Below are 57671 nucleotides of genomic sequence, written 5' to 3'. Positions count from 1 at the left end.
TTAATACAGGCGGCAATGAGTGAGTGATTATCGGTGAAAACACCAAATACTGAGGTAGGAAACCCCATAAATATGATTGTCACTACACTCAGATAACAGCAAGTCAAGACGATTCCCCATTTAGCACACGCTAACACCCGAGAAGATGCCATCGCCCCATAGTTATAGGCACTGATCGTTTGTGCTGCACTGGTGAGAGCCATGAGCGGCAGGGCGATAAAGATATTAAAGCGTCCGATCAAACCATAAGCGCTGATCATGTACGCGACCTCATTCGCCGCTGGCGTATTGGGCACTACATTGGCTAAATGACTGACTAAAATATGATTTACCAATGAGATCACACAGGCAATCCCAAGATATGACAATAATATCGGGCTACCTAAGCCAAGAATCGCTTTTATCTCAGTGAGGTTGAGCTTTATCTGCTCTATTCTAAAACAAATAGGCTGGGCAGCTTGCCGATGAAGCGCCTGCTTATTGGCAAAGCGGTTATTTGGAACAAAATAGACGACGGCGATAAATAGACTCACACATTGGCCCGCTACCGTTGCCCACGCCGCACCACTTACGCCCATCTCCAAAACGGCAATAAAGAGTGTATCGAACAGAATGTTCATGACCGCCGACAACAAGATAACCAGCAGCATCACCACGACTTTGCCTTGTGCTCTGAGTAAATCGCCGCTAAGGGATAACAAAAAGGTGAACAGACTAAAACAGAGAATGGGTTGTAGATACTCTGTAGCAGCTAAGGCAAGTGTTGAGCTTACCCCAATAAACGCTAATAGATTATCGAGCTGGGCGAGTGACACGACAGTGACGATCACGCCGCAACATAGGGCTAACGCGAAACCGGTATTCGCGATTTGACTCGCCTTATTAAACTCGTTTGCCCCTAAAAATCGGCTCACTAAGGTCGCAGTCCCATTTCCTATCATGCAGGCTAAAGCGAAAATCATCATTTGTAACGGGAAGGCAATCGTTACCCCAGCCAATGCATCGGCGCCGATGTATTTCAAAATAAAATATGAGTCGACTAAGTTGTAACTGCCGCTGAGCATCATGGCGAATGCCATGGGTAACGCAAAACGCAAATACAAAGTAGGGATAGCTAACGTACCTAAGGACTCTGTTGACTGAGATCCTGAATGAGATTTCCCGTGGGAGGGTGTTTCGGTGGCTGCCAAGGACACAATGTCAGAAGGTTCAACATTGATACTGGCGGGCTTGAAAGTGTTGGCTGTTGCATGTTTCACAAACAATTCTCCTAAGTTTATTGGCATTCCGCTAAGCCAAACTTATTTGATTGCTGTGGGTTCGATATGAAATCGATTCGCAACGCTGTTAATTTATCAGAGTGATATCATCTTTTGCGGACAGGCTTCTCTGCAACCTGCCGCGTATTATTCTCACTCATCCGCTCGATGTCAATCACCAGATAGACCACGCTAACTCAAATCACCGATTTTCAGCACTTCTCGAATTTTCTGCCGATGCATTTTTGTCGCTATTTAGCAGAAACAGCAAATCCTTATAAAACAATTACCTCGATAAACTTGTTGCTGATGTTAAAAAAATTATCACCCTTTGATAAAAATAATATTGTAATACCATTAGGCTATAGTAGTATTGTAGTACTAAATGATATTCACAATGTTTGTGATCACTTGGCTGATTGCAGAGTTCAATGTACGGGGATGCTAATGTCTAATGTTTTAGGGTCTTACGCGTTAGGGCTGGATTACGGCTCTGATTCTGTTCGCGCGTTATTGGTTGATACACAAAGCGGCGCTGAAGTTGCTACCAATGTGGTGTACTACCCACGTTGGAAAAAGGGACTGTATTGCGTCCCTGCTAAAAATCAATTTAGGCAACATCCTTTAGATTACATTGAAAGTTTAATTGAGGTTGTACATGGACTTTGGGCTAAAGCACCAGCAGGCGCAGCGGCAAACGTGTGTGGTTTAAGCTTTGACACGACAGGCTCAACACCGATTGCCGTTGATGAAGCAGGCGTGGCATTAGCGCTTAAAGAAGAATTTTCGTCTAATCCTAATGCGATGTTTTTATTGTGGAAAGACCATAGCGCGATTCTTGAAGCCCAGCAAATTACCGCTGCGTCTAAAGTCGCCAAAGAGAATTACCTTAAATATGAGGGCGGGATCTACTCATCTGAATGGTTCTGGGCCAAAGCATTATACGTACTGCGCCATGACACTGAAGTGAGACAAGCAACTTACAGCTGGGTCGAGCACTGTGATTGGATCACAGCGTTAATGACAGGCACAACTCACCCTAATGTGTACAAGGCGGGTCGCTGCGCATCGGGTCACAAAGTCATGTGGCACGAGTCATGGAATGGTTACCCACCTAATGAATTCTTTGTTGATATCGATCCATTACTGGATGGAATTCGTGATCGCTTACCCGTTGAAACCTGCACTTCAGATAAAACCTGCGGTACCTTAACGCCCGAGTGGGCCGCCAATCTAGGACTATCAACCAACGTTATCGTGTCGTTCGGCGCGTTCGACTGTCATGCGGGTGCGGTGGGGGCCAATGTGAAGGAGGGCGTACTCACCAAAGTGATGGGCACGTCGACTTGCGATATCACAGTTACCAGTTATGAAGATATTGGCTCCCGCTGTATTAAAGGCATTTGCGGCCAAGTCGATGGCTCAGTTATGCCAGGTTTAATTGGTCTTGAAGCAGGGCAGTCAGCCTTTGGCGATCTCTACGCTTGGTTTAAGGACCTCACCACTTGGCCAATTAAAAATATCAATACTTCAGCGTTATTTGACGAGGAAGTGAAAGCCAAACTGATTGCACAGCTCGAGGATGAAACCTTAACTGAGCTGGGTAATGCTGCTGCGACTATTCCAGTGGGTGACACTGGTATCGTCGCGCTTGATTGGATTAACGGTCGTCGTACCCCCGATGCCGACCAATCAGTATCTATGGCGATCAGCGGCATCACTATGGGCAGCCATGCACCGCAAGTGTTTAAAGCCTTAGTCGAAGCCAGTGCCTACGGAGCCAGAGCCATCATCGAACGCTTCAAGGAAGAGGGCGTGCGAATCGATCAAGTCGTCACGATTGGCGGTATCTCTAAAAAGTCAGATTTCATCATGCAAACCTGCGCTGACGTGTGGAATTGCAACATCGACGTACTGGAAAGCGAGCAGAGCTGTGCCTTGGGCGCCGCAATTTATGCCGCAACCGCTGCAGGCGTGTATCCCGATGTGTTAAGTGCGCAAGCCGTGATGGCCTCTAATGTCGCCAAAACTTATGCGCCAAATCCTGCCAATGCTGAAAAATACCAAGCGCTTTATCAAGCGTATTTAGCCCTAGGGCATTATGTTGATGGAGCCAAATAACATGTCATTTCTTGAACTGAAACGCGAAGTTTATGAAGCCAATATGGAGCTTGAGAAGCGCAATTTAGTGACTTACACCTTTGGTAATGTGTCGCAAGTTGATCGCAGGCTCGGTGTAATTGGCATTAAGCCTAGTGGTGTGCCCTATGAGGATCTCAAGATCGAAGATATTGTTATCGTCGATCTTGAAAATCAAATTGTCGAAGGGCGTTTACGTCCATCATCCGACACCAAAACGCACACTTATTTATACCGTCAATGGCAGAGTATTGGCGGCATCACCCATACACATTCGACTTATGCTACTACATGGGCGCAGGCGCAAATCGCCATTCCTTGTTTGGGAACCACACAAGCCGATTATGTTTACGGAGAGATCCCATGCACTGCTGTGATGCGTGATGACCAAATAAGCCGCGATTATGAAGAAGAAACGGGCGTACAAATTCTCGATTGCTTTGCTGATAGAAATCCAAGCGAGTCACCTATGGTAATCGTAGCGGGGCATGCGCCATTCACTTGGGGAGACAGCGCGGCAAAGTCGGTTTATCACGCTGTATTACTCGAAGAAATCGCGCGAATGGCTTATCTAACCAAAACCTTGTCGCCAAATATCTCGCCATTAAAACAAGAGCTTATTGATAAACATTACTTACGTAAGCACGGTAAAGACGCCTATTACGGCCAAAACAGTGCCCTAAGTAAATAGTGCATAAAATCAATCGGTTTCACGTTACCAGTATCATCAAATTTATAGGGTAGAGAACAATATGAAAGCATTCAAACAAAAGCAAGTGTGGTTTGTGACCGGTTCGCAGGATTTATACGGGCCTAAAGTGTTGGAGCAAGTGGCGAAAAATAGTGAGCAAATTGTCCACGGTTTTAATCAGTCAGACGCAATTTCAATGGAAGTCGTCTATAAACCTACGGTTAAATCACCCCGCGAAATCTATGCTGTTTGCCAAGCGGCCAACAGTGATGAAAACTGTGTAGGCGTTATCCTGTGGATGCACACTTTCTCGCCTGCTAAAATGTGGATTGCGGGTTTGAATGAACTCAGCAAACCCTTCATGCATTTGCATACTCAGTTTAATGCCGAGCTGCCTTGGGCCGACATTAACATGAACTACATGAACACCCATCAAAGTGCCCACGGTTGCCGCGAGTTTGGTTATATCGGCACCCGCATGCGCAAAGAGCGCAAAGTGGTAGTAGGTCATTGGCAAACAAACGATGTACAAGCCCAAGTGGACGATTGGTGCCGTGCTGCGGCCGGTTGGAACGAAAGCCAAAATCTTCGTATTGCACGCTTTGGCGACAACATGCGCCAAGTGGCAGTGACCGAAGGCGATAAAGTAGCGGCGCAGATTCAATTCGGTTACGAAGTGCATGCCTACAGTTTAGGTGAGCTAAATGATGCAATTAATGCCATTAGCGAAAATGATATCACGGCTCAGATCGACCGCTACGCGAGCGAATATGTCATTAGTAATGAATTGTTTAACGATGAATACCAACTTGACCGTTTAAGAAAAGAAGCGCAAATCGAACTGGGCTTAACCCAATTCTTAAAAGATGGCGAGTTTGGTGCCTTTACTAACTGCTTTGAAAACTTAACTGGCATGACGGGTTTACCTGGGCTAGCGACACAACGTTTGATGGCAAACGGAATGGGTTATGGCGGCGAAGGCGATTGGAAAACCGCAGCTATGGTACGCATCATGAAAGTGATGGGCCAAGGCCGCACCGGTGGCACTTCATTTATGGAAGATTACACCTATAACTTTGGCGTGACAGATCAAGTGCTCGGCGCGCACATGCTTGAAGTGTGTCCGTCAATTGCCGCCGCTAAACCACGTTTAGAAGTTCACCGTCATACGATTGGTGTGCGCTGCGATGTTCCGCGTCTGCTATTTACCGGTAAAGCGGGACCGGCCATTAACGTATCGACTATCGATCTTGGTAACCGCTTTCGTATTATTCTCAATGAATTAGATACAGTGACACCACCACAGGAATTGCCAAATCTGCCCGTTGCCTCGGCACTGTGGGAGCCGCGTCCAAATCTGTCTATTGCTGCAGCAGCGTGGATCAATGCGGGCGGCGCGCATCACTCAGCTTATAGCCAAGCCATCAGCACTGACAATATAGTCGATTTTGCAGAAATGGCGGGGGCTGAACTGGTGATCATTGATGCTGATACTCGTATTCGTCAGTTTAAAAATGAGCTTCGCCAGAATTCCGTATATTACGGTCTAGCAAGAGGACTATAATCTCAAGCTAATAGTGCAAAGCCGCCTCAGGGCGGCTTTTCAATTTGTACACGTTAATGTGTTTACGTCAGACGAGTTGAGCTGGTCAATTTATTTCAGTCTTAAAGGTTGGGAAAGCAGTATGTACGCAGATTTTGATGGCATTATTTTCGATATGGACGGCACCTTGGTCGATAGCGGCCAGTTGCATGAACAGGCTTGGCGACAAACATTAACCCACTTTGGGATACCTATTGATGGCGCATTAATGCGATCCTTGGCTGGCGTGCCTACAATTGGCACCCTTAAAATCTTAATTGCTCATTTTGGTGTAACACCGAACGCCACATGTGAAGCTATGAATGACTATAAAGAAGCCTTGGTTCGTGAAACCATGCACCTCTATGTTAAGCCAACCCGTTTAGCCGAATTTGCCAAGCAGAATAAGGGCAAGCGCCCTATGGCAGTAGGTACAGGCGCATATACTGAGGAAGCGGTTGAGATTTTAACCCTGTGCGGCTTACTCGAGCTAGTCGACCATGTGGTTGGTGCCGATCAAGTCGTCGCGCCCAAACCTGCACCAGATACGTTTTTGCGCTGCGCCGAGTTGATGGGGATTGCCCCTGAGCGTTGTATCGTGTTTGAAGATGCAAAAGCAGGTATTCAAGCAGCACAATCAGCGGGCATGTTTGTGGTCGATGTCTTGATCGATTTTGATATTAAAAACGATTATTTCCTAACGTAGCCATCCTACTAAAAACCTGTCGAATATAGGCATAAAATGAGCCGTAGCAGGTAAATTAATCCTGTCCCTAGCAGCCTTACAGTGTAAAGAAAAGCGTGAGAGTGGCGTGACGGTGAAAGGATGAATTAGCGCGAAACCCTCATAAATTCTTGGCTTTATGAAAATTACCTGTTACGTTTTTAAGGAAAGGTAGTATCATAACATTTGATCAATTTCGGCTTTTTTAGCGAGTTATTTTAGATTCTGTTCGGCTATATCGGGACATAAGAGGGCGCAATGGCAAATCAGGCAAACAACCGACCGCAGAATATCCACAACTGGGTGGCCAGCGAACTTGGCTCGCGTATTGTTGGCGGATTTTATGCTCCGGGTGATTATATTCCCAATGAGAACACCATTTGTGAAGAGCTTGAGGTGTCTCGCACTTCGCTCAGAGAAGCCTTTAAAGTGCTTACCGCAAAGGGCTTAATTGAATCGCGTCCCAAACTGGGCACCCGTATTCGTGAGCGCCGCCATTGGAACATGTTCGATCCCGTGATTTTAAATTGGTTTTCTCAATCTAAACCCTCGCCTGAATTTTACACGTCGTTGTATGAAATCCGTGAGGTGTTTGAGCCCGCTGCTGCCGAACTTGCCGCGAAAAAACGTACTCCAGCGCAACTTGAAATCATTGCGGCAGCCTATGCCAAGATGGAAGCGGCGCAAGTGGGCACAGATGAGGTTTATACCTCGGATATTGACTTCCACATGGCGATTTTAGATGCGACCAACAATGAGTTTATGGTCTCTTTAGGCGTATCAATTCAGTCGGCTTTACTCGAAATTTTTAGATTGAGTAGTACCATCCAAGATGATTTCCTCGAATCACTGCCAGGCCACAAGGCCATTTATACTGCGATTGAAGCAGGGGACAGTGAACGTGCTAAAGCAGAAATGAATAAACTGCTCTCCACCTCCCAAGATACACTAAAGAAGAATATCGAGCACAAATAGCATCACGCACATGCTTGGTGACAACAGAAAGGTGATCCGATATTCGGCTCACCTTTTTAGTATCTACAACTGTCCTCGCACCATATTAGCCATCATCAGAGTATTACTGCGCCGAAGTAATGCCTTCCGTCGTCATCTGGATTCGCTTAATCGTGCCATCTTCATTGTAATAAAGCGGGTCGATGGCAACGGTTCGTCTAAACTCACCGCCGCCATTTTGCGAAGCGCCAGTATGATAAATAAAATAAGATTTGCCTTTAAATTCAATAATCGCTTGATGATTTGTTGGTGAGTTACCCGCTACTTCATTCAGTATGCCTTGGTACTTCCACGGGCCTTTTACGCTATCGCTCGTCGCGTAGGCGATTTTTTCGGGGAAACCTGAGGCATAAGAAAGGTAATAGGTCTTATCCTTTTTATGCACCCATAACGCTTCGGTGAAATTAGGCACATCGATAGCGTGAATAGGGCCATCGAGTTCGATCATATTGGGCTTTAGTTTGGCATAACGAGGCTTTGAGTTACCCCAAAAAATATAGGCCTGCTGATCATCATCGATAAATACCGCAGGGTCGATATCATCCCAGTCAATGTCGGTATCGGTTGTCATATCATTGGTGATCAGTGCCGTTCCACGCGCATCCTTAAAAGGTCCTAATGGACTGTCTGCAACGGCCACACCAATCGCAAAGCCATTAATCTTCGCGTGTCTTGCTGTAACATACCAATAAAACTTACCTTCTTTTTCAATTACATGGCTTGCCCAAGCATCGCCTTTTGCCCAACTAAAATCCTTAACCGCTAACTTACTGCCGTGTTCGGTCCAATTCAGCATGTCCTTTGAACTAAAGACTAACCAATCGTGCATCTCAAAGAAGGTTTTGTTGTCTTTGGCCACATCATGCCCAGTATAAAGGTACACAGTATCCTGATGGACCATAGCGGCAGGATCGGCAGTAAACACTTCGGGGAACACAGGATTAGCGGCAAATGCCGCCGAATTAAATACTAAACAAAAACTCAAAAGTGCCTTTTTCATAATTCCTCTATTGTTTTTTGACATTTTAGTATTATAGTAATACCAATACTTTTGCCCACTAGCAATCTTTAAAGCGCAAATGATTAACGACTGTTTTTTGCCACTTTGGGCGAGGACAGAGCGGCATACAGTGGCGAGATAAGTGTCAATGGGGTAACCGAGTGCATTCACTAAGGCACAGATTGTTATAACGAAGGTGTGAAAATGAATAATAAAAAAACGAAAGCACTTCGTTCTGCGAGTTGGTTTGGGAGTGATGACAAAAATGGCTTTATGTATCGCAGCTGGATGAAAAACCAAGGCATACCAGACCATCATTTTCAAAATAAGCCTGTGATCGGCATTTGTAACACTTGGTCTGAACTCACACCCTGTAACGGCCATCTGCGCGATTTAGCACAAAGGGTCAAAAACGGCATACGTGAGGCAGGGGGAATACCGGTTGAATTCCCCGTATTTTCCAATGGCGAATCCAATTTACGCCCAAGTGCTATGCTGACACGTAACTTAGCAGCGATGGATACTGAAGAAGCGATTCGCGGTAATCCGATTGACGGTGTTGTCTTATTGGTTGGCTGCGATAAAACCACCCCCGCATTATTGATGGGCGCCGCCAGTTGCAACTTGCCGACAATAGTCGTCACTGGCGGACCTATGCTCAATGGTAAGCACAAAGGTAAGGACGTGGGCTCAGGTACACTAGTCTGGGAACTGCACCAAGAATATAAAGCGGGCAATATCAGTCTGGCAGAGTTTATGAATGCTGAAGCCGATATGTCTCGCTCAACGGGCACCTGTAATACTATGGGCACAGCATCAACTATGGCTTGCATGGCGGAAAGTTTAGGCACAAGTTTACCGCAAAATGCCGCCATTCCTGCCGTAGATTCTCGGCGAAATGTGTTGGCCCACATGTCTGGCATGCGTATTGTTGACATGGTGCATGAGGATTTAACGCTGTCGAAAGTATTGACCCGCGAGGCTTTTATCAATGCGATAAAAACCAATGCGGCGATTGGCGGCTCGACCAACGCGGTGATCCATTTAAAAGCGATAGCAGGTCGTATTGGTGTTGAATTGTCATTGGACGATTGGTCACACGGCTACGATGTGCCCACCATAGTGAATCTTAAACCTTCAGGTCAGTACTTGATGGAAGACTTTTACTATGCAGGAGGTTTGCCCGCAGTGTTAAAGCAGCTGTTTAATAAAAATTTATTGAATAAAGACACTTTAACAGTGAACGGCCAAACCCTGTGGGCAAATGTAGTGGATGCGCCTTGCTACAACAAAGAGGTCATCATGAACATCGATGCGCCTTTAGTTGAAAATGGCGGGATTCGGATATTAAGGGGAAATCTTGCTCCCCGAGGCGCAGTAATTAAGCCTTCGGCGGCCAGTCCTCATTTAATGAAACACAGTGGTAGAGCTGTGGTTTTTGAGAGTTTTAATGACTACAACGCTCGCATTAACTCCCCAGAACTGGACATTGATGAAACCAGTATTATGGTGCTCAAGAATTGCGGCCCTAAGGGATATCCGGGCATGGCGGAGGTAGGTAATATGGGATTACCACCTAAACTATTGAAAAAAGGCATTAAAGATATGGTCAGAATTTCAGATGCGCGTATGAGTGGCACCGCATTTGGCACAGTAGTCTTACATGTCGCGCCCGAGGCGCAGGATTTAGGTCCCTTAGCCGCAGTGCAAAATGGTGATGTGATCACGCTTGATACCTTTGCGGGTATTCTGCAACTTGAGATCAGCGCTGACGAATTAGCAAATCGATTGGCTAAGTTAGCCTCGGTGAAACCCATTCCTATCGGCACTGGATATTTGTCTCTTTTTAAAGAGAGAGTGCTGCAAGCGGACGAAGGTTGTGACTTTGATTTTCTAGTGGGATGTCGAGGTGCTGATATTCCGGCACATTCCCATTAAACATGGCGCCTTTTTCTTTTATAATAAAACCAAATAATTATTTTAAAAAAAGGTTGAGTTATGAAGTTGAGTAATCAGTACCCGAGCTTAAAAGGAAAGACCATTTTTATCAGTGGTGGCGGTACGGGTATTGGCGCCTGCTTAGTGAGATCTTTTTTAGAGCAGGGCGCGAAGGTTGCATTTGTCGACATTCTTGTGGATGAGTCAAATCAACTGGTTAACAGCTTATTAGCCAATCAAGGTGATGCAGTCTTAAAGTTTTATCCCTGTGATCTGATTGATATCGACGCACTAAAAACGGTGTTAGCGACAGTAGAACAAGAATTAGGGGCGATCTCGGTCTTAATCAATAATGCCGCCTGTGATCAACGCCATAGCATAGATGAAGTAACGCCCGAGTATTGGGACCACTGTTTAAATACCAATTTGCGGCATTATTTTTTTGCAGTTCAAGCTGTTAGGCAGCAAATGCAGCGCCTCGGTGGTGGCTCAGTGATCAACTTAGGCTCGATGAGTTGGCACAATCGTCAGTCTGGCATGGCGGGGTATACCGCTTCTAAAGCCGGCGCTATGGGATTGACCCGCGGACTCGCTGCGGATTTAGGTAAAGATAAAATTCGAATTAATACCCTAACGCCTGGCTGGGTGATGACTAAACGTCAATTAACCCATTGGGTAGATAAAGATACGGCAAAACATATCGAAGATAATCAATGTATCAAAGAATATGTGATGCCAGAAGATATCGCAGCCATGGCATTATTTTTGGCTTCAGATGATAGCAAACTCTGCACTGCACAAAACTTTATCGTTGATGGTGGTTGGATTTAGTCATTAACAATATAGTTTGTGGTTCATTAAGTCGTTATTTAATACGCATGGATAGGCTAGGAGTGCTGCTGTTAAAAATTTAACGACTAAAAGGTGATATTACCGTTATGCAACTCTCAATATCGACGCGAAAATTAACTCATACCGCATTTCCTGAAGAGTTGCATTTAATCACTTTGACCAATAGCCATGGGTTAGAGGTATTATTGTCAAATTACGGTGCCAGTATTTGGTCAGTTAAACTTCATGGTAAAGATGAACTGCCTATTGATTTAAGTTTGAGTTACCAAAATATTCAAGACTGGGCAACTAATCCTTATTATTTTGGTATTACAGCTGGTCGCGTTGCGAATCGAATTGGTGGAGCTCAATTCCCACTCAATAGCAAACACATTAAATTAACGCCAAATGAAGGTAGTAACCAACTTCATGGCGGCCCCCAAGGGTTAAGCCATTGTCAGTGGCAATGCCAAACTCAACAATATCCCGATGCCGTCGCAGCCACCTTCACAATACAGAGTCCCGATGGCGATCAAGGCTTTCCGGGTAATCTTCTGGTAAAAATCGAGTATCGCTTAAACGAAAACAATGAGTTAACTTTAAGTTACGAGGCACTATCCGATAAAACTACGCCTATTTGCTTAACGAATCATGCTTACTGGAATCTGGCATCCGATAAACAAAACGGGATTTTAGGCCACTCATTACAACTCTATTCAGAACACATTCTGGCTTTAGATGCAGAACAAATTCCGACGGGTGAGTTAATTCAAGTCGAGAACACGCCCTTTGATTTCAGGCAATCCAAACCCATCGGCCAAGATATTCACAACTTAGAAAATGGCTATGATCATTATTTCATTAGGGAGAGTAGAGGTGATAGCCAATCCTTTAGCTTAAAACCCATAGCACATTTAATTGACCCTATGTCTGGGCGAGAGATGGAAATCAGCACCACTGAATTAGGGTTGCAATTTTACAGCGGAAATTTTTTAGATGGCTCGCACCTTGATAATCACGGTCAGCCATTAACCCAATATCGCGGTTTATGTTTAGAAACCCATGGTTATCCAAACGCCGTTAATATTGCTCATTTTCCGACTGTGATGCTAGAAGCCAATACCTTGTACAAACAAATTACGGTACACACATTTAAAAACATCTGAGTTTTTTAGATTTTATAACCAGTAAATAACGAAACGTTTTAAGTTTGATCTTCTGAATTAAGAAGGTCTGGGGATCTTTGTCACTAAAATTTTGAAAGGGAATAATAATGAAAAATTTGAAATTAGTTTCGGCATTCAGTTTATGGGCCGTTAGTGCCAGTTGCGCATTTGCTACGACTGTGGGGTTTTCACAGGTAGGTTCAGAAAGTGGTTGGCGAACCAGCTTCAGCGAGGCAGTAAAAGCAGAAGCCAAGCAAAGGGGCATTGACTTAAAATTTGCCGATGCACAGCAAAAACAAGAGAACCAAATCAAAGCAGTACGTAGCTTTATCGCCCAAGGTGTCGATGCCATTATTATTGCGCCAGTGGTCGAAACAGGTTGGAAACCAGTACTGAAAGAAGCTAAACGTGCCCACATTCCTGTTGTTATCGTTGACCGTAATATTAAGGTTGATGATGATTCGCTGTACCTTACCCGTATTGCCTCCGATTTTACCGAAGAAGGCAGCAAAATCGCCCAGTGGTTAATGGATAAAACCCAAGGTAAGTGTGATATTGCCGAACTACAGGGCACAGTTGGCGCCACTGCCGCCATCGATCGCGCCGCCGGTTTTAATGCCGTTATCGCTAATTACCCTAATGCCAAGATTATCCGCAGCCAAACGGGTGAATTTACCCGTGCTAAGGGTAAAGAAGTGATGGAAGGTTTCCTTAAAGCACAAAACGGCCAAGCACTGTGCGCCGTTTGGTCACATAACGACGAAATGGCACTCGGTGCCGTGCAAGCCATTAAAGAAGCAGGGCTAAAACCAGGTACTGATATCTTAATCGTCTCAGTTGACGGCGTACCGGATTACTTCAAAGCCATGGCCGATGGCGATGCCAACGCAACAGTTGAATTGAGTCCTTATTTAGGCGGACCAGCCTTTGATGTGATCGATGGATTCCTCAAGGGAAACAAAGATCAATCTAAATTGATTAGTACTACGGGTGACGTTTACACCCAAGAAACCGCAGCCGCTGAATATGAAAAACGTCGCCTGCGCTAAGCCACGGTAAAGGGTTTCTTGGGGAGACGCGCTATGAGCCTTATCTTAGAACTGAAGGATATCAGTAAACATTATCCCGGCGTAAAAGCGCTAGAAGAGGTGAGTTTACGTTTATATTCAGGGGAAGTTCATGCCCTCTTGGGCGAAAACGGTGCGGGTAAGTCCACACTGGTTAAAGTGATGACGGGAGCACAATCCAAAGATGGCGGGGATATTGTTTTTCTGGGTGAAAAACAGCATTTTTGTACGCCGATTGAGGCGCAGAAAATCGGGATCAGCACGGTTTATCAAGAAGTGAATCTGGTTCCGAACCTCTCCGTGGCGCAGAATTTATTTCTGGGCTACGAGCCTAAACGTTTTGGGTTAATTCATTTTAATAAAATGTATGCCGATGCCCGCTGCGTGTTGACTCAATTCAAGCTGGATATTGATGTCACTGCGCCACTGTCGCAATACTCTATAGCCGTACAACAGCTTATCGCCATTGCCCGTGGCGTAGCCATGTCAGCCAAAGTGTTGGTATTAGATGAGCCAACGGCCAGCCTTGATGCGGATGAAGTGCAAGTGCTGTTTGGCATTTTGAATCAGCTTAAGCAAAAGGGTGTGGCCATAGTGTTTATCACCCATTTTCTCGATCAAGTTTACCAGATAAGTGACCGCATCACGGTACTGCGAAACGGTCGCTTTATTGGTGAATATCTTACATCTGAGTTACCCCAATCCCAATTGATTGAAGCTATGCTCGGGCGTTCATTGCAAGAGCAACTGGTTGATAAGAAAACTGACAATAATTCAGAAAAAAGCACTTCAGCTGTACTTCTTTCCCTTGAGGGCGTGTCAGTTAAAGGCTCCATTCAAGCCATGACGCTCACTGTGCCTAAGGGTCAGGCTGTGGGTCTTGCTGGCTTGTTAGGTTCAGGGCGCAGTGAAGTTTGCAATGCGGTTTTTGGACTGGATTTGCTTGAAAGCGGCAGCATTCACTTAGCGGGTAAAAAACTGAATCTTTCACAACCTGTGGATGCCATTCACGCGGGGATCGCACTTTGTCCTGAAGATCGCAAGATTGACGGCATTATTGGGCCTTTATCCATTCGCGAGAACATCATTTTAGCCTTGCAGGCGAGGGTAGGATGGTGGCGCTGTTTGTCAAAGGCAAGGCAACAGGAAATTGCCCAGTTCTTTATCGATAAATTGCAGATCGCCACGCCCGATGCCGACAAACCCATAGAGCAGCTCAGTGGCGGTAATCAGCAGAAAGTGATCTTAGCGCGCTGGCTTGCCATCGAACCGATTTTGTTAGTGCTCGATGAACCAACCCGTGGTATCGATATCGGCGCCCATGCCGAGATTATCAAACTGATTAGGTCCTTGTGTGACGATGGTATGTCTCTGCTCGTTGCCTCCTCCGAATTAGATGAACTTGTCGCATTCTCCAACAAAGTCGTGGTGATGCGCGACCGTTATGCGGTGCGTGAATTAACGGGTTCAGATCTCACCTCACAACACGTTATGCAAGCCATTGCGGAGGGATAAATGAAAAGCTCAGCAGAAATGATGTCGCCGGAGGCTTTACCTATGATGTCAAATAACCAGCACCCAATAACCAAAGAAAAAACGGACCGTTATCAAGCGGGTAAGTCAAAGTCCTTCGGTCGTTATCTTTGGCCTTTATTAGCGTTAGCCTTACTGCTGCTAGTTAATTTATTTATCGACAGCAGTTTTTTCCATTTAACCTATCAAGATGACCGTCTTTATGGTTCCTTGATTGATATCTTAAACCGCAGTGCGCCGGTAGCGTTGCTCGCGATTGGCATGAGTTTAGTCATTGCCACAGGTGGGATTGACCTCTCTGTTGGTGCTGTGATGGCAATCGCAGGAGCGGTCTGCGCTAACCTTTTGCTGGTGCCGGATATCAGCTTAGTGACAGTGGTATTCGCGGGTTTGATGGTTGGCCTCGCTGCGGGTTGCATTAATGGTGCCTTGGTCAGTTTTTTAGGGATCCAGCCTATTGTGGCGACTTTGTTGCTCATGGTTGCGGGGCGCGGCGTCGCTCAACTAATCAATCAGGGGCAGATCATTACCTTTCAAAATGAAGCATTTGCGGCAATCGGTGTTGGGCAGTTTTTAGGATTACCTATGCCGATTTGGATTGTCATTGGCATGTTGCTATTGACCCAATTATTGCTGCGCAGAACCGCTTTGGGACTTTTTATTGAAGCCGTCGGCTGTAACGCTAAAGCGAGTCGTTACCTTGGTATTAATGATAAATCCATCAAGCTGTTCGTGTATGCCATTGCCGGATTATGCGCAGCGTTAGCCGGCATGATAAGCACTGCCGACATTCAAGGATCAGACGCTAATAACGCCGGCTTATGGCTCGAGCTCGACGCCATCTTAGCTGTAGTGATTGGTGGCGCAGCGTTAACTGGTGGGCGTTTCTCACTTGTGTTGTCGATCATCGGCGCGCTGATCATCCAAACCTTAGCCACTACGATTATCGTCAGTGGTTTACCTGCCAAATTTAACCTGTTGATCAAAGCAATAGTGATCTTGAGTGTACTGTTACTGCAGTCTGAGAAATTCAGAAGTCAGCTATCGGGATTATTCAAACTTCGCACCTTCAACAGTGACAAGGCTGGAGACAAAAAATGATCGCTAAACGTTTTATTCCCCTATGGATCACGGCCTCCTTGCTGCTAGTGATGTTTTTGATAGGTTCAATGCAGTTTGATGGCTTTGCCAGTGTCAGAGTCGTGACTAACTTATTCCGTGATAACGCTTTTTTACTGATCACCGCACTCGGGATGACATTAGTCATCATCTCTGGAGGCATCGATTTATCCGTAGGCTCAGTGATTGCCTTAAGTGGCGTGCTTACCAGTGTGTTAATTACCGAATATCACTGGCATCCACTGCTCGCATTTGCACTGGTTCTGCCCCTTGGCACACTCTTTGGTGCCTTGATGGGCAGCATTATCCACGTTTACAAGCTTCAACCCTTCATTGTGACCTTGGCGGGGATGTTTTTAGCGCGCGGCATGGCAACCACCATCAGTGAAGAATCAATCGCAATTGACCATCCGTTTTACGATGCCATTGCCGATCTGAGCATTGCTTTACCCGGTCATGGCTCGCTTGATATCAGCTCATTGATTTTTATCATATTTTTCATCATTGTTGCCGTCATGATGCACTACAGCCGTTTCGGAACCAATGTGTACGCCCTTGGCGGTAATGCGCAATCGGCGGAGTTAATGGGGGTTTCTATCGCGAAAACCACTATCAGTATTTATGCGCTCAGTAGTTTTCTCGCAACCTTGGCGGGGATTGTGTTCACCTTTTACACTTTTTCCGGTTATGCACTCGGAGCAGTTGGGGTAGAGCTCGATGCCATTGCCGCTGTGGTGATTGGCGGCACCTTGCTCACCGGTGGCAGCGGTTTTGTGTTAGGTACTGTGCTTGGGGTGTTTTTAATGGGCGTGATCCAGACCTACATTACTTTCGATGGCACGCTCAGCAGTTGGTGGACCAAGATAGTGATTGGGTTATTACTGTTTTTCTTCATCGTGTTACAAAAACTCTTGAATGGACGCAAACCTAGCCATGGATAAGTTAACCTCAATGACTCGCTCTAAACCTATTAGCTCTAAGCATGGTAGTTCTAATCATGGTAACGCTAATCGAATTACCCCTAAACCAAGCCGTTTGTCGGCACTGGCGGTGTCAATTGCGCTGTCGGTTTGTATGGCAAGCCCTGCGAATGCAGTGCCTGTGCTTGAGCATAAAGCTGCCGTTCATCAGGCTATTGATGCACAAAAGACCACATCCACCATTCAAAATTTGCCTTTTATTGCCCGTAGTGCCGATCCTTGGGTGATTAAAGCCGACGATGGCAGTTATTACTTTATTGCCTCTGTACCTGAATTCGATCGAATAGAACTGCGCCATGCCGCCACAATTCAAGGGCTGAGCCAAGCAAAGCCTAAGATCATTTGGCGTAAGCATGAGTCTGGGCCCATGAGCATCGACATTTGGGCGCCCGAACTACATAAGATTGATGGCCGTTGGTATATCTATTATGCCGCCAGTGATAAAGACCTGCGTTTTCATAACCGCATGTTTGTATTAGGCTTAAATGGCGATGATCCGATGGCGAGTGAGTGGCAGGAACTCGGACGCCTTAAGACGGCGCACGATGCATTTTCTTTAGATGCCACCAGCTTTCAAGTAGGCGAACAGCGTTATTTTATTTGGGCGCAGCAAGATGAGGCTAAAAGTTACAACACGGGATTGGTGATCGCCAAAATGGTATCGCCGACGCAGGCGTCAGCACAGGAAACCATCATCACCGAACCTTTGCTCAACTGGGAAAGACTGGGTTTTAAAGTCAACGAAGGCGCTGCCGTGCTCATTAAAAATGGCAAAGTCTTTGTGACCTATTCCGCCAGCGCCACAGATGATCGCTACGCTATAGGTTTACTGTGGGCGGATCAAACGGCCGATCTTCTCGATCCCAAGAGCTGGCATAAAGCACCCACACCCGTATTTAGCAGTAATCCAGCACTTAAACGTTTTGGTCCAGGGCACAACAGCTTTGTACTAGCAGAAGACGGTAAGACGGAGTTAATGTTCTACCACGCCCGCAATTACCTCGAACTACAGGGAACGCCACTCACCGACGGTAATCGGCACAGCTATTATCGCGCGATATCTTGGTCAGCAGATGGCATGCCACAGTTTGATAATGAGCTCAGCGATGAACAAACGCTTGCTAAGTGAAGCTAAAAACTTCTCCTAACTAAAATTGTATAAGCAACAATAATAAGCGCTTAGCGTTTACTGATTTGAAACACGATTGGATTTTTAAAGTTAATCAACCAACAAGGGAGTTTATGAAGCAAGATGTGGCTTCATTCTGCTAGTGACGATCTGTCACCCGTAGAGTTTGAGAATTCTCAAGTAAAAGTGTCCAGTTTGGGTTGACCAGAACACTTTAAACATTACAAAACTAGGTCAACCGAGTCATTACCGTGAGAGAGCCTAAAGTCTTCTCTGGCACGTTTTGGGGCAGAAAGCGTTTAAATAGCGGTAAACTGAGGTTAAACCGCCATTTCCTACGATATGTGAATATTGGGTATCAGACTTTATTACTCTCACGCTATTACGGATATTCAGTGGTTCTCAGTAATCTTACTTCATACAAACCACCTGCAATTGAGCCTCCTTTAGCGACAAACTTAACGGTAAAAGGCTGATTAGGGTCGCTCAGCATTTCGGCGGGAATAGGGTAGTCTTGACTATAAAAGTCTGCGCCTTTTTCTCCGCTCAATGTCACTGTTGCGAGTAACTTACCGTTAATGTGGATCTCAAACTCGCGGCCCGCATCTAAGCCGAAGTAGGTGAGCCTTAAGATCGGTGCGGTTTCTCCCTTTGCATTCAACTGATAACTAAACCAATCGTGGGCGTGGCGCCAATGGCGGGTGCCATTGAGTCCAGCTTCACTCTTAGATGCCTTAAAGAAATGATCAGCTTCAGGTTGTTGCTCACCGGGCAAGACTAAATCGAGCGTCTGCGCCGCAAGCTTAGCTTCAAATTGAGATTTCATACTCAGGGCTTGCTGTCGCTGTTGCCACTCATTAGGCGCACTTTGCCCAAAATAAACCGTGTAACGACTGTCGTGGAGGCGAAAGAAGGGGATCAGCTCTAAGGATTTAGTCTGATTCATCCGCGCCTTGCCGGTAGAAAACTTAAGTTCACTGAACGGCAAGCGGGTGATCTGCTGCAAAAATGCGGTGCCATCGCTAATAAAAATCGGCGCTTGGTCGGGTTCACACATAGGGCCTTTGGCAATGTGGCCCATGCGGCTACTATCACCGATAAAGTTTAAGGATTCATTGGCAATCGGCTGTGTTTTGGCCGCCAGAACAATCGGCCCATACAGAACTGAGTAATAAGAGCTTTTATCGGGTATTTGTTCTAACGTCACAGTCATGGGTAAGGTGATGCTGATCTTATCGCCCTTATGCCACTGACGTTTGATCTTGATGTACTGGCCTGCAACGGCGTTAAACTTTTGCGCTTGACCATTAATACTCAGCGTTAAATCATTATGTTGCACCCACTGTGGATATCGCACATTAAGGGCAAACTGCGCATCTTTGTCTAAGGTTATTTCTGAGGTATTAGCATCAGGGAACAAGGTTTTCTGCGTAACGGTGATACCTTTTTTCTGCCAATGTACCTCGGAGTCGACAAACAGATTCACATAAAAATCATCACCCTCGCTGGCGTAGATGAGTTCGCCATACTTAGCGTGATTTTCAATCCCTGAGCCGACACAACACCACATGCTTTGCTGGGCAGAGGAATAGACGCGGTAATGATCGGGCCTCATAGTCGTAAAGTACACAAGACCACCGTTATCAGGGTGTTGAGACGACAAAATGTGATTATAAAGGGCGCGCTCGTAGTACTCGATATAAGCTAAATCAGCTTTATTTTCATCAAGTAGCTTGTTTTCATAAAGTAGTTTGGACAATTTTAGCATGTTGTACGTGTTACAGGTTTCGGGCCCTTCGGCCGATTCCAACATGCTGCTGAAATCGTCACTGGGATGAAAATGCTCACGCACACTGTTACCGCCAATGGATACCGTGCGCTTATGCACGACTTGCTGCCAGAAGAAATCGGCACTGTCTAACCAAACCTTGTTATTACTTAACTCTGCAATGCGGGCGACGCCGACGATTTTCGGAATTTGCGTATTTGCATGTAACCCCGTGAGTTTGTCTTCGTGATGTAACAGTGGCTGCAACAAGGATTGATCGGTATAGCGTTTAGCTAAAGCTAAGTATTTATCTTGCCCAGTAATAACGTAAACATCGGCTAAGGTTTCGTTTAAGCCGCCATATTCGGTACGCAGCATAAGTTGCAGCTGCTCATCGCTCAGCTTATTGCTTAAATGCAGCATCCAATCGGCGAAATTCACCAGCATTTTTTTCGCAGTTGGATTATGGGTGTACAAATAGGCATCCCTTAAGCCTGAAAACACTTTATGGACGTTGTACCAAGGCACCCAAGCTTGGTTGAGGGTGAATAAATCCGCCTCTATCTTACCTTGCTCGATTTGCTGCCAGAGCTTACGGCTATTGGGCACACCACCAAGGTAACCATTACCATGGGCTTGCTGACACTTTTCTAACTCGGCCACCATGTAATTGAGTCGTGCTAATACGGCTTTATCGCCCGTCGCCGCGTACATCAGCGCAAGCGCGGAAAGATAATGTCCGCCGATATGACCATCTAAACCCGTATCTTCCCAATTCGGATAATTTTCAGCCGTGGTCGCTATGCCAGCATCCTTACGATAAGGCGCTAATAACCGTTCGGGATCCATCGACATGATGTAGTGCAAATCGGTTTGCTGGGCGTGTAAAAAAGGGCCGGCGGTAATACGAACATCATTAAGTGGGATAGCGCTTGGCGCTGCAAAGCCTAGTGGATTTAATAAACAAAGGCTTAAGAGTAATGCGGATTTCATATCAGATCCCTTTAAGGTTTAGGCGCTTTAATCTCATCTCTCACTAGAACGGCTGTTAAAACTGAGGAGGTACTGTGATGGACTTGCAGCTCACAAACATTTGCGTACTGCGAACACTTGCACCACAAAAAATATACCGCTAATAAAAAGCCCCAAATAGAAGGGGCTTTAAACTTAGAACTTAAAATAAGAACTTGAGCTAAGGGCGTTAAGCTAAAACTTTTAGCTTAAAAGCTTCAAATACAAGAACCTTTTACTCCTGGATTGAAGGCTTGCCAAATACTGGCATACCCGCATCATCCCATCGCAATGCCTTAACATAGGTATGGCGGTTTGGATCCCACAAAGGGTCACCTTCAATTTCAGTGTAAGTGCGCGCGTGGTACACCAATAGATCGGTTTCACCATCTTCAGCTAAGGTAAAACTGTTATGTCCCGCACCATAAACACCGTGCTCATAACAACTTGTCATCACAGGTTCTGATGCTTTATGCCATTGAGCGGCATCGAGTAAATCTGCATTCTCATCAATAGACAGTAAACCCATACAATAATTTTCATCGGTAGCACTGGCAGAATAGGTGATAAAGATTTTGCCATGACGTTTTAGCACGGACGGACCTTCGTTCACCCAAAAGCCTTTGATCTCCCATGGATATTCAGGCTTGGTTAACATGACAGGCGTTGAGCTTATCTTGTCTGGTGTGTCCATTTTGGCAATGTAAAGATTGCTATTGCCTTGGATGTCCGGGGCTTTTTGCGCCCACACATAGTACAGCTGACCACGGTGTTCAAAGGTTGTCGCATCAAGGCAGAAAGTGTCGATACCTGTATCGAGCTGACCAAGGAATTGCCATTCTCCCATCAGTGGGTTGGCATCATTACAACGCAGCACATACATGCGATGTTGAAACAGCGCATCTTTAATTTCTCGGCTCGGCGCAATTGCAACATAAAGATACCAAGCACCTTGATTAAAATGGATTTCCGGCGCCCATACTAAGTCAGAATAAGCCCCCGTATCCGGTTTATGCCACACATCAACCGGAGTGGCATCGGCAAGACCAGCAATCGTGGTGGCTCTGCGTAACTCAATACGGTCGTACTGAGGCACTGACGCGGTGAAATAATAAAAACCATCCGTGTGCTTATAAATAAAAGGGTCGGCACGTTGTTCAATTAAAGGGCTAAGCTTTAACATCTTTTACTCCAAACGATTCCAAAACGGGTTTCAACATAATTTCAAAAACAACTTACAAAACAGACTCAAAAGAATCCAACGTTAAACTGATACTTGCGGATCTGAATTACCGCCTTGAGTTGCGCGCTTAGGCTCAGGTGCGGCCTCTTCATCAAGAATTTCCATATCGGGTAGTGCTTGCTTGATATCTTCATAAACACGGTCAGATATTTTGTACTTAAACATCAATAACCCCATCAGCGCGTGGAAGGCACCAGGAATGACAGTTAACATCAAGGAAATCCCTGTCAGGGTGAAACTGCTTTGTACTTGCCCAGGTTGATAGTTGAAGTAAGTCAATAACATACCCACTACAAAACCTGCGGCGCCCATACCGGCTTTTTGAGCGAATGAGATCCCACCAAAAGCTAAACCCGAAACCCTATGACCTGTTTTAACCGTGCCGTAATCGACCGATTCAGAAATTACCGACCAAAATACAGGTGCATGTAAATCCACCACAAAGGAGATGGCAAAATAGAGCACAAAGGCAAGTACGATATCGCCTGGCTGCACAGTAAAGAACATCAGCACACTTAAAACACCGACGATGAGTTGGCTATAACGGAACAGCTTAAGCTTGCAGTAACGCTTAGTGATCCAGGTTGAGGCCACCATAGCCAGAATCGCGGCGCCAACACCGGTTGAGAGAAAAGCCGACAGCATTTTGGCGTCGCCGCCGAGGTAATAGGTGGCGTAATAGGCGGCAACTGAGCCGCGAATAACGTAACCGACTGTGCCTATCACGCAGATAGAACACAGCACTAACCATTGATCGTTCTTTAATAGCAACTTCAATTGTGTGCCAATAGGCTTAGTTTCTACTTTGTAGGCCACACGCTCTTTAGTCGTGAAGAAACAGAATAAAAACAACAATGTTGCCATTAATGCCATTACACCCATGGCCTTTTGATAGCCAGCAGCAAGGTTATCACCGCCCCAAGATGCGGCAAGCATAGGCACTATAATGGTCACTAAAAAAGCGGCAATTTTAGCGAAGAACAGTCGATAGCCATTGGCGGATAAGCGCTCTTTGGGGTTGTCTGTTAGTACACTAATAATGGATATATAAGGAATAGTGACTGTAGTGAAAATAATCGTCACCAGAATATAAGTGGAATAAGCCCAAATCAGTTTAGCGTTGTAGTCCCAGTCCGGTGTACTAAAGGTTAAAAAGACCGACAGCCCAAACGGCACCGCCATAAACAGGAAGTAAGGGCGATAACGGCCCCAACGTGTGGTTACTTTATCGTTAATAATGCCCATGAGTGGATCGGTAATGGCATCAATCAAGCGAACCAGTAAAAACAAAATACCCACATCAGCAGGCTTTAGGCCAAAGATGTCGGTATAAAAGAAGGTAATAATTAACATCATTGAAGACATCACCACGTTTACAGCCATATCCCCAGAGCCGTAACCGATCTTCTCAATGACCGAAAGTTTATGAGAACTCATCAGAAATCCTTATTATATTTTTTATAAACAGTGAGTTAATGTACCAGCAACACGTTATAGCGTATTCCCCATGTTAATACATTCTCTAACTGTTAATTTTCCCACATTGGATTGTTACTTATTTTTCTTGATAGTATGATAACCTCAATCATCATACAATAGCATAATAGCTATTTTATTATATTGGATCTTGTTTCATTAAGGAGAATTGATGCCACCACTGTCTGCTTCATCTAAAAAACACCTTAAGCGGCTCAACTGTGCCTTGCTGCTCGGCCTTCTTGGCACTGTCGGTAGCATTAGCGCAAAACAGGTGAGTATTCATGATCCGGTAATGGCGCAAGAAGCGGGGAACTATTATCTGTTTAGTACCGGCCCTGGCATTACCTATTATTCTTCAAAGGATAAAGTGCACTGGGCATTGGCGGGCAGAGTATTCGACACTGAGCCCACATGGGCCCGCAGTGTTGCACCGGGTTTTAATGGTCACCTGTGGGCGCCGGATATCATTGAGCATAACGGCAGTTTTTACCTTTATTACTCTGTCTCGGCCTTTGGTAAAAATACCTCCGCGATTGGGGTAACCGTCAATAAAACTCTTGATAAACATTCAAAAGATTATCAGTGGGTTGATAAGGGGATTGTGTTGCAGTCCATTCCCGACCGCGATGCGTGGAATGCTATTGACCCGAATATTATTGTTGATGAACAAGGCACGCCTTGGATGAGTTTCGGTTCATTCTGGCAAGGGTTGAAGCTCGTTAAACTCAATAGTGACTTTATCTCGATTGCCGAGCCGCAGGAATGGCATACCTTAGCCAAGCTAGCGCGTCCTGCACTGCTAGCAGAAACCGAACCCGGCCCAGCGCAAATTGAAGCACCGTTTATTTATAAAAAAGCGGATTTTTACTATTTATTTGTTTCCTACGGTCTTTGCTGCCGTGGTGACGACAGTACCTATCATTTAGCGGTTGGCCGCTCGAAATCAGTGACTGGCCCTTATCTTGATAAAACCGGTAAAGAAATGGCTCAAGGTGGAGGCTCCGTGTTGCTTAACGGTACTAAGGCATGGCCAGGATTGGGGCACAACAGCGTGTATCAATTTGATGGAAAAGATTATTTAGTCTTTCACGCCTATGAATCCGCCGATCATGGCTTACAAAAACTCAAAATAGCTGAACTGACATGGAATCAAGGTTGGCCAGTGGTCGACCCTAACGCGCTCACCCAATATCAAAGTGTATTAGTTGACTCAGTAGGAAATAAATAACAATGACTCATTCTCTGACTAAATTAGTCGCCGTAATGGCGCTGTCATCCTGCTTGGGGGCAGGTATGGTTCACGCATCGCCCATATCAACGGACGATAACCGAATCACCAGCGAAACGTTTGCCAACCCTTTGTTTAGAAATGGCGCAGATCCTTGGCTTGAATACTTTAATGGTAACTATTATCTGACCACGACAACGTGGACTTCTGAATTAGTGATGCGCAAATCGCCCACGATTGCCGGGCTTGCCGATGCTCCCGCACACAATATTTGGACCGGTACAGATAAATCACGTTGCTGTAATTTTTGGGCATTTGAATTCCATCCAATGCAAACCGCCGATGGTCTACGCTGGTATGTTATTTATACCTCAGGCGTTGCGGAAAACTTTGACGGTCAGCGCAATCATATCCTTGAGAGTGAAGGCAGCGATCCTATGGGGCCATACACTTACAAAGGTACGCCTATGCCGGATCATTGGAATATCGACGGCAGTTATTTGGAATATAAGGGACAGTTGTATTTCCTTTGGTCCGAGTGGCACGGTAAAGATCAAGTCAATTTAATCGCTAAGATGAGTAATCCTTGGACCGTTGAAGGCGAGCATAAGGTGATCACTCAGCCTACTTACGCTTGGGAAAAGTCCGGTCTAAACGTGAATGAAGGACCTGAAATCATTCAGCACCAAGGACGAACCTTCCTTGTGCATTCGGCAAGCTTTTGTAACACAGAAGATTACTCGCTTGGCGTGGTCGAACTTACGGGCACCGATCCTATGGATCCCGCTGCGTGGACGAAATACGACAAACCTTTTTTCAGTAAAGCCAATGGGGTTTATGGCCCTGGCCATCACGGATTCTTTACCTCCCCCGACGGCAGCGAAGATTGGTTGGTTTACCACGGCAACTCTTCACCCACAGATGGTTGCAGTGGCACACGATCCGCCAGAGCCCAACCTTTTAAATGGGATGACAAAGGCCTGCCTAACTTTGGTGAGCCAATGGCAGACAAGCAACCCTTACGCGTTCCAAGTGGTGAGTTTGGGCCATTGAAAGCCCAAGTTGAAGGGGTGAAATACCGTATTGTTAACCATGATACCGACCAGTGCCTCATCACCAATGCCAAAGGCGATGTCAGCGTTAGCCGTTGTGACGATAAAGCCAGTACTTGGGTGGTTGATCCCACCAATGACGGACTTTATCGATTTGCTAACGTGGCCGAAGGCAGCTTTCTCACCCAAGAAAATTGCCAAGACAGTGAAGCCTTTGGCGTGAGTGCTGCGCCTTGGGTTGCTTCCCGTTGCCAACGTTGGTCAGTGGATGCCAGCCATGATGGTTGGTTCCGTTTTGCCAATGAGCGTTCTATTCAAAATCTGCAAGCCGCCAATTGCACTACCCAAAAGGGCGCAGCTGTCGTTACCGGCGAAAACCGCGTCAGCGATTGTACTGACTGGCGGATTGAACCGGTATCTCATTTAGCTATTGTAAATGCCCACAGTGGACGAGTGGTGTCGGCGCAACAATGCGACTTTAAAGCCAATGCCAATGTGGTTCAACATGAATATACCGCCAATGCCTGCCAGCAATGGCAAGCAACATCCACCAGTGATGGTTATTACCGCCTGCAATCGAAGCAGCTAGCGGCGAACAAACAAGCCCAATGCTTAGTGAGTGTTGATGGCAACTTGCAGCTGGGTGGTTGCGAGCAGGCTGACAGTGAATGGCGAACTGAGTTTATGCCAAATGGTTCACTGCGTGTGGTATCGCGTAAGGGCGGTTCATCGATGAAAGTGGCAGGAGAGTCCTATGACAATGGCGATAATATCGTTGAGGATGTCTGGAAAAATACCATTTCGCAGCAGTTCTATTTCAGAGAGGTGAAATAGCAACAAATAGTTTGTAACGGGTGCTTGAAATGTCGTTTGAGTTGAGGTCGCTTAACGACATCTTGGTTGAGCCAGCGTTGCTCGGCGCTAAGCAGTAACTGATTCAGTTACTGCTTTTTTTATGCCTCTACCATTGGCTAATCGCCTGCCAAATTAATCGAATGGCCAACAGCGTCAGTACAATGCTAAAAGCGGTTTGAAAATGTTTATCGGCGACACGTTTCAGCATTTTAAACCCAATCCACGTGCCTACTGTGCCGCTTAAAATCATGCACACCAACAGCGGCCACCAATCCGCTAGCGATACACCCATGCCTTCAAACACCACAATTTTAACCCCGTGCTGCAGTGACATCGCCATGGCAAAAGTGGCGACGGTGCGAAAACGGTCAACTTCCAATTGTTTAATAAACGCCGCAACTAATGGCCCAGTAGCGCCTGCAAATAACGAGATAAACGTGGTTATGGCGCCTGCGGCAAGCGTCCCTAAAGTACCAAACACCATTTTTGGCAGTTTGGGACCCCAACATGAATAAAGAATAAATGCAGCAATGGTGAGGTACATAACTGATGGTGGCAGCGCCACCAACACAACACTCCCCAATAATGCCCCTAATATTGCACCGGGGAAAAATGCCGCTATAAGTCGCCATTCAATATAGCGCCAGCCTAGAGCTGCACGGCCACCGTTCGAACCCAATTGCACCACGCCATGTAATGGAATAATCAGTTGCGGCGGTAACACTTGTGCCATCACGCCTAAAAGCATAACGCCACCACCAATGCCAAAACAGGCCGTAAAAAAAGAGGTAAATGCGGCGCTAAGGGTGAGTAGGGCAAATATATCGGCGGGGATCGCATCAAATGAAAACCATGAAGAAAGCATAAGTTGTATTCGAAAAGTGTGAGGGTGCTAACAGTAGCAAAATCGCTTGAGGCTTTCAAAGCTCATAAGCTGCCACTTAGCACAGCCTTGAGTCATTGGATGAGATGAAAAAATAAAGCGGCTTTGATTTAATCAATCTGAGCCGCTTACGATTATCCATGAGGCTAAATCTATTAAAATACTTCTTTAGAATGTTTGTTTAGCTGAGTGCTTGCGCTTAACTTTTAGGCGTAATGCGAATGATAAACCCATCATTACCCTGAAGTTTAATTTCCGTTTTAGCGGATAAAACCACCTTATGGGTTTGAAAACCCCGCTCGCCATCACTGACAATCATCTCTATATTTCCACCCATCGTTTGTAAAAAACTGAGATCGAGTGTGATGGTTTTAGCTTCTGCTTCGCCATTAATACCCGCGACAAACCAAGTGTTGCCAGCGCGGCGAGCAAACACGGCTAATTTACCGGGATAACCTGCGATAAAGCGGGATTCATCCCAATGAGTCGGCAATTGCTGCATAACGCTTTTAACAAAGGTCGGCACGGTTTTCATTCCTGCCGGTGTCTCAACTATGTGCTGAATGCCACTCACAAACAAAATCGGCAAGGCCAATTCAAAGGCATTGGTCGTTTTACGCTTGATGTTAGGGATATCGTTAAAGGTGGTTGGGGTGAAATCCATGGGATCAAATAGGTTACGAGTAAAAGGTAACATGGCGCTGTGACTCGCTTCCTTATCTGCCGCCTCTTGGAAGAAAGTGATCATTTCAAAGCCCTTTACCGCTTCTGCACTTAATAAGTTAGGGTAAGTTCTGCTCAGGCCTCTTGGCAAAGTCGTGCCATGAAAATTAACTAATAACTCATACTTAGCCGCATTGTTGAGAATGTCGTGATAGTAGGCAATCATGGATTGACCGTCACCGGCAAAGAAATCAATTTTCACACCTTTAACACCCAAATTGTGTAACTTAGCAAACTCCTGTTGGCGAGTCTCGGCGGTCAGTAATCGACTTTTAGGGCTGTATTTCGTGGTATTCCAATCACCTGATGAATTGTACCAAACCCAAATACCGACATTTTTACCAGCTGCATAATCAACAAGCTGCTTGAGCTTGTCGTCACCAATCTTTTGATCCCAATCGGCATCAATGAGTGTGTATTGCCAGTGCATGTCCGCAGCATGATCGATAAATTGCTGCTGTACGGAATAAACAGTGGCGTCATCTTTCAATAATCCCCAGCTCCAAGAGGCAATTCCGGGCTTGATAAATCGAGTGTCCATTGCTGAAGGTTCAGCGAGATCTGTTCCCAATGTGGAATCAGCTATGGTCGCAAGAGAGCCAATGGCAATCACGCGCCACGGAGTCTGCAAAGGTAAGGTGCCGTGGCTCAACAGTGCTTTGCCAGTAAACACCTCGGCAGCCATAGGTAAACCTATGGCATATTCACCTTTGGGAGAGCGAGCTTGCAGACGCGAGGCGTGATCATTTGCCGTCACGCCAGCTTCTGTAATCGCCATCCAAGTGTTATCCGTCTTATTGCTTATCTTAAACAGTGCAGGGAAAACCCAGCCCGCTGGTGAGGGGGACGGCTGATCGACAGGGATATCCATTTGATAATGTTCTTCATAGGATGGGTTGGTATGCTCCCAACCCGTTTGCGCCTCGGCAATCGGTTGCAGCCAAGCACGGCTCTGCTGCGGCAAATTAAAACGAGTATATTCCTCGACCACACTCACGGGTTTTGGCGATTGCTTGTCGATGCGTTTATCTTCAAGCGCGCGATAGCGAAATGCCACGCCATCGTTTGAGACTCTAAAGGTGATTTCCAACTGCTGCATTTTGTCATTGGTGAGCACAAACTGTTGTTGATTCGCGCTATAGTCAACTTGGCTTTGCTTGCCGCTGTAGAGCTGATAATGTTCATTAATTTGTGTGATATCACTGGGTTTTATCGAGCGAATATTATTTAAAAACTGCCTGTCTGAAAGCGCTAAACCTAATCCTGAAGCCAGTAACACGGGCTGTCTATCTTGGGATATTTGATATTGTGCTTGATCGTGCGCATCGATAAAAAGCGCGACACTGATGCGCCTATCGGGACTGACTAACGCGCTATTAGCGGCCACGGCGTCGATAGTGAAAGTAGCCGTCAATGCACAACAAAGCATGCCACCCAAAATAACCTTACGCATATAAACTCCTTTTGTGGTTCATCATGTGGATGACCAAAAGAAAAAGCTAATCAATTGATTAGCTTTTTGATTTCTTTCACGGCTGAAGCATCAGGCTTAGAAAGAGTAACGCGTACCAATCGCAAAGGTGCGGCTATACAAAGATGAACCACTATTATACAAGTTAAAGTCAGTATAAGCAGAGTGGAACTCTTCACCGGTTAAGTTAGTGGCATCGAAGGTCAGTACCCAATCAGGGGTAACATCCCAGCTAAATTGAAAGTCCATGTTCGCTTCTGAGTCGCTGTAAATCCCCGTTGGCATTGAACAGCAGAAGTTATAACCCGTTAGGAACTTATCACGATATACATAGGACAAGCGTGCAGAGTAACCTTCTTTCTCATAGGCTAATACCACGCTGTATGAGTTTTTAGAGACACCGACTAACGGCTTAGTTTCATAACCAATAAGCTCGCCCGCACCGCCATCAGTATCAGCGGCAAAGATAGGATCTTTGGTTTTGCCATCTATGTAGGTGTAACTAGTTTGTATACCAATACCTTGCAACCAATTAGGTAGTTCATCGGGGAAGTAGGTAAATCCCAGTTCTAAACCATCTAAGCTACCTTTACCTGCGTTGGATGGTTGTGTGAGTACGTATTTTGCGTTGTAATCTGGATTTGGATTGTCAGTCACTTCGATGTTGCGACTCGTGGTGTAGACAAAACCATCGACTTCACGCTTAAACAGCACGCCATATAAGCTACTACTTGGTGCAAAATAATATTCTAATGACAGATCGTAGTTCTGCGATTCAACCGGTTTTAAATCTGGATTACCGCTCGATGCATAACCAAATTCAGCCTCCGTGCCGGCATTAGGAGGTGTCAGTGTCATGGTAGGGTTTAAGTCACCAAAAGCGGGACGACTTATTGTTTTACCGTAGGATAAGCGCAATAACAGATCATCGGTTAGGTAGTAGCGCGCCATAAAGCTTGGCAGCACATCGGTTGCATCGGTTGATTGCGTTACTTTACTCGCCGCTGATTCATTAAAGGCCAGATCAGTACTGCTGTTCACCACACGCACGCCTATCTGACCATCTAAAGGTAAACCAAAGAGTTCGGTGCTGTAGTTCGTTTGCAGATAGGCCGCCATGGTTTGTTCTTCAATGTCAAAAGAGCGCGAATCTAAATAACCACCGCCGTTGACTGCCAAGCCATAGTATTCACGCATTTGTCCTACATTATCCAATAGATAGCCGCCGTCAGCAGACAACCAGTTGCTTGGCACATAGGCTTGACCGTCATAGAAGCCGGATTCCGACGTCGTTGGTAAGCCTGCAATATCCGTTAAACGACAAGTTGCGCCATTGATGGAGCAGCTACCACTGCTTTGATCTTTCGATTTCGATTTGGCGGTACGTTTATCATAACGCACACCAAAATCGATCGTGTCAAATAGACCCGCTTCAATGGCATAGTCACCATCTAAGTTCCACGAAATCGCATCACCTTCATCTTTACCGCTAGTGTCGAACAAGCTGCCCATATTGAAGTCGGCGGCGTTGGTCAAACTGCCTTCATCAATATCAGTCGTGCTTGGGTCATCTAGATATGCAAAAGCAGGGTTACCTGTGCCATTGTAATTAAAATCTACGGCTAACTGATCGCGTACTGCGTTGGTTTGCATGGCCACAAAAGAGCGAGTGAATTTACTGGTTTGATAATTGATTTCGGATCGTAATCTTAAGTCGTCACCAATATCCCATTTACCCCCTAATGCATAAACATAGCTATCAGTCTCGCCCGTAGAACCATCACCGCTGGTAAACAAGGCAGCGTTATTGATGTAGTTCTTCTTCACCACATTAGTATTGTCGTAGAACTCTGGGTTTCTGAAATGACTGTTACCATTAACAAATGAAAACAGCAGCGAGTTAAAATCTTCATTGCGATAACCGTTATAGAAAGCTTCGAAGAGATACTCTGACGTGGCATTAGGCTGCCATTGCAGTGATAAGTTAACGGCAGGGCGCTTGCGGGTACCAGTATAATCGGTCAAGCCCATCGCATCGCGCAGCAACACATACTCTGTATCAACCCCATTAACATTGAGCGTTGAACCTGGCGTTGTGGATAATTCTTCACCACGCGTCACAAATGCAGCGTTAATCCGCTCAAAATTATCGGCACGGTAGGGATCAGAAGAGCCGACCCAAATGTTTTGATCGCGATAATTACTCTCAGCATAAGAAGCGTTGATTAAGGCGCCAAATTCACCTGCGCCTGTATCCCAACGGTCACTGGCAAGAATACTGAAATTAGGGTCAACTTTTTCAGTTGCATCACTGTAGATACCACGGGCGGCAACGACAATCTTCTCCCCAGAGAAGTTGAAGGGCCGCTGGGTTTTAATGTCAATTTGGCCCGCGATGCCGCCTTCAATCAGGTTGGCTGAACGCGTTTTATATACGTCAACACTGTTCAGTAGCGAGGCTGGAATATCCGCTAATGCCACAGAACGCCCTGTAGAAGTAAAAATTTGACGACCGTTAATCGTGGTTGAAACATCGCCTAATCCACGGATAGTGACGCCACTCACTTCTCCGCCGCCTCGACCAGTCACTTGCACGCCTGTGACCCTTTGCAAAGCCTCAACCACGTTATTATCGGGAAACTTACCAATATCTTCCGCAATGATGGAATCAACAATTTGAACGTTCTGTCGCTTCAGCTCGATAGCCTTCGTTAACGAATCACGAATGCCAGTAACCTGAATCACTTCTATCTCATCAACTTTTTTTTCTTCTTCTGCATAAGCGTTTTGGCACATCAAAGATATTGATGAAGCTATCGCTATGCTGAGCAGTGAACGTGTAAACATGAAAGAGCTCCCCAAGTGCAGTTATTTCATAAGTTTGTTTAATTTTTGGTAGATATTTTGTTATGTTAATTATAATGATGCTATTGTATGACTAATAACCTGTCAACACATAATTTGTCAGTATCTTGTTAAAAGATATCTTTGCTGTTTACAAATATACTATTGTATGATGAATTGTGGTTGTCGTGATCATCTCCCATAGGGCATGGGTTAAAAGTGATCAACCTAAAAACATAGAACTCTTTAAAAGCACTTTAAAATTAAGTACATGAATATTAATGGGGGAGATGGCTATATGAAATTGAGTAAATTGATGCTTGCTATGACGGGGATCATAGTTCTTGGGGGATGTGGCGGCGATGGGGATTCTGGTTCATTACCTCCCAATATGGTTCCAGAGAACCAACAATTACCGGATCCGACAATCAAGCAGGAAATGTTAGATTTTAATGATCTTGCAGTGCATGATCCGTCAATCATTAAAGCAGACGATACCTATTACGTTTTTGGTTCACATTTAGCTGCGGCTAAATCAACGGATCTGATGAACTGGCAATATTTGACTCGCATTGAGCCAGTACTTGATGCCAATGGCGAACCGGTTCTCGATGATGATAATAATCCTGTCACCATCACACGCATTGCAAATGCACCCACAGATCAAAATCCACTATTTAATACAGTTTCGAGCGAAATGGTGGCCGCTTTTAAATGGACTGGCGATAAAGTTCAAGGCTCGTGGGCGCCGGATGTTATCAAGCTTAAAGATGGAAAGTATTATTTCTATTACGATTTTTGTAACAATCCAGATGACCCTGGCTATCCAACACCTGTGTGTAATGCCCCACGATCTTTTATCGGCGTTGCCGTAGCTGACGCGATAGAAGGCCCATATGTCGATAAAGGTGTATTTTTGCGCTCAGGATTAACGGCGGATGAGATTACTCAAGGTTTAGGACCTGATGGTGTAACCGCCTATAACGGTGGCACTATGCCAAATACCATAGACCCCGCTGTTTTCTATGACAAAGATGGACAACTGTGGATGACCTATGGATCTTACTTCGGTGGGATCTGGATCTTAAAAATAGATGAGACCACAGCAAAACCATTCCCGAATCAAGGCTATGGTAAGCGGCTAACCGGTGGTGAGTTTGCGGCTAATGAAGGCTCATATATTCTCTATAGCCCTGATGCTAACTATTACTATTTATTTACTTCTATTGGTGGCTTTGCGGCCAATGGTGGTTATAACATTCGTGTTTCCCGCTCAGAAAATCCTGACGGACCTTATGTCGATGCCAGTGGTTTTGACATGACTCAAGTTTATAAAAATCCTGAAGAACATGGCAATAAGATACTCGGTGGCTTCGAATTTGTTGCAGAGAAAGGCGATACGGGAAGCACTCAGGGATATTTATCGCCAGGCCATAACTCAGCCTATTTTGATAAAAATACAGGTAAATATTTCCTCGTTACCCATACTCGTTTCCCTAACCGCGATGAGCAACACTCTGTACGTGTTCATGAGATGTTTATCAATGCCGATGGTTGGTTAGTGGTATCACCACATCGTTATGCGCCAATTGACGGTGATAATGTTGTCGATGCACTCGATCTCGTCGGTGACTATCGCTTTATTAATTTTGAAAAAGATACCAACACTTCACCAAAAACTTCCGTTTACCTCACACTGACCGAGAGTCGTCTTGTGAAAGGGGAAGTCACGGGTAAATATCGTTTATACGATAACGAACCGAACAGAATCACGTTAACCCTTGATAATTTGGGTACATTCGAAGGTACTCTCGCATGGCAGTGGGATGAGACCCTCGCTAAATTGGTACCCACCTTCAGCGCATTGTCGAATGAAGGCGTCTCCGTTTGGGGCTCAAAACTGCTCGATAAGACCTCAGAACAACTATTAACCGACATAGGCAACAGCATAGATGTTGTCAGTGAAGCGACGGGTGGTGTGATTGCGCTACCAACGCGCGGTACACGCGGTGCGACAATAGAGTGGACATCAAGTGATGCTACTGTGATCCACCCAGACGGCACTGTGGTTCGCCCCAATGTAGGGGAAGGTGACAAGGTAGTAACTTTGACCGCCACTATCATGGTTAACGGTAAAAAAGTCACTAAGACGTATCAAGTGACTGTGTTTGCGAGAAAAACCTATAACCGTATCGCGCAGTACAGTTTCGAGAACAACCTGACAGACTCTTTAGGGCTGTTTGCAGCTGGTCAACCTACGGGTGATAGAATATTTAAAGCAGCTGATTCAGTTAGTTATAGCATGGGACTTGAAGGGGAAGCACTGGCACTCGATGGCGCCCACGGCGTGTTACTGCCTACAGGGATAATTTCAAGCTATGAGTACACTGTCTCATTCTGGGCCAATCCGACAGTCATCACTGGGTTTTCAACGGCATTTTTTGGTGCAGTCAATGAGGAAACCGCAGCCGATGGCGGTAAGTTCTCTAACACTTGGATCAGCATGCTGCCCCAAGGCTGGGATGGCAATACCATGTTTTGGAGTAACGGCAGTGCCTGGTTTGATGGCGTTACCGGTGAGCGAATACCTGAAAATACTTGGTCACATGTCGCGTTTTCGGTGAGCAATGGGCTGGTACGTGTCTTTATCAACGGTGTTGAAAAATTCAGTCGCGGCAATCTCAGCGATTATTTCAGCGGCCAACAGGGCGTCTTTGGGCTTGGAGTTAACTACTGGGATCTGCCCTATAATGGTTTGATTGATGAACTTAAGGTATATGAAGCGGCATTGACTGCAGGTGAAGTCAAAGCTTTGGATATTGATAAATTGCCAGACAGCGAATTACTAGCATCTGCAGTGGATATCCTCGACTTAGGCGATTTATCCTCAGTACGTGAAAATTTGCATTTGCCTGTCACGGGTCCTTATGCAGCAGCAATAACTTGGGTATCTTCAGATCCGACTATCATAGATACCACAGGTGGCGTGACTCAGCCAGGTCGTGAGGACACTGATAAAGTGGTGACCTTGACGGCAACCATAAAGCTGGGACAAGCCACTCAAACCAAAGTGTTCACAGCAAATGTGAAGTCAATGGCGCCACCAACACCTGTAGCTGTCTATAGCTTTGAAGATAACCTAACGGACAGCACTGCTCACTTTGGTGCTGGCACTGTGGTGGGTAACTTAATTGGTACAACTGGTGGAACCATTACTTACGCTGATGGCGCTGTGGGCAAAGCGGCAGTATTTGACGGAAAATCGGGTATTGAACTGCCAAACAACCTGATCAAAGACAATAGCTATTCAGTCTCTTTGTGGCTGAATCCTAAAGTCTTGAACAAATACACCAGTGCGCTCTTTAGTTATGCCAGTGCTTCAAGCTGGACCAGCGTATTACCTGGCGGACAAAACGACTATGAACATGCGGTATTATGGTCTGGTGAAGCTTGGTATGACGGTAGAACCGGCTTTACTATGCCAAAAGAGACTTGGTCACACATGGTGTACACGGTTAATGGTGGGGATGTGAAGGTCTACATCAATGGTAACTTACTGTTTACTGGCGCCAACTTCCCGAACGTTTTCTCTGTACCCACCACAAAGTTTACGGTCGGCGTTAACTTCTGGGATACACCTTTCACCGGTTCAGTCGATGAAATCAAGTTCTATGACGAAGCGATAACCGAGCAAGACGTGCAAGATCTGTTTAGCGAATCCAATCAATAGTCAAGCAACACCCAAGCTATTGACGCTCATCACGAAAGCATCCGAAAGGGTGCTTTTTTATTGTCATCCCAAAACCACCGCCTCTGGCGGTGGTGATTGTTCCTTGTGGCTATAGCCTGAATTACGCCCATGCTAAAAGAGACTTCTTATTCACCACAAGTAAGAGGAAACGAAAAGCATGGGCGATTATAGAAGTTCATCACATGTTTATTGGCGTTGCAAATATCATATTGTTTGGACTCCGAAGTACCGTTTTAAAATTTTAAAAGGAAACCTTGGTAAGGAGTTATATAGGTCAATTTATATCCTTTGCAATATGAAGGGTTGTGAGGTTTTAGAATTAAACGTTCAGATAGACCACGTTCACTTGGTAGTCATAATCCCGCCGAAGCTGTCAGTATCAACGCTGATGGGAGTATTGAAAGGAAGAAGTGCGATAAGGTTATTCAATAAATTCCCTCATGTACGTAAAAAGCTATGGGGCAATAGCTTTTGGGCCAGAGGTTATTTTGTAGATACAGTAGGGGTTAATGAAGAAATCATTAGACGATATGTGCGCCATCAAGATAAACAAGATCAGGAACATGAGGCTCAATTGTCGTTGCAGATGATGTAGGTTCTTGGAATAGCCCCTTCCAGGGGCAAGTCAAAGCCGCCTTCTAAGAAGGCGGATTCTTTACTTACAGTATTTACACAGTTCTTACTTCTCATTCTCTTTGGTAGCATTGCTATAAACGTTTATTTGTTTAAAGATAATACCTCATCCCAAATGAGTGATTTTATGAACAATATTGTTGGTGTTGGCAAATTACTGATGACCATTCCCGTAGGAAATATTCTAGGGGAAGGCGTGCTTTGGGATGATAAAACCCAATCCATTTGGTGGACTGACATTGAAGCTGCTGAAATATTCAATTATTCAATTACGACTCAAAGTCTTCGAACCATTACCATGCCGTACCGAGTAGGTTCATTTGGTCTGACGCAAAATGCAGAGCAACTGATTGTCGCGTTTGATCGTGGTATAGCTTTATACCATTTAAAAACTAGAGAAGTACAATGGCTTGCTACGCCAGAATCACACCTAACGAATAATAGATTTAATGACGGCCGAGTCGACAGGCAAGGGCGCTTCTGGGCCGGCACTATGGTTGAAACTGTGGTCGAAAATGGCCCTTATCCAAGTAGTGATGCGGCACTTTACTGCGTAGGTCATCAAGGCCAATGCTTAAAAGTGTGCGAGAACATCAGCATTTCAAATGGACTCTGCTGGAGTCCAGATGGACTGACTATGTACCATGCCGACTCACCAAAACATGAAATCTTTCAATATGATTTTGATCCAAACACGGTATCAGTCAGTAATAAGCGTTCATTTGTCACAACAGAGAAAATGATTTTCCCTGATGGTTCTGAAGTCGATGCCGCTGGATATATTTGGAACGCCCAATGGGGTGGCGGCCAAGTGGTGCGTTATCGTCCCAACGGCCAAGTTGATCTTACTCTGACATTACCCGTCACCAATCCAACCAGTATTGCCATTGGTGGGCCAAACATGGACTGGCTCATCATCACCAGCGCAAAGCATTCCTTAAGTGCTGAACAATTATTAAATGAGTCACAGGCAGGGAATATTTTCATTTATCAATTACAAAGCAAAAGCATTAGAGGATTATTAATCAATAGGTATGGAGTTTAATCTCTAGCTTTTACATTTAACATAATATACATTGTGCGCAGTTTTATATGGAAGGGATTAGATGTGCCGATAAGTGTTGTGGTAATTGATCTTCGGGATGAAAATCTTTGAACGAATGAATTTATTGGATAACTATTGATCAAGAATTATCAATATATGAACAATTACCATTCAAACAAGCTCAATCACCGATGCCTTTTAAATGGTCTATTGGTTTATTGAATGCACTTTCATGACGTTCGATTTGGCTTGTGTGCAAATACTGCGATGTGGTGTCGATACTTTCATGTCCAGCGTCGGCTTGTACATGGGATAATGGTCTACGGTTAATATTGATATCGTGCGTAATGCCTGTATGGCGAATATTGTGGGCAGTGAGTTTACGCATCTGCGCACCGTCTTGTGCAAAGCCATCGGCCTCAATACTTTCTGCCGCCAGATTGATAATACTTTGAATTTCATCGCGGACTTGACGAATGCCAAGATTGGCATTGAGGATTCCGACATCTCGACCGCGGCCAGCGGCTTTGTGCCGTACAAACAAAGGATGGTTCTCGTTTGGCGCTGGATAATCTGTTAATCCTAAAAACTGACGATATTTAACTAAAGCATCGAGTAACGCTTTTGAGATTGCCACGCTGCGCCTTTTACCGCCTTTACTCAATGGAATATGAAAACTCCAAATACCCGTTTGTTGATTGTGCTTAAACTGATCCATCACCGGTGAATAACCTGCACGTGCAGACACATCTGAGATGCGTAAATAGCAGCAATAAATCAATGAAATAAGAAATAAACTTCTTTGATGTAATTCAGGGGATGCTTCTGCCAGCGCGGTTACAGTTGCCATAATGTATGACCATTGCAATTCAGTGAATGCGAGGCTGTTTTCCTCTTCATGACTCTGGCGCTGATATTGCCGATTGGCCGCGAACCGACTGTGATTCAGCCAGATCTGCGCAGGATTACGCTCACAATATTCTTCGCTTGTCAGGTACGAGTAAAACGAAGACAAAATGGCCATTTTTGTTTTTAACGCATTGTCGCTTAACGCATAAGGCTGGATTTGTCCGAGTCGTTTTTTACCGACAAATGGCCGCCATTGCGGGTTTGGAACCCGTTCTTCATGCATTTTATCAAACTTGAACTGCGGCACATTAAAATAGCCAATCAGTGCTATGGGCGGCGCTTGGCAGTAATCAACGTAATGGCTCATGTCTTTGCGTGTGACTTCAATGGGCGACATTGAAACCACATCAAAACACCAATGCAGAAACGTAGTGAGCTCGCTGCGATAGGCTTTATAGTTGTTTTCGTTGTGCTTTTGTTCAAACAACCAATCACTGGCGTGCTCGATCACTAAGCCCGCATCAGCCACCTTTTTCATGCTGATTTGGGTGATATATTGGTTAACAACACTATTGCCAACTTGTATGAATTCAAATGAGTCAAATAGCGGGATTACTGGAGGAAGTTGCATATTACATCTGAATTATAAGGGTTTCTTATATGATAATACTTAAACGCAAATGCCGATAACGTTATTTATCGGCATCAAGAGAGGTCAGGTTTTTTAGTGCAAGTTGAAAACGTACATTGCTGACACGTAATGCGCTTTTGGCAACAAATCAGGCATAACTGCCACACTTGCTGTTTAGATTGACTGTCCAAGCACCTAAAATCTGCCGCACAGAGGTGTCCATCCTGTATAAGCTGTGCCAGTTTATGGGTTGAAATCGATAAATTAATCTGCTGACTCATGCCCTTACCCTCCTATCATTGTGTGATATTAACAGAATACACAAATGATAACCGTTATCAACAACTCAGTTGAAGGTTTGCCACTCACCTCGCTATTTAATGTAAGATTTTGCACTTCTTTGAAATGTGTCTACTACACTGATTATGTGATCATTATTTTTATTTGAATGAGGTATCGGATGCTGATTGATCTTGCAAAGAAAAACCCGCTGTTTTCCGGTAAAAAGCCTACCGAGACAACTGAGTCAGGTATTCCTTGGAAGGTATTAGTGGTCGATGATGAACCTGATGTTCATACCGTCACTAAGCTTGCCCTCTCACGCTTTAAACTCGATGGCCGCGCCCTCACCTTTATCAATGCCTACAGTGCTGAACAAGCAAAAGAGTTACTCAATCAAGAGCGTGATATCGCCATCGCCTTTATTGATGTTGTGATGGAGAGTGATCATGCAGGCTTAGAGTTAGTGAAATGGATCCGTGAAGAACTCCAAAATAAAACCACACGATTAATCCTGCGCACGGGCCAACCTGGTCAAGCACCTGAAGAAGACGTTATCGTCAATTACGATATTAATGATTACAAAGCCAAAGCTGAACTCGATTCCCGTAAACTCATGACTAGCGTCTACTCTGCCCTGCGCTCCTATCGCGATATTATGGAAATTGAGCAAGCAAGACGTACCCAAATCAACCACCGTAAAGGGCTAGAAAGAGTACTAGAAGCAACATCTGGATTATTTGAGCTGCGCACCCTGCATAAATTTGCCGATGGACTGCTTACTCAAGTCGCCACCCTGCTTAATCTGGATTCAGAAACCCTACTGCTAACGTGCAATGCTATTGATGCGATCAGCGGCCATCTTGATCCCGTGAACATAGAGATCCTCGCAGGCACAGGCCAGTTTTCCAATAAAAACCATATTACTCAATTGCCAGAGCATATCGACCGCTTACTGCGCAATGCGCTCACGCAAAAACGCTGCCTTTATGAAGACAACTGCTTTGTCGGTTACTTCCCCACAAAAAGTGGGTTAATCAATCTATTGTATATGGATGGTATTGATAAAATTGATGATCTTGATAAGAAACTCATTGATATTTTTGCCATCAACGTCGGCGTTGCATTTGAAAACTTGCTGCTCAGTCAAGAAGTTGAAGATACCCAATCTGAGCTCATTCTGCGTTTAGGGGATGTGGTTGAAAGCCGCTCAAAAGAAGCCGCCAATCACGTGAAACGTATGGCGGAATATTGCTCCCAACTCGCTTTACTCGCTGGTTTACCTGAATACGAAGCCGATTTACTGCGCCGCGCCTCACCTATGCATGACATAGGTAAAATAGCGATCCCCGACGCCGTTCTGCTCAAACCCGGTAAGTTAGATGATGAAGAATGGCAAGTCATGCGTCAGCACCCTACGATTGGTCATCAGATTTTGGCGAATTCAGAGCGCCCTATCCTCAAAGCTGCATCGATTATTGCACTGCAACACCATGAAAAATATGATGGTTCTGGTTATCCCGCCAATTTAAAACAAGACGAAATTCATATTTTCGCGCGGATTGTGGCTATTGCAGATGTGTTTGATGCACTTTCCCATGCACGCTGCTATAAAACAGCTTGGCCTTTAGAGGAGGTGTTAGCTGAAATGCGTAAAGGCGCCGCAAAACACTTTGACCCACACTTATTGCAGCTTTTTATCGATAATGTGGATATTTTTGTCAAAGTAAAAGACAACTGGAAGGACAATTAAGCTGCGATAACCAGCGGTAATTGTCCGAATACTTTGAAGGCACTGTGAGGAAATATCAAGCCAGTCTTAGCCGTTGTCATCAGCGAGAAAATCAAACACTGCCGTTTTAGTTTCGCCATTAACGTTGAAACTAACAAAGCCGCGCCAAACCATATAACCACTGCTACAAGATCCATATACCATTTGACCAATATAAGTCATTTTGTCGGTTTGCTTCACATTTACGGGAATAACGCCCATAAACATGTCTCTTCCTTCTAAGCGGATTTGCACATCGGTAATGGGCGAAGACGCTAATAGCGTTAATGTTAATGGCTTTTCGCTTGGTGCATTTGCTGGCGACAGACTAACAGTGAGTTTGATATCGCCCACTTGTTTAACACAATCCCCTGCCGAAAATTGACAAAGTGAAGGATCAAGACTGCTTTTAAGCGTGACTTGCTTAGCATCTTCAGTACAAGCTGTGAGATTGAAGAGAATTAACGCGATGAATAAATAGGGATTAGGACGATTTAGCACAAAGATTAACCTTATGACGCAATATGTTAACATTCTATGGCGTAGGTTGATCTAGATCAACTTTCTACACCCCTTCTTTGGTATCTTTTTTGATATTGCTCAAGTATCATTGCGAAACCTCATATTTGAGCAAAAATATGCAGGGTAACGCATTGACATGACTCAGCAACCTGAATAGGGAAGCTGAGTTTTATGTCATTTTATAACAGGTAAAGCTTGTCTTTACTAAAAGTAAAAGTAATAAGCAGTGGAAGCATTATGATGAACCATTCCCAGCCAACAGGCGCTGATTACAATTACGCCATTGTCCGCCAATTTGCCTTAACCACAGTTTTGTGGGGTATTGTTGGTATGTCAGTCGGCGTATTAATTGCGGCTCAGTTAATCTGGCCTCAGCTGAACTTTGACACTCCTTGGTTAACGTATAGTCGCTTGCGACCATTACACACCAATGCGGTGATCTTCGCGTTCGGTACATCAGCCCTTTTTGCAACATCCTATTATGTCGTACAACGCACCTGTCAAACCCGACTATTTGCACCTAAGTTAGCCGCATTTACGTTTTGGGGATGGCAAGCCATCATTCTGTCAGCAGCTATCACTTTGCCAATGGGTTTCACCCAAGGTAAAGAATACGCTGAATTAGAATGGCCTATCGATATCGCAATTACTATCGTTTGGGTGTCCTACGCTATTGTGTTCTTCGGTACTATTATCAAACGAACGACTTCGCATATTTACGTGGCGAACTGGTTCTTTGGTGCCTTTATTATTACCGTTGCCGTACTACACATAGTTAACTCTATGGCAGTACCAGTCAGTCTGTTCAAGTCATACTCTCTGTATAGCGGCGCTGTCGATGCTATGGTGCAGTGGTGGTATGGTCACAACGCTGTAGGTTTCTTATTAACCGCAGGCTTCTTGGGGATGATGTATTACTTCGTACCTAAGCAAGCGGGTCGTCCTGTGTACTCTTACCGTTTATCTATAGTCCATTTTTGGGCTTTGATCGCACTGTATATTTGGGCTGGTCCTCACCACTTACATTACACAGCTTTACCTGACTGGACTCAGTCTTTAGGTATGGTGATGTCACTGATCCTATTCGCACCTTCTTGGGGCGGTATGATTAACGGTATCATGACCTTGTCTGGTGCTTGGCATAAACTGCGTACTGACCCTGTATTGCGTTTCTTAGTCGTTTCTCTGTCTTTCTACGGTATGTCTACCTTCGAAGGTCCGATGATGGCAATTAAGACAGTTAACGCACTATCACATTATACAGACTGGACTATCGGTCACGTTCACTCCGGCGCGCTAGGCTGGGTTGCAATGGTGTCTATCGGTTCTCTGTATCACTTGATCCCTGTATTGTTCGGCCACGGCCGTATGTACAGCATCAAGTTAGTCAACGTCCATTTCTGGTTAGCGACTATTGGTACTGTGCTTTACATCGTCTCTATGTGGATTTCAGGTGTAATGCAAGGTCTAATGTGGCGCGCAGTGAATGCTGACGGTACTTTGACTTATAGCTTTGTTGAAAGTCTTGAAGCTTCATATCCTTTCTACTTTGTACGTTTCCTTGGCGGTTGTTTCTTCCTGACCGGTATGCTGATCATGGCATACAACGTGATCCGTACTGTGAAAGCCTCTAAAGATTCATTGCCAGCATTGGCTGAACCAACAGCGGCTTAAAGGAGCAAACTCGATGAAATTTAATCATGAGATAGTTGAAAAAAACATCGGTTTGTTAGCGATCTTTACCGTTATCGCTATCAGTTTCGGTAGTCTCGTTGAAATCACACCGTTGATTTTTCAAAAAGATACGACTGAGCCAGTTGAAGGTTTAAAGCCATACACTGCCCTGCAAATTGAAGGCCGTGACATCTATGTTCGTGAAGGTTGTTATAACTGTCACAGCCAGATGATCCGTCCTTTACGTGCAGAAACTGAACGTTATGGTCACTACTCTGTTGCGGGTGAATCAGTTTGGGATCATCCATTCCAATGGGGTTCTAAGCGTACAGGTCCTGATCTTGCCCGTGTTGGCGGTCGTTACAGCGATAAATGGCATGAAGTTCATTTAATCGATCCTCGAGCTGTAGTACCTCAATCGAATATGCCAGGGTTCCCATGGTTAGCCGAAAACAAGTTAGACGGCGAACTGACGGGCGATAAGATGACTATCCTACGTAACATGCATAAAGGCGGTTACAAAGGTAATGATCTTTATACCGATGAAGAAATCGCAGGCGCACAGAAAGCTGTTGTTGGTAAGACAGAGCTGGAAGCCTTGATTGCATATCTTCAGTCTTTGGGTCACGCACTCAAATAAGGAGGCAATATATGGATTACGGCACATTACAAGGCATTTTAACCATCATTGTGATGCTGACCTTCGTCGGTATATTTGCTTGGGCATATAGCTCGCGTCGTCAAAAATCATTTGATGAAGCAGCTAACCTTGTGTTTTCCGATGAGGAAGTCAGCAAGGTATCGAAGGACTCAGGAGAGAATAAGTGATGAGTAGCTTCTGGAGTGTTTGGATTACCGTACTCTCGTTAGTCGTGATCGCGGGTTGTTTTCTATTACTCCGTGTGTGTTCTAAGAACAACACGGGCGTAAAAGAAGGCGAATCCATGGGTCACAGTTTCGACGGTATTGAAGAACTCAATAACCCACTGCCAAAATGGTGGAGTTATATGTTCTATATCACTATCGTGTTTGGCTTGATCTATCTAGCCTTATTTCCTGGTTTAGGTAACTACAAAGGCCTTTTAGGCTGGACGAGTTCTAACCAAAGCATTGGTACTGAACAAGGTATTAAAGCTGATTCTGCCGCAGCCATTGAGCTTGCAGCAAAAGAAGGCCGTTATGTTCAGTATGACCAAGAAGTAAAACACGCTAATGAAAAATATGGCCCAATCTTCGCGGCTTACTTGGCAACACCACTAGAAGAATTAGTGAAAAACCAAGAAGCATTGAAAGTGGGCGGCCGTTTGTTCCTACAAAACTGCGCACAGTGCCATGGCTCTGACGCACGTGGTAGCAAAGGCTTCCCTAATCTCACTGATGGTGACTGGTTATATGGTGGCGACTTAGCCACGATTAAAACCACTATCATGGGTGGTCGTCATGGCATGATGCCGCCGAAAGGTGGTTTGCCAATCGATGACAGCGAAATTGCGGGTTTAGCTGAATACGTTGTTAAATTGTCTGGTCGTGAGCACGATGAAACACTCGCCGCTCAAGGTCAAGGCTCATTCATGAAAGGTTGTTTCGCGTGTCATGGTATGGACGCTAAAGGCAACAAGTTCATGGGTGCTCCAAATTTAACTGACGATGTTTGGTTATATGGCGGTAGCCGCGGCGTGATCGAAGAAACCATTAAACATGGTCGCGCAGGTGTAATGCCAGCGTGGAAAGACGTTCTCGGTGAAGAGAAAGTTCACGTAATCGCAGCTTATGTTTATAGCTTGTCAAACAAGTAATTAGATATGGGTAACGCTAAGGCCTCGAAGACTTCGAGGCCTTTTTTTTTAAAGTGCTAAAACCAGCTTTTAACGGTAAAATGGCGCAAATTTTTTGAATGGGTATCTGACATGAACGAACAACAAGCCTGGTATAAGCAGTTCTGGCCTTGGTTTTTAATTATTCTTCCTTTATGTGCTGTCATCGCAAGTTTTACCACACTGAAAATTGCCCTTACTAACTCGGACTCTTTAGTCGCCGAGGATTACTACAAAGAAGGCAAAGCCATTAATATGGACTTGAGTAAAGTGAAGTATGCCAAACAGATCGGCATGAACTTTTCGCTCGAACAAGCTAATAATGAAATTCTACTGACGCAACAAGGTGGCCCCGCTTCTCAAGCTGCCCTAAAAGTCGAGTTCTACCATCCCACGATTGCCGACAGAGACATCAAGCTCACCGCCACTGCCGATGCCAGTAATGTGTATCGCATTACCGTGCCTGCCACACTGACCGGCCCTTGGGAAGTGCGTCTTGAAAGTTACGATGGCAAATGGCGCATTCACCAGCGCGTTGAATTAAAAGATCACGTCCAACTTTGGCTGAACTGATTGTGGTTGAATTGATTTAGTTGAATAAGAATTGCTATGACACATCCAAGTTGTTTTCACTGCCAAGAGCCCGTGCTGACGGGCCAGCAGTTTGTGACCCGCATCAATGATCGTGATGAACTCATGTGTTGCCCTGGTTGTCAGGCGGTTTCTCAGGCGATTGTCGATGCGGGATTACTCAGTTACTACAAGTTCCGCACTGAACCCGGCAGTAAACAGAACGCCCTCGTCCCCGAAGCCTTAACGCAATTTAGTGCCTATGATTTACCCGAAGTGCAGCAAGACTTTGTCCATTCTGAGGACAATATCGAGTCAGTGTCACTTTCTATCGATGGCATCACCTGCGCGGCCTGTGCTTGGTTGATTGAGCACAAAGTAAAACAACTAACGGGCGTGAGCCAAGTGCTCGTCAACTCGACCACCCAAAGGGCTATGATCAGTTGGGATAAACGCACGGTAAAACTCAGCGATATCCTCGGGCAAATTAGCCGTATTGGTTATCAAGCCGCGCCCTATCAAGTCGATGAGCAAGAGCTCAACAACAAACTCAATAGTCGTAAGTTTTTATTGCGCTTAGGCTTAGCGGGTTTTGCGACCATGCAAGTGATGATGTTCGCCCTCGCCCTCTATACAGGCTACTTCACCGATTTAGATGTGCAGTATCGGGATTATTTCCGTTGGGTCAGCATGATTTTTGCCACACCCGTGGTGCTTTACTCGGCGCAGCCCTTCTATTTCAGTGCTATTCGTACCTTGCTCAGCGGCAAACTCAATATGGATGTGTCTGTGTCCATTGCGATTGGCGGCGCATACGTTGCCAGCTGTTTTGCCACAGTAAATGGCACAGGCGAAGTGTATTTTGAATCAGTGTCCATGTTTACCTTCTTCCTGTTATTGGGACGCTACTTCGAGCAGAAAGCCAGACAAAAGGCCTCGGTCAGCTCGAGTAATTTGCATAAGTTGGTACCGCTCACAGCGCACTTAGTGAACGACAATGGTCAGGAAGAAATTCCCGCCAAAAAGTTACGTCTCAATGATGTGATCCTCGTCAAACCGGGTGAAATGATTGCAGCCGATGGTGTAGTGATTGAAGGTCACACTAGCATCAATGAAGCTATGCTCACCGGCGAGCAAATGCCAATTGAAAAAACTATTGCTAGCCAAGTTTACGCAGGCACAATCAACGTCGACCAACCCATCAAAGTTAGCGTCACAGCGCTAGGGCAAGACCAACTTGTGGCTGAGATTATTCGACTGCAGGAGCTTGCATCCAATACTAAACCTGCAATTGCGCTATTAGCCGATAAATTATCGCGTTATTTCTCGGGCACAATCCTGACCATAGCGACAATCACCTATTTGGTTTGGCATCAAATTTCCCCTGAGGATGCCTTTTGGGTAACACTTTCGGTTTTGGTCGCCACTTGTCCTTGCGCCTTAGCACTGGCCACACCGACCGCCGTCACCTGCGCGACCGCTATTTTTACTCGCCTTGGGATTATTACTCGCAAAGCCGGTGTATTTGAAAAACTGCCACAGATCAAACATGTTGTCTTTGATAAAACCGGCACCCTCACCTGTGGTACCCTCTCTATCGGGCAAACGCAGTGCATGGCCGATTTAACCAAGACGCAAGCCTTAGCCATTGCCGCAGCGCTGGAAACAGGCTCTCGCCACCCGATTGCCGCGGCATTTGCCGTATTTGCCGATAATGCATTGGTTACCGAAGAGGTTCACCATGAAGTCGGCTTTGGCGTTCGAGGCCGAATTGATGGCACTGATTACTTAATTGGCAATGCAGTATTTACCGGCGCGAGTATTGATAGTCGTGACCCAACCCAAAAGATTTGGTTAGCACGTTCATGCAATGAGCTGCTTGAAGTACTGGCAAGCTTTGAAATTCAAGACAATATCCGCCAAGACAGCAAAGCCACGGTTGAGATGTTAAAGCAGCAAGGTTGCCGCATCAGTATTGCCAGCGGCGATAGCTCGGGGCATGTACATCAACTGGCAAAAGAGCTGGGGATTGACGATGTGCACAGCGGCTTAACGCCTGCAGATAAACTTGCCCTTGTGACCCGATTACAACAGCATACAAGGGTTGCCATGTTTGGCGATGGCATCAACGATGCGCCTGTGCTTGCGGGCGCCGATTTGTCGGTGGCTATGGGCAGCGGCAGTGCTATCGCGAAAAACAGTGCCGATTTAATTTTATTGGGGGATCATCTGTCCCGCTTCACCCAAGCCGTTAGCGTCGCGAAACTGACGACACAGATTATCAGACAAAATTTAGCGTGGGCGCTGGGTTACAACGCCCTGATCTTGCCCTTAGCCGTTACCGGCCATGTGGCACCTTATATCGCCGCCATTGGCATGTCGGCAAGTTCTTTGATTGTGGTCGGTAATAGCCTGAGATTATTGCGGGTTAAAGTGTGATCACAATAACAGTAAAACCAGAATAGTAAGAGGTCATTATGGAAATTATTTATGTGCTTATCCCCATTGCAATGATCTTTGTCGCCATCGCTGTAATGGTATTTTTTTGGGCTGTGAAATCCGAACAATTTGACGATTTAGACCGCCAAAGTGTGTCGATATTATTCGACGAAGACACTGTTAAACCAAACAGCCATCCCGTGCCTGAAAAAGAGCAAGCCGAAGCAGCGCAAGAAAAAGGCATGCCTCTGTGATTGAGTACACAGTGATTGAGTACAATGTCACTGGCGCTTTTCTCGTTGGCCTCATGGGCGCCGCACATTGCTTTGGCATGTGTGGCGGTTTAGTGGGCGCGTTCTCAGCCCAAATCCCCAATGGCAAAACAGGCAATCTGCTGGCGCATCAGCTTAAATATTTACTGAGTTACAATCTTGGGCGTATTTTGAGTTACACCTTAGCGGGCGCCTTAGTGGGCGCTTCGGCGGCAGGTCTTGGTCACTTATTTGAACTGGATACTTATCTGATTGTGCTGCGTATCTTTGCCGGACTGATGATGATCGCAACTGGGCTGTATATCGCCAAAATTTGGGTTGGAATCGTGCAGATTGAGCGCGTTGGCCAATGGTTATGGCAATATTTAAAACCCATAGCGCAACGCCTTGTGCCTATCAAAAACCCGAGCCAAGCGGTCATGGCGGGATTCATTTGGGGCTGGCTCCCCTGCGGCCTCGTCTATAGCACCTTAACTTGGTCGGTCGCATCTGGTTCTGCCAGCCAAGGCGCTTTGATAATGTTGGCCTTTGGATTAGGCACCTTACCCGCCCTATTGAGCGCTGGCGTGGCAGCAAAACGACTCGCTGCTTGGGTTCAACAGAAAACCGTTAGACTATTGAGCGGCTTACTGTTAATTGCGTTTGGTGGTCAAACTTTATATATCGCACTCGCGCAGCTAAACTAGCCCAAGTGAGTGAATTGGTTTAACATGGCTGCAGTGGATAAACTTGAGAATCAACATGACAATTGAACAAAATAAGAATCGTCGTCCTGCCGCTAGCGGATGCACAATCCATTGTCACGATTGCAGTATGGGTACCCTTTGTATTCCTTTTACCCTCAATGCAAGTGAGCTAGATCAGCTCGATGATATTATTGAGCGTAAAAAGCCGATCCAAAAAGGCGAGCAAATTTTTAAATCGGGTGATGCGTTAAAATCCCTGTTTGCGATTCGCTCTGGCACCATCAAAAGTTACACTATTACCGAGCAAGGCGATGAGCAGATCACCGGCTTCCACTTAGCGGGTGATGTGATTGGTTTTGACGGTATCCACGCCCAGTTGCACCAGAGTTTTGCACAGGCACTCGAGACCTCCATGGTCTGTGAAATCCCCTTTAACATCCTCGATGAACTTTCAGGCACTATGCCTAAATTGCGTCAGCAGATCATGCGCCTGATGAGCAATGAGATCATGAGCGATCAAGAAATGATCCTGCTACTCAGCAAGAAAAATGCCGAAGAACGTCTGGCAGCCTTTATCAGTAATCTGGCTAATCGTTTTGGTAGCCGTGGCTTCTCGCCCAAAGAATTCCGCTTAACCATGACCCGCGGTGACATTGGTAATTATCTCGGTTTGACCGTAGAGACCATCAGTCGCTTACTTGGGCGTTTCCAAAAATCAGGCTTGATTGAAGTTAAGGGAAAGTACATCACTATCCTCGACTCGCAAGAGCTGAATCTGTTAGCGGGTAATTCGCGCATAGCGAGATAGTTCACCGCAAGAGTGTTTGCTGCAATAAAGTTAAGCGCAGCATGATAGTTAAGTGCAAGAGAGTTACGCGCTAGGTCCTTGTCATGAATGGCAAGAACAATTCAGTTGAAAAACCGGGACTGGCTAGACATGTCATACAGATTAAGGCATGATTTTTAAGCGAGTTTTAATCAATTTCGAATGAGTTTGATCTAGAACAATACAGCTAACTGCCAAAGGCTCATGATGATATTGAGCCTATGACTAAAGGAACCTCCCATGAAGGATTATCAAAAAATACTGGTTGTGGTTGACCCTACCACAGAGAATCAAGTTGCCCTCGCACGAGCGGCGACCTTGGCCAGTAAATGCAACGCTCAAGTCACTGTGTTTCTTTCTATCTTCGATTTTTCCTATGAGATGACTTCGATTCTGTCGAATCAAGAGCGCGAAGCCATGCGTCAAGGCGTCATAGATCAACGTCTCGCTTGGATCCAAGACTTACTCGCCGCTTACACTCATCTGCAACTCAATATTGATACCCAAGTCATTTGGCATAACCGCCCCTTCGAAAGCATTATTAATCATGCAATTTCAGGACAATACGATTTGATTGTTAAAGGCACCCATGCCCACGACAAACTCAAAGCGGTGATCTTCACCCCAACCGATTGGCATTTAATGCGTAAAGCACCTGTGCCTGTGTTGATGGTGAAAGCCCATGACTGGCCAGCGGCGGGCAAAATCCTTTGCGCTGTGAATGTGGCAACCGAAGATACCGATCATCAAATGCTTAACGGTAAAATCATCGAGCATGCAAAAGATTTAGCGGATAAGTTCTCTGCCGAAGTGCATTTAGTCAATGGCTATCCCGGTACGCCGGTAAACTTAGCCATTGAATTACCGGACTTTGATGCCCAGTCCTACAACGAAACCATTCGCATGCAGCATGAGCAGCGCGTGAGTTACCTTGCTGGCGCTTATGATATCAATCCAAATCATTGCCATGTTAAAGAAGGTTTGCCAGAGGATGTGATCCCTGAGCTTGCTGAAAAACTCGATGCCGAATTAGTGATCTTAGGCACTGTCGGTCGCACCGGATTTTCAGCGGCACTGATTGGCAATACTGCAGAGCATGTTATCGATAGCATCAACTGCGATTTACTGGCCATCAAACCCGACGGTTACAAATCACCGTTAGAAGAAGCCTAAGCGATACGCGGCACTTTACCCCGCCAAAGATAGCTGGAATAATACGCGCCCTGAAACTGAGTTACTGGGCGCTTTTTTATGCTTGAAGCTATATCTGAAGTTACGGCAAATCCTATGTCTGAAGAGTTATCAAAAAAACACACTACCCGTCTGAATAAATTACAGAAACGTCTGCGTCGTGAAGTGGGTAGCGCAATCGCCGATTACAATATGATTGAAGATGGCGATAAGATCATGTGCTGCCTCAGTGGCGGTAAAGACAGCTATGCGATGCTCGATATTTTGATGAATCTGCAGCAACGCGCGCCCATTCAGTTTGAAATCATTGCGGTTAATTTAGATCAAAAGCAACCCGGCTTTCCTGAGCACGTGCTGCCCGCCTATTTAGATAAGCTCAATGTGCCTTATCACATCCTCGAGAAAGACACTTACTCGATAGTGAAAGATAAAATCCCTGAAGGTAAAACTACCTGTTCCCTGTGCTCTCGCCTACGACGCGGCACGCTCTATGGCTTTGCCCAGCGCATCGGCGCCACTAAAATCGCCCTAGGCCACCACAGGGATGACATTATCGAGACCTTGTTCTTGAACATGTTCTTTGGCGGTAAGATGAAAGCTATGCCACCAAAGCTGCTGTCGGATGATGGCGCTAATGTGGTCATTCGCCCTCTTGCCTATTGCCGTGAAAAAGATCTCGAAGAATATGCCAACTTAAGAGAATTCCCGATCATCCCTTGTAACTTGTGTGGCTCGCAGGAAAACTTAAAGCGCGCCGCAGTCAAAGACATGCTTAATCAGTGGGATAGACAGTACCCTGGTCGTATTGAAACGATTTTCACCGCCATGCAAAACACCGCACCATCACAGGGTGTTGACCGTGAGCAGTTCGACTTTGTGTCTCTAACGCGTGACCCAGATGCGCCTATGCGTGGTGATGTTGCCGAAGCTAATCTGCCCGCATTCGATTTCCTTGATATCGCCAACAGCGGCCGTATTGATTTGGATGCGGCAAAACGCATTGATATCGTTAACACTTATGAAGTCTAACTAAGTCTGAATTAGCGCCTTAGTCAGTAAAAGGAGTTAACCCAAAGAAAGTATGCAAGATAAATTAGCTAAACAAAAATGCCCACATTAAGTGGGCATTTTTATGGCTACAAAATAAGTTAAGACTGCCTACACTATCTTTGAGCCCGTGCTTCTGAATCGATTTTTTCAAGATGCCAATTCAACAAGGCAAAGAGGATCACTTCACCCAAGGACTCAACACTAATGGCTGGGCACTGAAGCTTAGCGTCGTGATGTTTTCAAGCTCATTCGCGGCTAATTTATAACTGCCCTTAACGGCTTGTTCACGGCCATTAAGGTGTACATACACTTCTTGCTCGGGTTTGAATTCAAAGTTAAGGCCGGCAATGGACTCCCTAAAATAACGCATCGGGAAGCCTTGCATAGCGCCAAGCAGCGTGTCCATTTCGGTCACAATTTGCTGTAAACGCGCTTTATCGTACTCGGCTAATGTTTGCTTAGCTCTGACTTGCATCGCGATAGCGCATCCCTCAGCACTGCCGGCAAAATTGAGATTAACCAAGGCACGCTGATCTTTTAAATCATCATCTAAGGGAATAAATAACCGCTGAGCATAGGTATACGTCAGTGGCGTTGATGTTTTTTCACTGGAAATAGAACCGCTCTGGATCAAACAGTTCTTTTGCATTGGAACACTAAAAGCCACTTCTACGAGTTGATAACCGCCCTTGTTGACTTGTTTTAACCTATCATAAAAACCTTTATATTCAAGGGATACAGTTTCTGCAGCGGCGCTAGTTGCCAGTAAACAGAGGCCACTAAACAACAGTTTTTTATACATCGACATTCACCAAATATTTTTCATTATGACGTAACATATCAAGCAGCTCATCAATATAAGCTTCTTGTCTTTCAGAATAATTCACGAGTCCATAAATCAATTGATCCGCTGTCGGCTCTAGCTCCTGTGAGCGTAAATCGGCACGGATAGAACGAAATAGCGCATAGGCTGTATTGGAATTTAAATTGCGCATGTAGGACGAAACGGACTCGTCGACCGATGAAAACACTTTCACCTCATGGCTCTTACCTGTTCCCCGTGAAGATGGCACTATGCCGCAGCCAGCAGTAAAACACCATTCACCAAAAAAGTTAAAGCCTTCACGGGCAAAACGTGAGCTGCCCCAACCGGATTCATTCGCGGCTTGGATCAGCACCATAGATTCAGGCACAATATCGACGCGCTTTAGTAAGCTTGCTAAGGATTTAGCATCGACGTTTCGCGCCGCATATTGGTATTTGTCGAATAGCGTATTAAGCTGCCCGAGTTGGGTCTCAGATAAACTCTTGCCATTCTCTACCAAAGCGAGCATTTCACTGACAAACTCACGTTCCATCGAGATGATGGCATTCTGCTGCTGCACAATCGGCCGCAGAAAATCAAAAAAGGCTTTCTTCTTTTCGGTGATATCGTTGATCGCAGAGAAGTCAGGAACTTGCGTAACAGGATCGACAGCGTCAACGAGTTGGGTCGCAATGGCAGATGAATCATTCGTGTTCGGAATAATCCAAACGCGCAATGCAAAAATCGCCACTATGACCATGGCTAATGCCAATGTAAACGAACCGATTCTACCTGTTTTCAATAGTTCACCTTAAGTGTGACGCCCGTATTGGGCAAATAAAGCGCGGATTATAAGCTAATTGTCAGATTTAACGAAATTTGCACGCCGTCACTGTCAATAAATCAAGTACCAGGCTCATTAACTCAGGTACAATATTGCGCCTTAGGCGCCACTCTAGAGCCCTATCTGTGCCATACATGTATGCTTGCCGTATGACAGTCGATAATGGGTGCAAGCTTTCGACTGAGCTTTTATACTAAGGTTCCTTAACGCAGTGACATTGCACAGCAGCACTTACGTCATCCTGTTTTATAAGTAACCTGAGCTCGGGATAAGCAGAGCCGCTGAATAGGCATCTTTTCGGGTCTCTCTGCGTTGCTCTGTCTAACCATAGCTCGCTATGGCGTACGACAGAGCGCCTTGATATGCGCAAAAATCTGCGCATTCAGTCAGGAAATAGATTTTTCTTTTAAAACGAATCATTTATAGCATTGATTTAGTTTGTTAAATTTAGATTTTTCGACACTCGTTATCCCGAGTTCAGGTTAAGTAAGTCAGTAATGACAGTAACATTCATATTTTCGGGTATTCAGGAAGGAAGAACCCAGATGCAGCATTTGATGTTAAATCAATTTGAACGTGTCGTCGCCATTGGCGGAGGCCATGGTTTAGGCCGAGTATTATCTTCACTCGATTTTTTAGGCAGCCGTTTAACGGGGATTGTCGCGACCACAGATAATGGTGGCTCGACCGGTAGACTCAGAGCAGAGCAGGACTGTATTGCTTGGGGCGATTTACGCAACTGCCTATCCCATCTAGCCAATCGCCCTTCCGTCGGCTCACAACTGTTCGAATACCGTTTCCAAGGAGAGACTGAGCTTAGCGGCCATAATCTGGGTAATCTTATTTTACTGGCGCTTGATCAACTGTGTGTTCGTCCATTAGAAGCGGTTAATCTCATCCGTAACTTACTCAAGATTGAAACCCAGCTGATCCCTATGTCTGAGCAACCCACGCACTTAGTGGCTCTGCAAGCTTGTGGCAGTAAAGTTTTTGGGGAGATCAATGTCGACAGTATGGATGAAGCGCCTATCGCGCTCTGCCTTGAGCCACAGGTCGATGCCACCTTTGAAGCCTGTGAGGCCGTTCGGCACGCAGATTTAGTTATCCTAGGCCCTGGCAGCTTCTTAACCAGTATCATGCCGCCGCTGCTGTTACCTAAGTTCGCCAAAAGCCTCGCCGCGACTAAAGCACAGGTGATCTTTATCGATAACCTGGCCGAAGAAGCCTCACCCGCGGGTCGATTTAGCATTGAGCAACGTATCGCTTGGTGTCATCAAGTGATTGGCAAGCCCATCATTCACAAAGTGTTACGTCATGGCGAACAAACGCGTTTAGGGCCACTGATCAACTATTTTCCGTTGAAGAATCGCCATAACCCGAACTTGCATGATCAAGCGAACTTATTAGATGCATTAAGCGCCCTATTGCGGATCAAATCTGAGCTCACGCTGCAATCGCACCAACCTCTCGCGCTTAGCTGTTAATCACTGAATAGCCTGCACGTACTGACACAATAAAAACATAAAGGACAGCAAATGCTGTCCTTTATGTTTGAAGGCTAAAGAGAAATTCCTTTAGCCTCATTCTATAACCTAATAAGCCTTACAAGACTTGGGCGATGGCTTTACAGATCACTGGCATATTGGTCTTAGTCATGCCTGCAACGCTAATGCGTCCTGAACCAACGATATAAACCCCAAACTCGTCTTTCAAGCGCGCCACTTGGGCTTTATTCAAACCAGAGAAACTGAACATACCATTTTGGCGAGAAATAAAGCTAAAGTCCTGAGTCACGCCTTCAGCCTTTAAGCTGTCAACGAACAGAGTACGCATTTCGGCGATACGCTCACGCATCTCTTTGACTTCCTGCACCCACATGGCTTTCAGGTCTGCGTCATTTAAGATTGTGCTGACAATCAGTGCGCCATGTGCTGGCGGGTTAGAATAGTTTGCACGTATGGTACGTTTCACTTGGCTAAAGGCACGCACTGCAGCATCAGCATCTTCAGCCACCACAGTTACGGCGCCGATACGTTCGTTGTACAAACCAAAGTTTTTAGAGAAAGAGTTAGCAACCAGCAGCTCAGGCACTTTTGATGCCACTAAACGAAGACCTGCGGCATCTTCTTCAATTCCAGCACCAAAACCTTGGTATGCAAAGTCAAACAATGGCACAAGTTTCTTATCGGCACACAATTGGGCTACGAGTTCCCATTGAGCCAAGGTTAAATCGATGCCGGTTGGGTTATGGCAGCAACCGTGTAGCAGCACGACATCGCCCGTATTCGCGTGAGACAAGTCCGTCATCATGGTATCAAAATCGATATCATGGGCTTCTGCATTGTAATAACCGTACTCTTTAACGGTTAAACCCGCGGTTTCAAAAATATTCTGATGGTTAGCCCACGTTGGATTGCTCACCCAAATAGTGTACGAATCGGTATTACGCAGTAAAAACTCAGCAGCAATACGCAGTGCACCTGTACCACCTGGTGCTTGCGCTGTGGCAGCACGGCCAGAAGTGATTAACTCGCAGCCCTCACCGAATAACAATGTTTGCACAACATGGTTATACGCTTGCACGCCTTCAATGCCTAAGTAGTTTTTGGTCTTCTCTTGCTCAAGTAAAATAGCCTCGGCTTTTTTCACTGAAGCCAGCACAGGGGTTTGTCCAGCCTCATCCTTATAAATACCGACACCCAAATTGACTTTATCCTGACGGGGATCAGCCTTAAAGGTATCGGTTAAACCAAGAATCGGATCAGCGGGTGCGAGTAATACCTGAGAGAAAATCATGACTACGTATCCTAATATGCGCGTGTAGGGGAAATTTCGGCTTATTTATACCACTGTCTTTAAGGGGGTAATAGCTACTTAAGCACCTTCTTAGGGAAATTCTTACGCTATTGTAGATTTACCAAAAAAAAGTGTCTTTTGTTATGTAATTATAAGCATAAATATGAAATTACTTATATAAAGTTATTTATAACATCTAGATCACAAAAACCTGCTGTTTTATATTGTAGAAAAGAATCGCGCGCTGATGTCGCAATACTGAATGCCGGAAATGTGAGCTGAACCCATGGCCAATCCTAACCGGACCTAGCCTAAGAATGATCAGATAAGACACGAGGTGAAGCATTGTGGAGTTCGGGCTTTGAGATGCGATAAAGCAAAAAAGCCCTGACATGAGTCAGGGCTTTTCTGTTTTTTGGTACCCGAGGCCAGACTTGAACTGGCACGCTGTTACCAGCGAGGGATTTTAAATCCCTTGTGTCTACCGATTCCAC

Annotated in this window: 44 protein-coding genes and 2 pseudogenes (1 of these 46 cut by a window edge); 32 read left to right on the top strand and 14 right to left on the bottom strand. The window is 45.5% G+C overall.

Features of this window, described 5'->3' with window-relative positions:
• Positions 1-1259, bottom strand: partial view of an MATE family efflux transporter gene (locus BM607_RS05600; protein ID WP_071939856.1) — the 5' portion only. Its footprint begins 355 nt before the window's first position; only the first 1259 of its 1614 coding nucleotides appear in the window; it begins with the start codon at positions 1257-1259; its stop codon lies beyond the left edge, outside the window.
• 447 nt (positions 1260-1706) lie between these two features.
• Here BM607_RS05600 and BM607_RS05595 point away from each other — a divergent pair, with 447 nt between their 5' ends.
• The 5 genes from BM607_RS05595 to BM607_RS05575 all read left to right on the top strand — a co-directional run bounded on the left by BM607_RS05595 (position 1707) and on the right by BM607_RS05575 (position 7370).
• A complete protein-coding gene (locus BM607_RS05595) occupies positions 1707-3380 on the top strand; it encodes a ribulokinase (protein WP_071939855.1) in 1674 nt (557 codons plus the stop codon).
• Position 3381: 1 nt separating this feature from the next.
• A complete protein-coding gene (locus BM607_RS05590; RefSeq protein WP_071939854.1) occupies positions 3382-4089 on the top strand; it encodes an L-ribulose-5-phosphate 4-epimerase in 708 nt (235 codons plus the stop codon).
• Between the two features lie 61 nt (positions 4090-4150).
• The gene (gene araA / locus BM607_RS05585) at positions 4151-5653 is read left to right on the top strand and encodes an L-arabinose isomerase (protein WP_071939853.1); all 1503 of its coding nucleotides are present in this window, start codon (positions 4151-4153) and stop codon (positions 5651-5653) included.
• A 121-nt stretch (positions 5654-5774) separates the two neighbouring features.
• Positions 5775-6377, top strand: coding sequence for a beta-phosphoglucomutase family hydrolase (locus tag BM607_RS05580; RefSeq protein ID WP_071939852.1), 603 nt, complete (start codon positions 5775-5777; stop codon positions 6375-6377).
• Positions 6378-6653: 276 nt separating this feature from the next.
• A complete protein-coding gene (locus BM607_RS05575; protein WP_071939851.1) occupies positions 6654-7370 on the top strand; it encodes a FadR/GntR family transcriptional regulator in 717 nt (238 codons plus the stop codon).
• Positions 7371-7473: 103 nt separating this feature from the next.
• On the opposite strand, the gene BM607_RS05570 is transcribed toward BM607_RS05575, so the two are convergent.
• Positions 7474-8409: a glycoside hydrolase family 43 protein gene (locus BM607_RS05570; protein ID WP_071939850.1), complete on the bottom strand. Its 936-nt coding sequence runs from the start codon at positions 8407-8409 to the stop codon at positions 7474-7476.
• Positions 8410-8613: 204 nt separating this feature from the next.
• Here BM607_RS05570 and BM607_RS05565 point away from each other — a divergent pair, with 204 nt between their 5' ends.
• The 9 genes and pseudogenes from BM607_RS05565 to BM607_RS21785 all read left to right on the top strand — a co-directional run.
• Positions 8614-10347 carry an IlvD/Edd family dehydratase gene (locus tag BM607_RS05565; protein WP_071939849.1) on the top strand — a complete coding sequence of 578 codons (1734 nt, stop codon included), beginning with the start codon at positions 8614-8616 and terminating at the stop codon, positions 10345-10347.
• A gap of 60 nt (positions 10348-10407) precedes the next feature.
• Positions 10408-11178, top strand: coding sequence for an SDR family oxidoreductase (locus BM607_RS05560; RefSeq protein ID WP_071939848.1), 771 nt, complete (start codon positions 10408-10410; stop codon positions 11176-11178).
• 107 nt (positions 11179-11285) lie between these two features.
• Complete coding sequence (locus BM607_RS05555; protein WP_071939847.1) at positions 11286-12344, top strand: aldose epimerase family protein; 1059 nt, start codon at positions 11286-11288, stop codon at positions 12342-12344.
• A gap of 107 nt (positions 12345-12451) precedes the next feature.
• Positions 12452-13393 (top strand): ABC transporter substrate-binding protein, encoded by a 942-nt coding sequence (locus BM607_RS05550; protein ID WP_071939846.1) that lies wholly within the window; start codon positions 12452-12454, stop codon positions 13391-13393.
• A 33-nt stretch (positions 13394-13426) separates the two neighbouring features.
• Positions 13427-14926, top strand: a complete 1500-nt coding sequence (locus tag BM607_RS05545; RefSeq protein WP_071939845.1) for a sugar ABC transporter ATP-binding protein — start codon at positions 13427-13429, stop codon at positions 14924-14926.
• Positions 14927-16045: an ABC transporter permease gene (locus tag BM607_RS05540; RefSeq protein WP_071939844.1), complete on the top strand. Its 1119-nt coding sequence runs from the start codon at positions 14927-14929 to the stop codon at positions 16043-16045.
• Positions 16042-17004, top strand: a complete 963-nt coding sequence (gene yjfF / locus BM607_RS05535) for a galactofuranose ABC transporter, permease protein YjfF (protein ID WP_071939843.1) — start codon at positions 16042-16044, stop codon at positions 17002-17004. Before BM607_RS05540 ends, yjfF begins: the two co-directional genes overlap by 4 nt.
• The gene (locus BM607_RS05530) at positions 16997-18172 is read left to right on the top strand and encodes a family 43 glycosylhydrolase (RefSeq protein WP_249269553.1); all 1176 of its coding nucleotides are present in this window, start codon (positions 16997-16999) and stop codon (positions 18170-18172) included. The genes yjfF and BM607_RS05530 overlap by 8 nt, the downstream gene beginning before the upstream one ends.
• 65 nt (positions 18173-18237) lie before the next feature.
• Positions 18238-18376 (top strand): annotated as a pseudogene (locus BM607_RS21785) (IS3 family transposase); the annotation flags it as partial.
• A gap of 178 nt (positions 18377-18554) precedes the next feature.
• On the opposite strand, the gene BM607_RS05525 reads toward BM607_RS21785, so the two are convergent.
• The 3 genes from BM607_RS05525 to BM607_RS05515 form a co-directional block, all read right to left on the bottom strand.
• The gene (locus tag BM607_RS05525; protein ID WP_071939842.1) at positions 18555-20933 is read right to left on the bottom strand and encodes a glycoside hydrolase family 127 protein; all 2379 of its coding nucleotides are present in this window, start codon (positions 20931-20933) and stop codon (positions 18555-18557) included.
• A 253-nt stretch (positions 20934-21186) separates the two neighbouring features.
• Positions 21187-22134, bottom strand: a complete 948-nt coding sequence (locus tag BM607_RS05520; RefSeq protein WP_071939841.1) for a glycoside hydrolase family 43 protein — start codon at positions 22132-22134, stop codon at positions 21187-21189.
• A gap of 81 nt (positions 22135-22215) precedes the next feature.
• A complete protein-coding gene (locus tag BM607_RS05515) occupies positions 22216-23631 on the bottom strand; it encodes an MFS transporter (protein ID WP_071939840.1) in 1416 nt (471 codons plus the stop codon).
• A gap of 211 nt (positions 23632-23842) precedes the next feature.
• On the opposite strand from BM607_RS05515, the gene BM607_RS05510 reads away from it, so the two are divergent.
• Both BM607_RS05510 and BM607_RS05505 read left to right on the top strand, forming a co-directional pair.
• Positions 23843-24901, top strand: coding sequence for an arabinan endo-1,5-alpha-L-arabinosidase (locus tag BM607_RS05510; RefSeq protein ID WP_071939839.1), 1059 nt, complete (start codon positions 23843-23845; stop codon positions 24899-24901).
• 2 nt (positions 24902-24903) lie between these two features.
• Positions 24904-26787, top strand: a complete 1884-nt coding sequence (locus BM607_RS05505; RefSeq protein WP_071939838.1) for a family 43 glycosylhydrolase — start codon at positions 24904-24906, stop codon at positions 26785-26787.
• Positions 26788-26914: 127 nt separating this feature from the next.
• Here BM607_RS05505 and BM607_RS05500 read toward each other — a convergent pair whose 3' ends face one another.
• The 3 genes from BM607_RS05500 to BM607_RS05490 form a co-directional block, all read right to left on the bottom strand.
• Positions 26915-27673, bottom strand: coding sequence for a sulfite exporter TauE/SafE family protein (locus BM607_RS05500; RefSeq protein ID WP_071939837.1), 759 nt, complete (start codon positions 27671-27673; stop codon positions 26915-26917).
• A gap of 217 nt (positions 27674-27890) precedes the next feature.
• Positions 27891-29867, bottom strand: a complete 1977-nt coding sequence (locus BM607_RS05495; protein ID WP_071939836.1) for a glycoside hydrolase family 97 protein — start codon at positions 29865-29867, stop codon at positions 27891-27893.
• Positions 29868-29963: 96 nt separating this feature from the next.
• Complete coding sequence (locus tag BM607_RS05490; RefSeq protein WP_071939835.1) at positions 29964-32732, bottom strand: TonB-dependent receptor; 2769 nt, start codon at positions 32730-32732, stop codon at positions 29964-29966.
• A gap of 295 nt (positions 32733-33027) precedes the next feature.
• Here BM607_RS05490 and BM607_RS05485 point away from each other — a divergent pair, with 295 nt between their 5' ends.
• From BM607_RS05485 to BM607_RS05475, 3 genes are all read left to right on the top strand, one after another.
• Entirely contained in the window at positions 33028-36459 is a 3432-nt protein-coding gene (locus BM607_RS05485) for a LamG-like jellyroll fold domain-containing protein (RefSeq protein ID WP_087486480.1), read from the top strand.
• Between the two features lie 178 nt (positions 36460-36637).
• Positions 36638-37075, top strand: a complete 438-nt coding sequence (gene tnpA / locus BM607_RS05480; RefSeq protein WP_012088248.1) for an IS200/IS605-like element ISSod23 family transposase — start codon at positions 36638-36640, stop codon at positions 37073-37075.
• Between the two features lie 165 nt (positions 37076-37240).
• Positions 37241-38158, top strand: coding sequence for an SMP-30/gluconolactonase/LRE family protein (locus BM607_RS05475; RefSeq protein ID WP_071939834.1), 918 nt, complete (start codon positions 37241-37243; stop codon positions 38156-38158).
• A gap of 181 nt (positions 38159-38339) precedes the next feature.
• Here BM607_RS05475 and BM607_RS05470 read toward each other — a convergent pair whose 3' ends face one another.
• Both BM607_RS05470 and BM607_RS22285 read right to left on the bottom strand, forming a co-directional pair.
• Positions 38340-39638, bottom strand: coding sequence for a site-specific integrase (locus BM607_RS05470; protein WP_071939833.1), 1299 nt, complete (start codon positions 39636-39638; stop codon positions 38340-38342).
• 61 nt (positions 39639-39699) lie between these two features.
• Positions 39700-39919, bottom strand: a pseudogene (locus BM607_RS22285) (hypothetical protein).
• A gap of 179 nt (positions 39920-40098) precedes the next feature.
• On the opposite strand from BM607_RS22285, the gene BM607_RS05460 reads away from it, so the two are divergent.
• Positions 40099-41670 (top strand): DUF3369 domain-containing protein, encoded by a 1572-nt coding sequence (locus tag BM607_RS05460; RefSeq protein ID WP_071939831.1) that lies wholly within the window; start codon positions 40099-40101, stop codon positions 41668-41670.
• A gap of 66 nt (positions 41671-41736) precedes the next feature.
• Here BM607_RS05460 and BM607_RS05455 read toward each other — a convergent pair whose 3' ends face one another.
• Entirely contained in the window at positions 41737-42189 is a 453-nt protein-coding gene (locus BM607_RS05455; protein WP_071939830.1) for a hypothetical protein, read from the bottom strand.
• Between the two features lie 258 nt (positions 42190-42447).
• Between BM607_RS05455 and ccoN the strand changes: the two genes are divergently transcribed.
• From ccoN to ttcA, 11 genes are all read left to right on the top strand, one after another.
• Positions 42448-43884: a cytochrome-c oxidase, cbb3-type subunit I gene (gene ccoN, locus BM607_RS05450; RefSeq protein ID WP_006081607.1), complete on the top strand. Its 1437-nt coding sequence runs from the start codon at positions 42448-42450 to the stop codon at positions 43882-43884.
• 13 nt (positions 43885-43897) lie between these two features.
• The gene (ccoO, locus tag BM607_RS05445; protein ID WP_071939829.1) at positions 43898-44524 is read left to right on the top strand and encodes a cytochrome-c oxidase, cbb3-type subunit II; all 627 of its coding nucleotides are present in this window, start codon (positions 43898-43900) and stop codon (positions 44522-44524) included.
• An 11-nt stretch (positions 44525-44535) separates the two neighbouring features.
• Positions 44536-44712, top strand: a complete 177-nt coding sequence (locus tag BM607_RS05440) for a CcoQ/FixQ family Cbb3-type cytochrome c oxidase assembly chaperone (protein ID WP_006081605.1) — start codon at positions 44536-44538, stop codon at positions 44710-44712.
• Positions 44712-45680: a cytochrome-c oxidase, cbb3-type subunit III gene (gene ccoP, locus BM607_RS05435; RefSeq protein WP_071939828.1), complete on the top strand. Its 969-nt coding sequence runs from the start codon at positions 44712-44714 to the stop codon at positions 45678-45680. Before BM607_RS05440 ends, ccoP begins: the two co-directional genes overlap by 1 nt.
• Before the next feature lie 111 nt (positions 45681-45791).
• A complete protein-coding gene (locus tag BM607_RS05430) occupies positions 45792-46271 on the top strand; it encodes a FixH family protein (RefSeq protein ID WP_006081603.1) in 480 nt (159 codons plus the stop codon).
• 36 nt (positions 46272-46307) lie between these two features.
• A complete protein-coding gene (locus tag BM607_RS05425) occupies positions 46308-48707 on the top strand; it encodes a heavy metal translocating P-type ATPase metal-binding domain-containing protein (RefSeq protein WP_071939827.1) in 2400 nt (799 codons plus the stop codon).
• A 38-nt stretch (positions 48708-48745) separates the two neighbouring features.
• Complete coding sequence (gene ccoS, locus BM607_RS05420) at positions 48746-48961, top strand: cbb3-type cytochrome oxidase assembly protein CcoS (protein ID WP_071939826.1); 216 nt, start codon at positions 48746-48748, stop codon at positions 48959-48961.
• An 11-nt stretch (positions 48962-48972) separates the two neighbouring features.
• Positions 48973-49665 (top strand): sulfite exporter TauE/SafE family protein, encoded by a 693-nt coding sequence (locus BM607_RS05415; protein ID WP_071939892.1) that lies wholly within the window; start codon positions 48973-48975, stop codon positions 49663-49665.
• A gap of 55 nt (positions 49666-49720) precedes the next feature.
• Positions 49721-50473: an electron transport transcriptional regulator EtrA gene (etrA, locus tag BM607_RS05410; protein ID WP_006081599.1), complete on the top strand. Its 753-nt coding sequence runs from the start codon at positions 49721-49723 to the stop codon at positions 50471-50473.
• 258 nt (positions 50474-50731) lie between these two features.
• On the top strand, positions 50732-51664 hold the full coding sequence (uspE, locus tag BM607_RS05405; protein ID WP_071939825.1) for a universal stress protein UspE: 933 nt from the start codon (positions 50732-50734) through the stop codon (positions 51662-51664).
• A gap of 78 nt (positions 51665-51742) precedes the next feature.
• Positions 51743-52711, top strand: a complete 969-nt coding sequence (ttcA, locus tag BM607_RS05400; protein ID WP_006081597.1) for a tRNA 2-thiocytidine(32) synthetase TtcA — start codon at positions 51743-51745, stop codon at positions 52709-52711.
• A 199-nt stretch (positions 52712-52910) separates the two neighbouring features.
• Here ttcA and BM607_RS05395 read toward each other — a convergent pair whose 3' ends face one another.
• Together BM607_RS05395 and BM607_RS05390 are read right to left on the bottom strand one after the other, a co-directional pair.
• A complete protein-coding gene (locus tag BM607_RS05395; RefSeq protein WP_071939824.1) occupies positions 52911-53534 on the bottom strand; it encodes a DUF2987 domain-containing protein in 624 nt (207 codons plus the stop codon).
• Positions 53527-54339: a glucosaminidase domain-containing protein gene (locus tag BM607_RS05390; RefSeq protein ID WP_071939823.1), complete on the bottom strand. Its 813-nt coding sequence runs from the start codon at positions 54337-54339 to the stop codon at positions 53527-53529. The genes BM607_RS05395 and BM607_RS05390 overlap by 8 nt, the downstream gene beginning before the upstream one ends.
• Positions 54340-54926: 587 nt before the next feature.
• Here BM607_RS05390 and BM607_RS05385 point away from each other — a divergent pair.
• Positions 54927-55865, top strand: coding sequence for a YvcK family protein (locus BM607_RS05385; protein WP_006081594.1), 939 nt, complete (start codon positions 54927-54929; stop codon positions 55863-55865).
• Positions 55866-55983: 118 nt separating this feature from the next.
• Here the strand turns inward: BM607_RS05385 and BM607_RS05380 are convergent, their stop codons facing one another.
• Positions 55984-57177: an amino acid aminotransferase gene (locus BM607_RS05380; protein WP_071939822.1), complete on the bottom strand. Its 1194-nt coding sequence runs from the start codon at positions 57175-57177 to the stop codon at positions 55984-55986.
• Between the last annotated feature and the right edge of the window lie 494 nt (positions 57178-57671).

The organism is Shewanella sp. SACH, from assembly GCF_001887095.2.
Classification (GTDB): Bacteria; Pseudomonadota; Gammaproteobacteria; order Enterobacterales; family Shewanellaceae; genus Shewanella; species Shewanella baltica.
The sequence above is the reverse complement of the archived record's forward strand: the minus strand, read 5'-3'. Positions and strand labels throughout refer to the sequence as shown.

Bases quoted from the DNA above. Each gene is read 5' to 3' on its own strand.
- BM607_RS05395 (WP_071939824.1), bottom strand. From the start codon at position 53,534: ATGTATAAAAAACTGTTGTTTAGTGGCCTCTGTTTACTGGCAACTAGC.
- BM607_RS05530 (WP_249269553.1), top strand. From the start codon at position 16,997: ATGGATAAGTTAACCTCAATGACTCGCTCTAAACCTATTAGCTCTAAG.
- BM607_RS05485 (WP_087486480.1), top strand. From the start codon at position 33,028: ATGAAATTGAGTAAATTGATGCTTGCTATGACGGGGATCATAGTTCTT.
- BM607_RS05515 (WP_071939840.1), bottom strand. From the start codon at position 23,631: ATGAGTTCTCATAAACTTTCGGTCATTGAGAAGATCGGTTACGGCTCT.
- araA (WP_071939853.1), top strand. From the start codon at position 4,151: ATGAAAGCATTCAAACAAAAGCAAGTGTGGTTTGTGACCGGTTCGCAG.
- BM607_RS05560 (WP_071939848.1), top strand. From the start codon at position 10,408: ATGAAGTTGAGTAATCAGTACCCGAGCTTAAAAGGAAAGACCATTTTT.
- BM607_RS05490 (WP_071939835.1), bottom strand. From the start codon at position 32,732: ATGTTTACACGTTCACTGCTCAGCATAGCGATAGCTTCATCAATATCT.
- BM607_RS05430 (WP_006081603.1), top strand. From the start codon at position 45,792: ATGAACGAACAACAAGCCTGGTATAAGCAGTTCTGGCCTTGGTTTTTA.
- BM607_RS05565 (WP_071939849.1), top strand. From the start codon at position 8,614: ATGAATAATAAAAAAACGAAAGCACTTCGTTCTGCGAGTTGGTTTGGG.
- ccoO (WP_071939829.1), top strand. From the start codon at position 43,898: ATGAAATTTAATCATGAGATAGTTGAAAAAAACATCGGTTTGTTAGCG.
- BM607_RS05425 (WP_071939827.1), top strand. From the start codon at position 46,308: ATGACACATCCAAGTTGTTTTCACTGCCAAGAGCCCGTGCTGACGGGC.
- tnpA (WP_012088248.1), top strand. From the start codon at position 36,638: ATGGGCGATTATAGAAGTTCATCACATGTTTATTGGCGTTGCAAATAT.
- BM607_RS05510 (WP_071939839.1), top strand. From the start codon at position 23,843: ATGCCACCACTGTCTGCTTCATCTAAAAAACACCTTAAGCGGCTCAAC.
- BM607_RS05580 (WP_071939852.1), top strand. From the start codon at position 5,775: ATGTACGCAGATTTTGATGGCATTATTTTCGATATGGACGGCACCTTG.
- ttcA (WP_006081597.1), top strand. From the start codon at position 51,743: ATGCTTGAAGCTATATCTGAAGTTACGGCAAATCCTATGTCTGAAGAG.
- BM607_RS05550 (WP_071939846.1), top strand. From the start codon at position 12,452: ATGAAAAATTTGAAATTAGTTTCGGCATTCAGTTTATGGGCCGTTAGT.
- BM607_RS05540 (WP_071939844.1), top strand. From the start codon at position 14,927: ATGAAAAGCTCAGCAGAAATGATGTCGCCGGAGGCTTTACCTATGATG.
- BM607_RS05380 (WP_071939822.1), bottom strand. From the start codon at position 57,177: ATGATTTTCTCTCAGGTATTACTCGCACCCGCTGATCCGATTCTTGGT.
- BM607_RS05525 (WP_071939842.1), bottom strand. From the start codon at position 20,933: ATGAAATCCGCATTACTCTTAAGCCTTTGTTTATTAAATCCACTAGGC.
- BM607_RS05495 (WP_071939836.1), bottom strand. From the start codon at position 29,867: ATGCGTAAGGTTATTTTGGGTGGCATGCTTTGTTGTGCATTGACGGCT.
- BM607_RS05555 (WP_071939847.1), top strand. From the start codon at position 11,286: ATGCAACTCTCAATATCGACGCGAAAATTAACTCATACCGCATTTCCT.
- BM607_RS05470 (WP_071939833.1), bottom strand. From the start codon at position 39,638: ATGCAACTTCCTCCAGTAATCCCGCTATTTGACTCATTTGAATTCATA.
- yjfF (WP_071939843.1), top strand. From the start codon at position 16,042: ATGATCGCTAAACGTTTTATTCCCCTATGGATCACGGCCTCCTTGCTG.
- BM607_RS05500 (WP_071939837.1), bottom strand. From the start codon at position 27,673: ATGCTTTCTTCATGGTTTTCATTTGATGCGATCCCCGCCGATATATTT.
- ccoP (WP_071939828.1), top strand. From the start codon at position 44,712: ATGAGTAGCTTCTGGAGTGTTTGGATTACCGTACTCTCGTTAGTCGTG.
- BM607_RS05545 (WP_071939845.1), top strand. From the start codon at position 13,427: ATGAGCCTTATCTTAGAACTGAAGGATATCAGTAAACATTATCCCGGC.
- ccoN (WP_006081607.1), top strand. From the start codon at position 42,448: ATGATGAACCATTCCCAGCCAACAGGCGCTGATTACAATTACGCCATT.
- BM607_RS05570 (WP_071939850.1), bottom strand. From the start codon at position 8,409: ATGAAAAAGGCACTTTTGAGTTTTTGTTTAGTATTTAATTCGGCGGCA.
- BM607_RS05385 (WP_006081594.1), top strand. From the start codon at position 54,927: ATGCAGCATTTGATGTTAAATCAATTTGAACGTGTCGTCGCCATTGGC.
- BM607_RS05460 (WP_071939831.1), top strand. From the start codon at position 40,099: ATGCTGATTGATCTTGCAAAGAAAAACCCGCTGTTTTCCGGTAAAAAG.
- BM607_RS05475 (WP_071939834.1), top strand. From the start codon at position 37,241: ATGAACAATATTGTTGGTGTTGGCAAATTACTGATGACCATTCCCGTA.
- etrA (WP_006081599.1), top strand. From the start codon at position 49,721: ATGACAATTGAACAAAATAAGAATCGTCGTCCTGCCGCTAGCGGATGC.
- BM607_RS05520 (WP_071939841.1), bottom strand. From the start codon at position 22,134: ATGTTAAAGCTTAGCCCTTTAATTGAACAACGTGCCGACCCTTTTATT.
- uspE (WP_071939825.1), top strand. From the start codon at position 50,732: ATGAAGGATTATCAAAAAATACTGGTTGTGGTTGACCCTACCACAGAG.
- BM607_RS05440 (WP_006081605.1), top strand. From the start codon at position 44,536: ATGGATTACGGCACATTACAAGGCATTTTAACCATCATTGTGATGCTG.
- BM607_RS05575 (WP_071939851.1), top strand. From the start codon at position 6,654: ATGGCAAATCAGGCAAACAACCGACCGCAGAATATCCACAACTGGGTG.
- ccoS (WP_071939826.1), top strand. From the start codon at position 48,746: ATGGAAATTATTTATGTGCTTATCCCCATTGCAATGATCTTTGTCGCC.
- BM607_RS05505 (WP_071939838.1), top strand. From the start codon at position 24,904: ATGACTCATTCTCTGACTAAATTAGTCGCCGTAATGGCGCTGTCATCC.
- BM607_RS05590 (WP_071939854.1), top strand. From the start codon at position 3,382: ATGTCATTTCTTGAACTGAAACGCGAAGTTTATGAAGCCAATATGGAG.
- BM607_RS05595 (WP_071939855.1), top strand. From the start codon at position 1,707: ATGTCTAATGTTTTAGGGTCTTACGCGTTAGGGCTGGATTACGGCTCT.